The sequence below is a fragment of the Rathayibacter sp. AY1H3 genome, from assembly GCF_002932015.1.
The window spans coordinates 1-55,513 of the sequence record NZ_PSUU01000009.1 but is presented as its reverse complement, the minus strand read 5'-3'; the positions used below and the strand labels follow the sequence as shown (position 1 = coordinate 55,513).

The following is a 55,513-nucleotide window of genomic DNA, read 5'->3' as shown; positions in this document are numbered from 1 at the left end:
GGAGCCGGTGCGGTGGGGTGGGTCATCGTGCTCCGCCGTTCCTCGCAGTGCGGGCGACCGGGACGGTCACTCGCGTCCCGTCAGCGTCCAGGCGTCCTCGCCGGACCCCTCGTCGTCGTCGTGGTAGTCGGTGGCGGCGGGCCCCGTCGGCTCGGCCAGCGGATCCGCGTACGGGTCCGGGGCGACCGAGGACGGCGCGGCCGGCCCCTCGCCCGGGTCCTCGCCGCGCATGCGCGCGAGGACGCCCGGCAGCTGCTCGGCGGTGACCAGCACGTCGCGGGCCTTCGACCCCTCGGAGGGGCCGACGACCTCGCGCGACTCGAGCAGGTCCATCAGTCGGCCGGCCTTGGCGAAGCCGACGCGGAGCTTGCGCTGCAGCATCGAGGTCGAGCCGAACTGCGTGCTGACGACGAGCTCGGCCGCCGCGACCAGCAGCTCGAGGTCGTCCCCGATGTCGGAGTCGATCTCCTTGCGCTGCGCCTGCACGGTGATGTCCTGGCGGTACTCGGGCTGCGCCTGACGGGTGACGTGCTCGACGACCTTCGCGATCTCGTCCTCGCGGACCCAGGCGCCCTGCACGCGCATCGGCTTGTTGGTGCCCATGGGGAGGAAGAGGCCGTCGCCCTGCCCGATGAGCTTGTCGGCTCCCGGCTGGTCGAGGATGACCCGCGAGTCGGTCACGCTGGTCACCGCGAAGGCGAGGCGGCTGGGCACGTTCGCCTTGATGAGGCCGGTCACCACGTCGACGCTCGGCCGCTGCGTGGCCAGCACGAGGTGGATGCCCGAGGCGCGCGCGAGCTGGGTGATCCGCACGATCGAGTCCTCGACGTCGCGCGGGGCGACCATCATCAGGTCGGCGAGCTCGTCGACCACCACGAGGAGGTACGGGTACGGCTTGAGGACGCGGCTGCTGCCCGCCGGGAGCTTGATCTCGTCCGCGCGGACGGCCGCGTTGAAGTCGTCGATGTGACGGAACCCGAACGACGCCAGGTCGTCGTAGCGCATGTCCATCTCCTTCACGACCCACTGCAGCGCCTCGGCGGCCTTCTTGGGGTTCGTGATGATCGGAGTGATCAGGTGCGGCACTCCGCCGTAGATGGTGAGCTCCACGCGCTTGGGGTCGATCAGGACCATCCGCACGTCCTGCGGGCGCGCGCGCATCAGCAGGCTCGTGATCATCGAGTTGACGAAGCTGGACTTGCCGGAGCCGGTGGAGCCGGCGACCAGGAGGTGCGGCATCTTGGCGAGGTTCGCCACGACGTAGCCGCCCTCGACGTCCTTGCCGACGCCGATGGTCATCGGGTGCGTGGACGTCGTCGAGGCCGGCGAGCGGAGGACGTCGCCCAGGGAGACGATCTCGCGGTCCGTGTTGGGGATCTCGACGCCGATCGCGCTCTTGCCCGGGATCGGGGAGAGGATCCGGACCTCGTTGCTGGCGACGGCGTAGGACAGGTTCTTGCTGAGCGCGGTGACGCGCTCGACCTTGACGCCGGGGCCGAGCTCGATCTCGTAGCGGGTGACGGTCGGGCCGCGGGAGAAGCCGGTGACCGTCGCGTCCACGTTGAACTGCTGCAGCACCTCGGTGATGGCGCGGACCATCTCGTCGTTGGCCGCCGAGCGCGCCTTGGAGGGCGTGCCCGTCGAGAGGGCGGCCGCCGAGGGGAGGCGGTACGGCGCGTCGTCCTCGAACGAGGAGTCGAACCCGGCGGTCGGGTCCTCCTCGGCGAGGGGCGCGATCGGGCCGGTCTCGATGACGGGCGGGACCGGGACGGCGGGCGCCACGTCGAGGCGGTCGAGCCGGATGACCTCGGTCGCGTCGTCGTCGACCACGCCGGTCGCGCCGCGGGGAGCGCCCGTCTGCTCGAAGCGGGCGAGCGCCGCCTCGGCGGTCTCGGCCTCGGCCAGCACCTCGGTGGCGTAGGAGCGGGTCGGCGGGTGGGCCTCGTCGTCGCGCTCCTCGAGCGCGGTGTCGAAGCCCTTCGCGCGGCCGCGGGCGGGCGCGGCGCCCTCGAGCACCTCGGTGAAGGAGTCGATCGGGAGCTCGGTCTGCACGGTCGGCTCGTCCTCGCGCCCGGACTCGGTGCGCCGCCACCAGGGCAGCTCTCCGCCGTCCTGCTGCGCGTCCTCCTCCTGCTCGGCCTCCGCCTTCGCCGCGGCCTTGGCGGCGGCCCGCTCGGCCTTGAGGCGGGCGCGCTCCTCGTCGTCGAGCACGGGGGCGCCGAAGAGGTAGCCGTAGAGCTCCCGCGAGCGCGCGCCGATGCGGTTCGGCGGGGTCTTGGTGATGATGAACAGCGACAGCAGGATCACGAGCGACAGCAGCACGGTCGCGCCGGGGACGGTGGCGATCGCCGCGAGCGGGGCGCCCACCAGCCAGCCGAGGACGCCTCCCGCGGCCGCCATGGTCTCGATTCCCTGGCCGGGCTGCGGCAGGCCGAGGTGCGCGTGGCAGATGCCGGCGGAGGCGACGAGCAGCGTGATGACGCCCACGCCGATCCGCCCGTTGTCGTCGACGGACCGGGGGTGCCGGAAGAGCCAGAGGGAGAAGAGGAGAAGGACGACCGGCAGCACGTAGGCGACCCGGCCGAAGAAGCCGCCGAAGCTCCACGCGTCGAGCACCAGGGCGACCGGGTCGGTCGCGAGGAACCACTCGACCACCGCGCCCGCGACGGCCAGCAGCAGCAGCAGGAAGGGGACGCCGTCGCGGCGCTCCTCCTTCGCCAGCCGCTCTGGACCGAGGGCGCGGGCGGCGCCGCCCGCGAGGTGGGCCAGCGCCATCCAGAACCGCACGGCGGGGTTGGTGCGCGGGGCGGACTCGAAGGCCACCGTCTTCGTCTCGGCGGCCGCCTTGCCCGAGCCCCGTCCGGATCGCGGCGCGCCGGAGCGCGGAGTCGCGCTGCCGCGCCCGCGCGAGGTCGTCTTGGTACTGGTCGCCATGAGGCCACCGTACCCGCCGCCCCCGTCAGGGCCGGTGACCCGCGCCGCGACCGCCGGCGCCGATCCGCCGCCGGCCGGGAGGCTCAGGCCTCGATGACGAGCGGCACGATCATGGGCCGGCGGCGGTAGGAGGTGTTGACCCAGCGGCCGACGACGCGACGGACGGCCTGCGAGAGCGCGTGCTGATCGCTCGCCCCGTTCCGCACCGCCTCCTCGAGCGCGGCCGCGATCCGCGGCTTGACCTCGTCGAAGACGCTGTCGTCCTCCGCGAAGCCCTTCGCGTGGATCTCGGGGCCGACGACGATCCGCCCCGTGCCCGCCTCGACCACCACGATGATCGAGATGAAGCCCTCCTCGCCGAGGATCCGCCGGTCCTTGAGGTCGGCGTCGGTGATCTCGCCCACCGACGATCCGTCGACGTAGACGAACCCCAGGTCGAGCCGTCCGACGACGGTCGCCCTGCCGTCGAGCAGGTCGATCACGGTGCCGTCCTCGGCGATGATCGTGTTCTCCTCCGCGATCCCGGTCTCACGCGCGAGCTGCGCGTTCGCGACCAGGTGCCGGTACTCGCCGTGCACCGGCATCACGTTCAGCGGCTTGAGGATGTTGTAGCAGTAGAGGAGCTCGCCGGCCGCGGCGTGCCCGGACACGTGCACCTTCGCGTTGCCCTTGTGCACGACGGTCGCTCCGAGCCGCGTGAGCCCGTTGATGACCCGGTACACCGCGTTCTCGTTGCCGGGGATGAGACTGGAGGCGAGGATCACGGTGTCGCCCTCCCCCGGCTCGATCTGGTGATCGAGGTTGGCCATCCGGCTGAGGACGGCCATCGGCTCGCCCTGCGACCCGGTGGACATGTAGACGATCCTGTCCTCGGGGACGTCGCCCGACTTCTTCATGTCGACCAGGACTCCCGGAGGGACGTGCAGGTAGCCGAGATCCGCGGCGATGCGCATGTTGCGGACCATGGAGCGGCCGAGCAGCGCCACGCGGCGGCCCGTGGCGTGGGCCGCGTCGAGCACCTGCTGCACCCGGTGCACGTGGCTGGAGAAGCTCGCGACGATGACGCGGCGGGTCGCCCTGGCCATGACGCTCTCGATGACCGGGCCGATGTCGCGCTCGCTCGGCGTGAAGCCGGGGACGTCGGCGTTGGTGGAGTCGACCATGAACAGGTCGACGCCCTCCTCGCCGAGGCGGGCGAAGGCGCGCAGGTCGGTGATCCGGCCGTCGAGCGGCAGCTGGTCCATCTTGAAGTCGCCGGTGTGCAGCACCGAGCCGGCGTCGGTGACGATCGACACGGCCAGCGCGTCCGGGATCGAGTGGTTCACGGCGACGAACTCGAGCTCGAAGGGCCCGAGGTTCTCGACGTCGCCCTCCTTCACCGTGAGCGTGTACGGCGTGATCCGGTGCTCCTTGAGCTTCGCCTCGACGAGGGCGAGCGTGAGGGTGGAGCCGATCAGCGGGATGTCGCGCTTCAGCCGGAGCAGGTAGGGGACGGCGCCGATGTGGTCCTCGTGGCCGTGGGTGAGGACCACTCCGACGATGTCGTCGAGCCGGTCCCGGATGGGCGTGAAGTCCGGGAGGATCAGGTCGACGCCCGGCTGGTCCTCCTCCGGGAAGAGCACGCCGCAGTCGACGACCAGGAGCCTGCCGTCGATCTCGAAGACGGTCATGTTGCGGCCGATCTCGCCGAGGCCGCCGAGAGGGATGATCCGGAGCGTTCCCGGAGCGAGCGGGGCGGGGATGATCACGGGACCGGGCATGCGCCCTCCTTCTCCAGCGGTGCTTTCTCGGGACGTGCCGCTCGGGCTCAGCGGGTGGTGCCGGCGACCTTCGGGAGGGCGCCGCCGGCCGCGGCGTTGCGGTCGGGCCGGAAGTTGCGGAAGTCGACGCCCGGGATGTCGCGGACCAGGCCGAGCTCGTCCTCGATGAGCGCCGCCTCCGACTCCTCCGGGCCGACCAGGGGCAGCCGCACGCGCGGCGAGGAGATGCGGCCGAGGCCGTGCAGGATGTACTTCGCGGCGACGGTCCCGGGGACGTGCGTCATCACGGCGCGCACGAGCGGCTCGAGCTGCTGGTGCGCACGAGTGGCCGCGTGGAGGTCGCCCGCGTTCACGGCGTCGACGATCGTGCGGTACGGCGCGGCGGCGATGTTCGCGGTGACGCCGATGAGCCCCGTGGCGCCGATGGCGAGCTCGGGGAGCACGTTCGCGTCGTCGCCGCAGAAGTACATCAGGTCGGTCTGGTTGAGCACGCGGCTGACCTCGGAGAGATCGCCCTTCGCGTCCTTCACGGCCAGGATGTTCGGGTGCTTGGCCGCCCGCAGGATCGTCTCGTAGCGGATCGGCACGCCGGTGCGGCCGGGGATGTCGTAGAGGATGACCGGCAGGTCCGTCGCATCCGCGATCATCCGGAAGTGGGTGAGCACGCCCGCCTGCGTGGGCTTGTTGTAGTACGGGGTGACGATCATGTTGCCGTCGGCGCCGGCCTTCTCGCTCTGACGGGCGAGCTGCATGGCGTGGGCGGTCTCGTTCGAGCCGCCTCCCGTGATGATCTTCGCGCGGCCCCCGGCGACCGAGCGGCCGACCTCGACGAGGCGGATCTTCTCCGGGTCGGTCAGGGTGCTGGTCTCGCCCGTGGTCCCGGTGACCACGATGCCGTCCGCGCCCGCTGCGATGCAGTCGTCGATGTGCTTCTCGACACCGGGCCAGTCGACCTCGCCGTCGGCGGTGAACGGGGTGACCAGGGCGACCAGGACCTGGCCGAAGGGATTCTCCGGAGTTGACACGCTGCCAGGGTAGCGGGTCGCCGCCGCGCCGCCGGGAGGAGCTTCCCGGAGCCGCCCGCGCGGACGGCAGCAGGCGATCGGGCGGGACGGCCCGCTCGTCCTCGCCGGGCGGCGGGCTACGGGGCGACGCGGCCGTTCGCTGTGAAGGCGGCGGCCGTGAGGGGCATCAGCTCCTGGAACTGCGTCTCCATCTGCTCGGCCGCCATCTCGATCTCGCGCTGCGGGAAGGAGGGGAACGTCGAGTCCTCGCGCTTGGTGCGCAGGGAGAGGAAGTTCATCAGCGAGCGGGCGTTGAGCGTGACGTACATCGACGAGTAGATGTTCAGCGGGAGGACGATCCGGGCGACCTCGCGGGCGACGCCCTCGCCGAGCATCCGCCGGTACGACTCGTAGGCCTGCGTGCTGACGCGGCGCGTCTCCTCGGCGACGAGCTCGGCCTGCTCCGCGGTGCCCGGCTCGAAGGAGTAGGCGCCGGGCTTGCCGACCTGCACGAGGTTGCGCCGGGGGCCGGGCACGTAGAAGACCGGGCGGAGCTCGCGGTAGCGGCCCGATTCCTCGTTGTAGGAGGCGATGCGGTGCCGCATGAACTCGCGGAAGACGAAGATCGGCGCCTGCACGTAGAAGGTCATCGAGTTGTGCTCGAACGGCGAGCCGTGGCGGTCGCGCATCAGGTAGTTGATCAGTCCGCGGTCGCGCTTGCGCTGCAGCTCGGCGTCGGACTCCTCGCCGTCGAGCGCCTCGGCGAGCGTCTTCTCGCCCTGGGTCGAGACGCGGGCCGCGAACAGCACGTCCGAGTCGTGGGCGCTCGCGCGGACCAGCTCGACGACGACATCACTGCGGAAGACGGGACTGCTCGGGTCTGCGCTGAGGCTGCTCTGTTCGGTCACGGATCGAACCTAGACCACGCTCCGACCGCGGCCGTCGTCACATCCCGAAACAGTCGTCCGCGCAGCGCCTGCGCCGACCTACGCTTCCCGGATGGAGCCCGTGACGATCCTCGCCGCACTGCTCGGCCTCGTCGTGCTGGGCGTCGTCCTCGGGGCTGTCCATCGGGCCCGCTCCGGGCGCGTCGCGGGCGTCCCCTCGCGCCAGGGCCCCGCGATCGACCCCGGCGAGCTCGTCCCCGGCGCAGTGCTCGGGACCCGGGCCACAGTCGTGCAGTTCTCGACCGACGTCTGCACGCGGTGCCCTGCAGTGCGACGGATGGTCGGGGAGCTCGCCCAGCAGCGGCCCGGGCTGGCGCACCTCGACGTCGATCTGACGCACCGCCCCGACCTCGCGGCGCGCTTCCGCGTCCGGCAGACGCCCACGCTCCTCCTGCTCGATCGAGACGGAGTGCCGCGCAGCCGCATCGGCGGCGCTCCGACCCGCGCCGCCCTGACCATCGAGCTCGACCGACTCCAGGAGACATGATGAGCACCCGCTCCCCCTCCACCACCGGCGCCACTCCCCCGTCCGGCACCGTCGATCCCCGCGGTCCGAGGGTCGCCGCCGGAGTCACCGCCGCACTCCTCCTCACGGCCGTGGGCCTCGGGCTCGCGGCCCCGGCCCGGGCCGACCTCGACGGCCGGCTCTCCCAGCCCGGCTTCCTCCTGCTGCTCGCGCTCGCCGCCCTCTTCGCCTGGTCGGCCGCGCGCGGCGTCGGCTCCGGCCCCTGGGCGGTGCTGTTCCGCCGGGTGGTCCGGCCGCACCTGGCACCGCCGCGCGAGTGGGAGGACGCCCGCCCGCCGCGCTTCGCCCAGCTGATCGGCCTGGTGGTGACCGGCACCGGCGTCCTCCTGCACGTCGCCGGCGTCCCGGGATCGGTTCCGGTCGCCGCGGCCGTCGCCTTCCTCGCCGCCTTCCTCAACGCCGTGTTCGGCCTCTGCCTGGGCTGCGAGCTCTACCTCGTGCTCGCGCGGGCCGGCCTGGTCGGGCGCTCGGCCGGCTCCCGGGCGTGAGGCTCTAGGCTGGGTCCGCTTCGCGGGCGGCCCGCGACCGGCTCCGGGAGGCACCATGAGCGACTCATCCGCACGGCACTCCGACCACGACGGGACCACGGACTCCGGCTCGCCGCGACGCGCCGCGCGCACGCCGGGCGAGCACGTGTCGACGCCGTCCGAGCTGCCCTCGGCCCGGCCGGATGCGTCCGCTCCCCGGCTCCGCGTCCTGATCTCGGGCGCCAGCGGGATGATCGGCTCCGAGCTGACCCGCCAGCTGCGCGCCGAGGGGCACGAGATCCTGCGCCTGGTGCGCCACGCGCCGTCGAGCCCGGACGAGTTCCACTGGGCGCCCACCTCGCACATGCTCGACTTCAGCGTGCTCGACCGCGTCGACGCCGTGATCAACCTCTCCGGCGCCTCGATCAGCCGCCTGCCGTGGACCGCGTCCTACAAGCGGGAGATCCTCGACTCGCGGATCCAGTCCACGCAGACCCTCACCGACGCGATGCGGATGTCCTCGACCCCGCCGACGACGCTGATCAACGCCTCCGCGGTCGGCTACTACGGAGACCGCCCGGGCGAGGAGCTCACCGAGCAGTCCTCGCGCGGCGACGGGTTCCTCGCCGACGTCGTCGACCGCTGGGAGAAGGCCGCCCACCTCGCGCCCGAGGCCACGCGGGTGGTCACCGCTCGCACCGGGCTCGTCCTCGGCGACGGCGGCGCGCTCAAGCCGCTCCTGCCCCTGACGAAACTCGGCCTCAGCGGGCCGCTCGGCAGCGGCAACCAGGCCTGGCCCTGGATCAGCCTCTACGACGAGGCCGCGGCGATCCGCCACCTGCTCACGTCCTCGCTCTCGGGCCCGGTGAACCTCGCCGGACCGGTGCCGGCGACCGCGAACGACGTGATGCGCACCCTCGCCGAGCAGCTGCACCGCCCGTTCAAGCTGGCCGTCCCCGAGAAGATCATCGAGCTCGCGCTGCGCGACGCCGGGCACGAGCTCCTGCTCTCGAGCCAGCGCCTGGTCCCCCAGCGGCTGCTCGACGACGGCTTCGAGTTCCGCCACCGCACGGTCGGCGCGGCGCTGGAGTGGGTGCTCGCCTGATCCCGGCCGCCCGAGCGGTCCTCGCCCGGAGAGCCGCGCTCGAGTCGCGGCCGAGCGGTCAGGCCGGAGCCTCGTGCTCCAGCGCGATGGCCCGGCGGATGGCGCCTCGGGCGCGCTTGCGGTCGCCGCTGGCGTCGTAGGCGAGGCCGAGGCGGTACCAGGCGCGCCAGCTGCCGGGCTGCGCGTCGACCTCCTCCGCGTACTGCGGGAACAGCGCGTCCGCCTCCTCCCGGAGCGGACGCCCGCTGGCCCGCGAGTCGAGGACCTCCTGCGGCAGCGCGTTCTCGCCCTCCAGCCGACGGGCCAGCTTCTCGGCGCGGAGCCCGAACAGCAGCTCGCGCACGAGCCCCCAGACGCCGACGGCGCCGAGGATCAGCAGGCCGACGCCCATCACGATGCCGGGCACCGTCGCCGCGGCGAAGGCGACGACGGAGTACTGCAGGCAGACGAACAGGTAGAGGGCGAGCAGGACCGCCATCAGGACGACGCCGATGCGGGTCCTCACGGGGTGCTCGTCGCTGCGGCGGCCTGGCCGGACGGAGCCCGGTCGATGACGGGCTGCTCGTCGACCGGCCGCTCGTCGAGAGGCGCGGCGTCGAAGGCGGCGCGCAGGTCGATCAGCGCGTCGAGGCCCACCACCACGCCCGTGGTCGTCCGGACCGCGTCGAGAGCGCGCAGGACGCCCTGCTCGTAGGAGGCCTGCGAGGTGGTGTCGTGCCGGATGGTGACCGTCTCGCCGGTGCCGCCGAAGACGACCTCCTGGCGCGCCTCCACTCCGGGCAGGCGGAGGCTGTGGACCGGGACGCTCGCGACCTGCTGGCCGCGGGCCCGCTGGTCGGTGTGCGGAGCCTGCACCGGACCGAGCTCGGCCCGGGCGCGCAGCAGCAGCTCGGCCGTGCGGACCGCGGTCCCGGAGGGCGAGTCGACCTTGCGGGCGCCGTGGGTCTCGACGATCTCGGCGGCGTCGAAGAAGCGCGCGGCCACGGTGGCCAGCGCGGTCGCGAGCACCGAGCCCAGCGAGAAGTTGGGGATGATCACGACGCCGGCCTCCGGCTGCTCGGCGACGCTGCGCCGGAGGGCCGCGATCCGGTCGCCGGTCCAGCCGGAGGTGCCGACGAGCACCTTCCTCCCGTTGGCCACGGCGAAGTCGACGATCTGCTGGCTGACGGCCGGCACGGTCATGTCGACGACGACGTCGGCCGCGAGCATCTCGGCGGGATCGCTCCGCGAGCCGAGCCGCGCGACGAGCGAGAACTCGCTCGACGCCTCGATGAGCGAGCAGGTGAACGAGCCGAGTCGGCCGGACGCGCCGACCACGGCGACGGAGGTAGTCACCGACTCAGCGTAGCCCGCGGCTCAGTACGGCTGGGCCTCGGGCAGGCCGGTGCGCAGCTCCACGGGCAGGTGCGAGAGATCGTTGTGCACGACGAGCACCGGCGGCTTGCGGGAGCGGACGCGGATGATCGTCAGCCCGCAGTTGGCCTGGTTGAGGCCCAGCCACCGCCAGTCGGGAGCGTCGAACACGTGGCGGACGAACCAGCCGATCACGAAGTTGTGGGTGATGAGGAGGTCGTGGCGGTCCTCGCGCGACGGCGCCAGGAACTCGGCCACCGCGTCCTGCATCTGCGCGTGCCCCGCCTCGATCTCGGCCGCGGTGACGCTGCCGAAGAAGGGCTCGAACGCCTTGGGCATGTCCGGGGTCGGCCCCGAGGGGATGCAGTCGAACAGCAGCGAGGACGGCTGGAGCGGCAGGCTCGGCAGAAGCGTCTGGAAGCGCGCGGCCGTCTCCTCGGCCCGGCGCAGCGGGGAGTGCCACGCTCCGGTGAAGGGGACTCCGCCGAGCCGCTCGGCGATGAGCCTCGCCTGGCGCTCACCACGGGCCGAGAGCGGGCCGTCCGGCATGCCGTGCTCGGCGTCCTGCTGCTCGCCGTGGCGGACGAGGTAGATGTAGTGGGACACGGGGTCCTCCCTGGTGCGGCGCGGCGGTGCGCGGTCAGCGGGCGTTCGACGATCGGATCAGATCGCGGAGGCGCTCTCGATCCCGGCGATCCCGGCGAAGGCCGACTCGTCGACCGCGCCGACGGCCGAGATCGACGACGGCCCCCGGGCCAAGTCTGCCGCGAGTGCCTGGATGTCCTCCGCGCCGACGAGGGCGAGTCGGCGCAGGCTCTCGTCGAGGTCGACGAACTCGCCGAAGGTCAGCTCGGCGCGTCCGAGGCGCGACATCCGGGTGTCGGAGTCCTCCAGCGCGAGCGCCGCCGCTCCCGAGAGCTGGCCGCGGGCGCGCGCGAGCTCGTCGTCGGTGACGCCGTCCTCGGCGAGGCGGTGGAACTCGGTGAGCAGGAGCTCGGCGACCGTCCCCGCCTTCGCCGGGGTGCACGCGGCGTAGAGCCCGAAGAGGCCCGCGTCCGAGTAGGACGGGGCGAAGGAGTAGACGGAGTAGGCCAGGCCGCGCTTCTCGCGCACCTCCTGGAACAGCCGCGAGGACATGCCGCCGCCGAGGATCGAGTTGAGGACGCCCATCGTCATCCGCCGCTCGTCGCCCGCGGCGAGACCGGGGAAGCCGACCAGCAGGTTCGCCTGCTCGGTGGGGCGGTGCACCACCGACAGGGCGCTGCCGCGGGTGTAGGACGCACGGCCGCCGACGCGCCGCTCGACGGGCGGGGCCGCCGTGCCGAGGTCCCAGCCGTCGGCGACGAGGACCCGCTGGAGCAGCGCGACGAGCGCCTCGTGGTCGACGGCGCCGGCGACGGTGATCACCACGTCTCGCGGGCGGTAGGCGGCGCGGTAGTGCGCCCAGACCGCGTCCCGGGTGGCCTCGCCGATGGTCGCGGCGGTGCCCCCGATCGGGCGGCCCAGCGGGTGGTCACCGAACACGGCCTCGAACAGCTTCTCGCCCGCCACGTCGGCCGGATCGTCGTCCGCCATCGCCAGCTCCTCGAGGATGACCCCGCGCTCGGTCTCGAACTCGTCCGGATCGATCAGGCTCGAGGTCACCATGTCGGCGATCACCTCGACCGCCATCGGGAGGTCGCGGTCCTGGATCTTGGCGTAGTAGCAGGTGTACTCCTTGGCGGTGAGAGCGTTGTGCTCCCCGCCCACGGAGTCGAAGGACACGGCGATGTCGAGGGCGGACCGCTTCTGCGTGCCCTTGAACAGCAGGTGCTCGAGGAAGTGCGTCGAGCCGACGTTGGAGGGCACGGCGGGCTCGCCCGCGGTCGCGGGGCGGCCGGGCCGCTCGTCGCGAGAACCCGCGGCGACCCAGAAGCCGATCGTGGCGCTGCGGGCGCCGGGCACCGATTCGCTGAGGATGCGGACACCGCTCGGGAGGACGGAGCGGCGGACCGTGGATCCGCCTGCGGCCCGGACTGACGTCTCCGGCTGGTCGAGGGGCAGTGCGACTCCGTGATTCATCGTGCCCACCCTAGGCCACCGCGACGGCGGCCCGAGCCGGGCTGTCGCGCCGTGGCGGGAGAGGTGCAGGGGGCGTCGCGGACGGGCGCGGTCAGCGGCGCGCGCGCTCCAGCGCGGCCAGGTGTCCGGGGTCGAGCTCGAGCGAGACCGCGCGCACCAGCGCGTCCACGTCGGCGGGTGAGCGCGGGGCGACCGTCGCGGCGGTCAGCCGCGGCCGGCCGAGCAGCCAGGCCAGGGCGACGGCGGCGGGAGCGGCCGAGAGCTCGGCACCGATCGCGTCGAGGACGGCGAGGACCCGGCGTCCGCGGCGCCCGAGGTGGGCGGCGGCGAGTGCCCCGTCGGGCAGGCGGCCGAGCTCGCGGCGGGTGCGCTCGGCGCCGCGGAGGAACCCGTGGGCGAGGGGGACGGTCGCGAGCAGGGCGAGTCCCTGGCCGGCGGCGACGAGGCCGAGATCGCCCTCCGAGCCGGGCCGCTCCAGCAGGTTCCAGCGGACCTCCGCGCCGGCGAGGCGGGGCAGCCCGTGGGCGGCCAGGACGCGCGCCTCGAACAGCTCCTCCGGGGAGAATCCGGAGGCGACCACCGACCGCACCAGCCCGCGCGCCAGCAGCACGTCGACAGCGCTGAGGAGCTCGTCGAGGCGCCCGGCCCCGTCGGGGCGGACCGCCAGCACATCGAGGCGATCGGTGCGGAGGCGGCGCAGCGCCCCCTCGACACGGTCCACGAGCGCACGCGGCGTCGCGGGCGCGCCGACCGGAGCGGCGAAGCGGCCGATCAGGAGGAAGCGGTCCCGGTCGCGGTGTCCGGCGGGCCAGCCGCCGACGCCCTCCGCGAGGCTCGAGTCGGTGACGACGACGCCGTTGCCGCCCCACGCCGCGTAGCGCTCGAGCAGCGCGGCACCGTCGTCGCGGCCGAGCGCCGCCGCGTCGAGCACGAAGGGGAAGAGATCGTGGCCGGAGTCGCCCATCGGCCGGCGGTGCGAGGGTGCGACGGCGGTCGGCTCGACGGGGCCGGTCTCGGCGAGGACGCCGCTCGAGGAGGCTGCGCGGGAGGCCGCGGGCGGGAGCGGGACGGCACTGTGACGGGGAGCCCGCACGACGGCGCCGGTCCTGTCCCTGGGCACGCCACCACTCTCCCTGCGGCGGCTCGGGTCCCGCCAGGGGAGAGAGTATCCGAGCGCCGTAGCCGCCACTCCGCCGGGTCGCGCACGGTTCACCAGATCGTTACACGGGCGCCGCCGGCGGGGTCGACTCGCGCCGGCGAGCGGTGCGGCGGGCCCCTCCGTGTCGGCCGTCCGGGCTAGATTCGCGACCATGGACTCCGCCGCCCCGACCCCCTCCGAGACCGCCGCCCCGACCTCCGACTCCCCCGAGCGGGAGACGTCAGCGCCCTGGTGGACGAGCGCCGTCGTCTACCAGATCTACCCGCGCTCGTTCGCGGACTCGAACGGCGACGGCATCGGCGACCTGGGCGGCATCCGCTCGAAGCTCGACCACCTCGCCGACCTGGGGGTCGACGTGATCTGGCTCTCGCCGGTCTACCCGTCGCCGCAGCACGACAACGGCTACGACATCTCGGACTACGAGGACATCGACCCGCGGTTCGGGACGCTGGAGGAGTTCGACCTGCTCCTCGCGGAGGCCCACGAGCGCGGCATCCGCATCGTGATGGACCTCGTGGTCAACCACACGAGCGACGAGCACGCCTGGTTCGTCGAGTCCCGCTCCTCGCAGGAGGACCCGAAGCGCGACTGGTACTGGTGGCGCCGCGGGCGCCGCTCGGCCGAGCCCGGCCGCGAGCTCGAGGCGGCCGCCGGCGCCGGCCTCGACGTCGCCGAGCCGAACGGCTGGCGCTCCTACTTCTCCGGCCCGGCCTGGACGCTCGACCCGGCGACGGACGAGTACTTCCTCCACCTCTTCGCGGTGCAGCAGCCGGACCTCAACTGGGAGAACCCCGAGGTGCGGCACGCGGTGCACGCGATGATGAACCGCTGGCTCGACCGCGGAGTGGACGGCTTCCGGATGGACGTGATCAACCTCGTCTCGAAGGACGTCGGAGCCGTCGACGGCGAGCAGGGCGGCGCGGGCATCGTCGGAGGGGTGGGTCCGCGGCTCCACGAGTACCTCCGCGAGATGCACGAGGCCGTGTTCGCGCACCGCGAGGGCTCCTTCCTCACCGTCGGCGAGATGCCCGGGGTCACCCTCGAGGAGGCGGTGCTCGTGACCGATCCCGAGCGGCGTGAGCTCGACATGGTCTTCCAGTTCGAGCACGTCGGCATCGACCACGGAGTCGACAAGTTCCACCCGGTGCCGCTGGACCTGGTCGCCTTGAAGGCCAACCTCGCGCGCTGGCAGGACGGCCTGGCCGAGCGCGGCTGGAACAGCCTGTACCTCGGCAACCACGACCAGCCGCGTCTCGTCTCGCGCTTCGGGGACGACGGCGCGCACCGCTACGAGTCCGCGACCCTCTGGGCGACGCTCCTCCACCTCCAGCGCGGCACGCCGTACATCTACCAGGGCGACGAGATCGGGATGACGAACGTCCCGTTCGCCGGCATCGAGGACTTCCGCGACGTCGAGTCCCTGAACTACTGGGCCGAGGCCGTCGGCGAGCGCGGCGAGGACCCGGCGACCGTGCTCGCCGGGCTGCGCGCGCAGAGCCGCGACAACGCCCGCACGCCGGTGCAGTGGGACGACAGCCTCCAGGCCGGCTTCACGACCGGCGAGCCGTGGATCGCGGTCAACCCGAACGCCGCCGAGGTGAACGTCGCCGCCGATCGGGCCGCCGAGCGGTCGGTCTTCGAGTACTACCGGGCGCTGATCGCGCTGCGGCACGCCGACGAGACGGTGCAGCTGGGCCGCTTCGCGCTGCTGGAGCCCGAGCACCCCGCGCTCTTCGCCTTCACGCGCACCGGACCGGGCGAGCTGCTCGTCGTCGGGAACGTGTCCGGTGAGCCGCTCGAGGTGCCGCTGCTCGAGGAGTGGGCGGCTGCCGAGACGGTCCTCGGCAACGTCGCCGGTGCGACCGGGTCGACGCTCGGCCCGTGGGAGGCGCGCATCCTGCGCCGCTGAACCTCGCCGCGCCCCGCTCCGAGCACGGCGCGGGGCGCGGCGCCCGACGGCGGTGGACCAGCGGGCGAGGGCCTCAGGCGGAGACGCGGTCCAGTTGAGCGACGTCGCTGCGGGTCAGCGGGAGCGCGGCCGCCGCGAACAGCGACTCGAGCTCCGCGGCGTTCCGCGCCCGGACGATCGCCGCCGAGACCTCCTGGTGCGAGAGCACCCAGGCGAGCGCGACCACGCCGGGCTCCGTGCCGTGGGCCCCGGCGATCTCGTCGAGGGCCGCGAGCACGCGGGAGCCGTGGCGGCCGACGTAGTCCAGGCCCGCCTCGAACAGGGCCGACTCCGGCTCGTCCGTGCGGCTGCGCAGGGCGCCGGTGAGGTAGCCGCTCGCCAGGGGCAGCCGCGCGAGGGTGCCGAGCTCGAGCCGCACCACCTCGGGGGCGACGTCGGTCTCGTAGGTCCGGCGCTCCATCAGGCTGTACTCCGACACGACGGCCGAGAGCGACGGCAGCGCGAACGCGGTCGCCGTCTCGTGCAGCGCCGTGATCGCGGCTCCGCTGAAGTGCGCGGCGCCCAGGGCGCCGACCGAGCCGTCCGCCAGGAACGGCGCGACCGCCGCCAGGCTGTCGGCGATGGGGATCCCGGGGTCCTCGCTGTCGAACGAGAGCAGGTCGATCCGGGTGCCGAGCCGCTCGAGGCTCCCCTCGATCGCGATGCGGACGTCCTCCGGGGCGAGGCCCGGCGCGTCCGGGTGCCGGCCGACCTTCGTCGCGACCAGCATCCGCTCGCGCAGCCCGCTCTGCTCGAGCCAGCGGCCGATCATGTACTCGCTCCGACCGGTCGCGTAGTGGTCCGCGGTCGAGATCAGGGTGCCGCCGAGACGGCCGAACGCGTCGAGCACCTCGGTGGTGTCGTCGATCCCGGCGGCCCAGCCGAAGACGGAGCCGTCGAGGGCGAGAGGATGCACGGGGAGGCCGGTCCGACCCAGGGTGCGTGAGAGGAGGGGCGTCTCCGGCTCGGTGGCCAGGGGCGTCGGGTCGGTCACGGAGTCCTCCGGTCGGGGCGGTGCGGCGCGGTCCCGCCACCGTACCCCATGCCCCCGCCGACGACGGACGCCCGCCCCACCGGAGTGGGACGGGCGTCACGGTCGTGCAGGAGGGATCAGCTCTCGGCGGGAGCCTCTGCCTCGGCCTCCTCGGCCACGACGGGCGCGAGGGACAGCTTGCCGCGGTCGTCGATCTTGGTGATCTGGACGAGCAGCTTCTGACCGACTCCGAGGACGTCCTCGACGTTCTCGACGCGCTTGCCGCCGGCGAGCTTGCGGACCTCGCTGATGTGCAGCAGTCCGTCCTTGCCGGGGAGGAGCGAGACGAACGCGCCGAACGTCGCGAGCTTGACGACGGTTCCGAGGAACTGCTCGCCGACCTCGGGGTTGGTCGGGTTCGCGATGGCGTTGACCTGCGCACGCGCGGCCTCGGCCGACGGGCCGTCGACGGCTCCGATGTAGACGGTGCCGTCCTCCTCGATGGAGATGTCGGCGCCGGTCTCGTCCTGGATCGCGTTGATCGTCTTGCCCTTGGGGCCGATCAGCTCGCCGATCTTGTCGACGGGGATCTGCACCGAGATCACGCGGGGCGCGGTCGGGGCCATCTCGTCGGGCTGGTCGATGGCCGCCGTGAGCACCGCGAGGATCGTGGTGCGGGCGTCCTTGGCCTGCTTGAGCGCGGCGTCGAGCACCGACGACGGGATGCCGTCGAGCTTCGTGTCGAGCTGGATGGCCGTGACGAACTCGGCGGTTCCGGCGACCTTGAAGTCCATGTCGCCGAGCGCGTCCTCGGCGCCCAGGATGTCGGTCAGCGCCGCGTAGCGGGTCTGGCCGTCGACGACGTCGGACACGAGGCCCATCGCGATGCCCGCGACCGGGGCGCGCAGCGGCACTCCGGCGTTGAGGAGCGACAGGGTCGACGCGCAGACCGAGCCCATCGAGGTCGAGCCGTTGGAGCTCAGCGCCTCGGAGACCTGGCGGATCGCGTAGGGGAACTCCTCGCGGCTCGGCAGCACCGGCACGAGGGCGCGCTCGGCGAGGAAGCCGTGCCCGATCTCGCGACGCTTCGGCGATCCGACGCGGCCGGTCTCACCGGTCGAGTAGGGCGGGAAGTTGTAGTGGTGCAGGTACCGCTTCTTGGTGACGGGCGACAGCGAGTCGATCTGCTGCTCCATCTTGAGCATGTTCAGCGTGGTGACGCCCAGGATCTGGGTCTCGCCGCGCTGGAAGATGGCCGAGCCGTGGACGCGCGGGATGACCTGCACCTCGGCGTCGAGCGGGCGGATGTCGGCCAGGCCGCGTCCGTCGATGCGCACGCCGTCGCGGAGGATGCGGCCGCGGACGACCACCTTCGTGACGGACTTGTACGCCGCTCCGACCTGGTTGTAGGCCTCGGCCGACAGCTGACCCGACGCGATGCGCTCGGCGATCTGCTCCTTGACGCGCGCCTTGAGGGCGTCGTCGGCGTCCTGCCGCTCGACCTTGTCGGCGATCTGGTACACGCGGACGAGCTCGTCGTAGCTGAGCTCGGCGACGTTGTCGTAGGTCTCCTGCGCGTAGGGCAGGAACACCGGGTAGTCCTTGACCGGCTTCGCGGTCTCGGCGGCGAGCTTCGCCTGCGCCTCGACGAGTGCGCGGAGGAAGGGCTTGGCGGCCTCGAGGCCCTCGGCGACGACGTCCTCGCTGGGCTTGGTCGCACCCGCCTTGATGAGGTTCCAGGAGGACTCCGTGGCCTCGGCCTCGACCATCATGATGGCGACGTCCGAGGAGCCGTCCTCGTTGGTGACGACGCGGCCCGCGACGGTGAGGTCGAAGACGGCGTTCTCCAGCTGGGAGGCCTTGGGGAAGGCGACCCACTGGTCGTTGCCGGAGCCGTCGGACATGAGCGCCAGGCGGACGCCGGCGACTGGGCCGGAGAACGGCAGGCCGGAGATCTGCGTGGACGCGCTCGCGGCGTTGATCGCGAGGGCGTCGTAGAACTCGTCCGGCGCGATGCTGAGGACCGTGATGACGATCTGGACCTCGTTGCGCAGGCCCTCGACGAACGAGGGGCGCAGCGGCCGGTCGATCAGACGGCAGACCAGGATCGCCTCGGTGGAGGGGCGGCCCTCGCGGCGGAAGAACGAGCCGGGGATCTTGCCGACGGCGTAGGAGCGCTCCTCGACGTCGACGGTCAGCGGGAAGAAGTCGAAGTTGTCCTTCGGGTTCTTCGAGGCCGACGTGGCCGACAGGAGCATGGTGTCCTCGTCGAGGTAGGCGGCGACGGCGCCCTGAGCCTGCTGCGCGAGGCGGCCGGTCTCGAAGCGGACGGTGCGGGTACCGTACGAGCCGTTGTCGAGAACGGCTTCGGCGAATGTGATTTCAGGACCTTCCAAGAGGTCTGTCTCCTTAACGTCTGCAGCGGCGCCCCTTCTGGGCGCCGGCGTTCGTCGGAGCAGCGGTCCGGTCAGGAATCGAGACGATCCCACGGCAGGGCTTCGCGCCGTGCCGTCGTGTGGAGGGCGTTCGTGCTGGCCACCAGTAGAAGAGCTCCGGGCTGTCGCGACCTGTGCCGCGAGCGGGACGTGCCGCCTGCGACTCGTGCCGCGGCGGCCCGTGCTCTGTCGCACGCTGCCGCCGTCCGGGACTCCACCACCGAGGACCAGCTTCCTGCCGGCCTGCTCCGTGGCTCGAATCCTGGGTCGACCGGCGGTCGCTTTCGGATTCGGAACCGGTTCATGCTATCAGCCGCGGTGCGGTTCCTCCATGGACCGCGCCGACCCGGCGGGCCCTCCGCCCGTCAGCCCCGCGTCTCGTGCATCAGCAGCTCTACGCGCAGCCCGCCCCTCACCGTCACGATGCGGGCCGGCACGCGGGGCGACCTCCCCGCCTCCGAGAGCCGGGCGAGGGCGGCCTCGACCACGTTCTCGAGACCGCGCGGCACCTGGCCGACGAGCCCCGAGGGGCGCTGGGCCGCGAACAGGCGGACCGGCATCGGAGCGTCCACGCGCTCCTCCTCCGCGGTGCGGCGCGGGATCACGGCCGTGACCTCGTCCTCGCCGAGGGCGAGCACCCGCGCGATCTCGTCCTGGTGAGGCCGGGAGTCGGCGAGGCGGAGGAGGGTGTCGCCGCGCCGCGACTTCGGGCGCAGCTCGTAGTCGTAGTCGTCGAGCTTGCCCGAGCCGCGGTCGTCGGAGGGGAGGGGGTTCGCGTCGCCGCGTCCGAACGGGAAGAGCTTCATGCCTCCATTGTCCAGCTCGCGGCCCCTCCCCCCGCTCGCGTCAGGCGGTGCGCCGCATCCGGGCGATCGCCGCGAGCACCAGGACGAGCACGACGACGACGAAGCCGAGCAGGACCGGGACGGCCGGCAGGAGCGCGAGCGCGGCACCGATCGCCAGGACCGGCACCGCGAGGCCGAGGTAGGCGGCGAGGAACACGGCCGCGAGCACCTCGCCGCGGGTCTCGTCGGTGGCGAGCGAGCCGGCGACTCCGAGCGCCAGGCGGAAGAGCAGGCCCACGCCCGCTCCCGCGAGCACCCCGCCGATGATGAAGGCGGACACCGAGACGATCACGGCGCCGGTCGCGACCAGCAGCAGCCCGGCCGTCAGCGCCACGGCCGCGAGGCGGAGCGCCGTCCGCGAGGACAGCCGGATCGAGACCAGCTGCGCGACGGCTCCGGCGGCGAAGACCCCGAAGGAGACCGCGCCCGCCTCGAGGTGGGAGGTCTCGCCGAAGCGCCCGGCGAGGAAGGTCGGCGCCAGCGAGGTGAAGAGGCCGAATACGGCGAACCCGGCGAACGCGCCGACCGCGGCCGAGAGGAAGACGCCGCGGGAGGCGGCCGGCACGGCCAGGCGCTGCGGACGGTAGGCCGGGAGGACCTCGCGCCGCTCGACCGTCTCGGGGACGAGCGCGACACCGATCCCGAGGACGACCAGGAGGACGAGGAACACGGCGTACGGGACGACCAGAGGCTCGCGCACCGTCACGGCGAACACCCCGCCGACGAGCGGGCCGAGCGCCAGCCCGCCCATGTTCACGAGGGCGGAGACGGCGCGGGAGGTGCCGGGGCCCTCCTCCGGGCGGGCGACGGCGCGCAGCTCCGAGAGGTGGGCGGTGGCCGTCGCGGTGAGCGCGCCGACGCCGAGCCCGGTCAGCAGGCGGGCGAGGATCAGCCCGGGCACGTCCGGCCAGAGCAGGAACACGGCGGCCGCCAGGACCTCGACGAGGATCGACGCGAGCAGGATCCGGCGTCGGCCGAGCCAGTCGCTGACGTGCCCGGCGAGGAAGAGGCTCGCCACGACTCCGACCGCGTACGCGGCGAAGACCACGGTGACGACGAAGGCCGGGAACCCGTCGCGCTGCTGGTAGATCGCGTAGAGCGGTGTCGGCACGGTCGAGAACGCCATCACCGTGAGGAAGGCGACGGCGATCACCCAGAAGCCGTGACGGTGCGGGAGCTCGCGGCGATGGACGGACGGGAGGGAGCGCTCGGTGGTGGTCACAGTGTCCACAGTGCTCCGCCCCATCATCCGTGTCCAACGGAGGATCTCGGATGAATTGATCGTCCCTGTTGGATAATGGGCGCATGGACGACCGCCAGCTCGCCGCCTTCGTCGCCGTCGCCGAGGAGCTCAGCTTCACCCGGGCGGCCGCGCGCCTGTTCGTCGTGCAGTCGACCCTCTCGGCGAGCATCCGCTCGCTCGAGCAGGAGCTCGGCTCGCCGCTGTTCGCCCGCTCGACCCGGCGGGTGGCGCTCACCGCGGTCGGCGAGGCGCTCCTGCCCTCGGCCCGATCGGCGATCGACAGCCTCGACCGGATGCGCTCGCTCGCGGCCGACGACGCGGCGGGGCTCCGCGGGCGGGTGCGGGTGGGCACCTTCTCCGCCCTCGACCTCGTCGACCTGCCCGGCGCGCTCGGCGTCTTCCGCACTCGGCACCCGCTGGTGGACCTGCTCCTGCGCACCTCGACCACCGGCTCCACCGGTCTCGCCGAGGACCTGCGCCGCGGCCTGCTCGACGCCGCTCTGCTGGCACTGCCGGCGACGCAGCTGCGGGGCCTGGCGGTGACGCGGCTGGTGCGCAGCGACTACGTCCTGCTGGTGGAGAGCGCGCATCCGCTCGCCGCGGCGGGACCGCCCTCCCCGCAGGACCTCGACGGGCTCACCTTCGTGGACACGCCCGCCGGCTTCGGCAACAGGGTCGCCGTCGACCTCGCCTTCCGCGAAGCCGGGGCGTCGCGCCGGGTGGCCACCGAGGTCGCCGATCTGCCGGGGATCCCCCGCTTCGTGCAGGCGGGGCTGGGGCCGGCGATCGTGCCGCGCGCGGGCGTCGAGCCGCTGGAGGGCGTCACGGCCCTCGCGCTCGACTGGCCGGGGCTGGTCTGGGAGCTCTCGGTCTGCACGGCGCCGCGCCCCTCCGCCGCGGTGCAGGCGCTCACGGCCGTGCTGGCGGAGCGGTCGGCCTAGGCCTCAGCCCTCGCGCAGGGGGCCGCGGACGATCGAGTCCCCGGAGTGCTCCGGGTCGTCGTCGAACGGCTCCTGGGAGACGTCCACGAGCGGGTACTCGGCGAGGTCGACGTCGTCGGGCACGGCGAAGACGCCGTCGGTCCCGTCGAGCACGCCGAGCCCGACCAGCCCGGAGGCGTCGGCGGCGAGGAGCCAGACCTCCCGGTACGAGTCGTCCGCGCTCTGCGCATCGAGGTGCACGTGCAGGCGGCGGGTGCCGTCGGCGTCCTCCAGCTCGGCGGTTCCGCTCGCTCCCTGCCAGTCGGGGAGAGCGGCGAGATCAGCGCGCGCCACGACGGCGGCGGTGTCGTCGCTCCGCGAGGCCTGCCACCAGGCTCCGCCCGCGACCCCGATGACGAGCGCGCCGAGAGCGGCCAGCACGGCGCTCAGAGCGCGGGGCCGGCGGCGGCGGGCGGGACGGTGCCGTCCCGGGGGAAGGGCGAGCGGAGGCGGCACGGCAGCGGCCGACGACGGCAGGGCGCCGGGCCCGAGGTCGCCGAGGGCGAGCTCCTCGCGGATGCGGTCCCAGACGATCGCGGGCGGCGCCTCCAGCTCGACAGCACGGCTCTCACGGCCCAGGCCCGCGGCGTGGCCGAGCTCGACCAGCTGCCGGGCGCAGTCGGGGCAGTCGCGCAGGTGGGCCTGCTCGGCGTCGCTCGAGTGCTCGCCGAGGGCGAGCAGGGCGAGCTCGTCGGGATCGAGGTGGGTCATGTGCTGCTCACCTCCAGGCGGGAGCGGAGCCGGTCGAGGCTGCGGCGGATGTGGCTCTTGACGGTACCGAGCGGCAGGCCGGTGCGCTCGGCGATCTCGGTGTGGGTGAGGTCCTCGTAGAAGGCGAGGCCGATCACCCGCCGGGGGACGGGATCCAGGCGGGCCAGCTCGTCGGCGATCAGGATCCGCGCCTCGATGTCGACGGGGGCCTCCCCCTCCTCGACCGGCGTGACGGCGACGAGGGCCTCGGTGAGCCTCCGCTCGCGCGCCCGCGCCTCGTGCGCGTCCGCGATCCTCCTCCGGGAGATCCCGACCAGCCAGGCTCCGAGAGCCGCCCGTCCGGGGTCGAAGCCCGAGCGCGAGGTCCAGGCCGAGACGAACACGCGCTGCACCACGTCCTCCGCGTCGCCGCGGTCGCCGAGCGAGCGCAGCGCCAGCGTGAAGACCAGCGGCGACCAGCGCGAGTACGCCTCGGCGAGCGCCGCCTCCTCCCCTGCGGCGAAGCGGCGGCCGAGCCGGGCCACGAGAGCGCTGTCGGCCTCGGCGCCGTCGGCGGGCTCGATGGTCTCGATCAGGGGGTCCCTCCAGGGCTGCGGGGAGCGCTGCTGCCCGGGGGCGTGCGGCGCTGCGAGGCTCATCGTACGTCGCTGAGGCTCGGGCGGGCGGGTCAGCCGGCCGGGACGGCCGTGACCACCACGTTGCTGAGGTAGTGGCGGGTGTCGTAGTCGAAGTCGCCGCCGCAGGTGATCAGGACCAGCCGCGGCGGTCCGTCGGCGGCGAACACGGCCGAGAGGTCGACCGTGGTCTTCTCCGTGGTCTCCACCGTCGAGACGGTGTACGCGCGCTCCGCGCCGTCCGCGCCGGTGAGGGTCACGGTCTGGCCCGGGACCGCCTTCTTCAGCTCGACGAACGGCCCGAGGCCGTAGGCGAGGGAGTCGACGTGCGCGGCGATCACGACCGTGCCCTCCGGCTCGTCGAGGCCGGCGCCGAAGCGGTACCAGCCGGCGACCTGCGTGTCGGGCACGAGCTCCATCGTGCCGTCGTCCGCGACTCCGACCGGCTCGACGGCCATGTCGACGGGGAGCCCGTCGACGACGAGCCGCTCGGGAGCGAGCGCGGTGGGGGCGGGGGTCGCGCCGAGCCGAGCATCCGCCACCGGGACGGACGGCACCGCTTCCGGCAGGGTCGCCGCGGGCGAGGAGGGGACCGTGGCCGGCACCGGCTGCTGGGGCGCCGAGGAGACGGCGGCGGGAGCGGGCTCCACCCGGGACTCCTGCGCCGCGCATCCGGCGAGACCGGCACCGGCCACGATCAGCCCGACCACGGCGAGGACGCGCAGAGGGAAGGGGCTCCGGCTCATGGCGTCCTCCTGGGTCGTGGTCGGGGGTGCCGGGACGGCCGCGCTCCAGCACGGCCGACCCGGCGGTCGGATCCTCGGGTCAGCGACGCGAGGCGGCGGTGCGGCGGCCGATCAGCACAGCGCCGGCAGCGGCGAGGGCGGCGAGCAGTGCTCCGCCCCACCAGCCCGCGGCGGCGTCGGGGCGGTTGTCCGCCGCGAGGCCGGCCTCACCGGCGGGGACGCCCGACGGCGAGGAGTGCAGTCCATCGATGGTCTGCGTCGCGAGAGCGAGGTTGCCCTTCTCCAGGCTGCCCCAGGCGTAGACGATCGTGTTCACGCCCTCCTGGACCTGCACGTCGGCCGGGCCGATGACCGGCGCGGTGGTCCCGGTCGCGGCGACCACGGTCGAGATAGTGGCCGGGGCGAGGTTCAGCACGCCCTCGTTCGGGTTCGTCACGTTCGTCAGGACGGGCGACCCTCCGGCGAGGATGTCCACGGCCGGAGCGGCGGCGATGTGGCGGACCGTGAGCCGGCCCTCGCCCGCGGCGGTCTTCGAGATGTCATTGGTGAAGAGGGTCGCGGTGGGGGTGTTGTCCGGCTTGAGGTGCGCCGCGACGGTGTAGCTCTTCCCCGCCTCGAGGCTGATGTCGATCGGGCCGATCACGGGGGCGCTGGCGTCCGCGGCGGTGGAGGCCGTGATGGCGACCTTGTAGGTGCCGGTGGGGAGGTCGAGCGGGCCGGCGAGCGAGCCGGGGGTGAAGTCGTCGAGCGTCAGCTTGCCGTCGACGTAGACGTCGACCGGGGTGTCGGGGACGGCGTGCAGGACCGAGAGGTCGGCCGAGTCGGCGTCGGCGGCGGCGGCGGGCGTGGCGGCGATGCCGACGACGGCCAGGGTTCCGATGCAGGCACCGGCGAGCAGGCTGCGGGAGAAGCGGGAGGTGGTCACGGTGTTCCTCTTTCACGATGGGACCCGCGTGGGGTCGGGGGGTGGTCGAGAAGGGCCTTCACCACTACTTCCGGCCGAGGCGCCTCCTCGGATGCACCCGGTCTGAGATTCTTCGAAAGAATTTCTGCCGGACACTTCGCGAGCCCCTCGCAGCGCTGGCCCGAGCGCCCGCGCCGGGCTAGCCTCCGACCAGGAGGTGCGGAGGATGGGCAGGCGCGGCGTGGTCCTCCTCCTCGCCGCCGCGGCGCTCACCACGGCGGCGGTCGCGGGCGTGCAGGGCTCCCTCGCCCCCCGGGCGCCGGTCGCCGACCAGTCCGCCGCCGCCTCCGACGCCCCCGCCCAGTGCGACGACGCGCGGGAGCTGCTGGCCGCCTCGTCCGCCTTCGAAGGCGGAGCGGGCGTGCCGGCCGGCCACCTCGTGGCCTGCCTCGACGAGGACCACCGGCGCCTCACGATCCACAACCGCACCCCCGTCGTCTGGAGTCTCGGCGACTCCTCGGTGCGGGGCGTGACGAGCGGGACGGACGGAGTGACGGGTCTGCTGAGCCTGCACGCGTCGCAGTCCTCCTCCGGGCTGCTCCTCGCACCCGGATCGGCGGCCTCGGTCTCGGCCGGCGACGGGAGGATCCGACCGCGGCCCGACGAGCCCTCGACCCGGCTGCAGCTCGCGCTCACCGCGGTGGTCGCGGCTCAGGATCAGGCGATCGGCCCCTCCGCCGGTCCCGACAGCATCATCCGCGGCGCCGCGCTCACCTGCGCGGTCGTGGTCGCGGAGTCGGACACCGGCTGGCGGGTGACCTCGCCGCGGGCTCTCGCCGCGGCGGCCGAGGACCCGGTGTGCGCGCGCGACTGGGGCCGCGCCCAGCGCAGCGCGGCGGCCTGGCGGATCGCCCTGCCCGGGCTCGTCGACGCCGTGGAGGCTCCCGGCCGCCCCGAGGAGGACACGGCGCTCCAGCGGGCCGCGGCCGACTGGTTCTCGGCCTCGAGCGGCTACTCGTGGGGCGGGGTCGACCGCCCCGCTCCCCTGCCCTGACCGGCGCCGCGCGCCTCGTCCGCCCGGGAACGCGAACGGGCCGCCCTCCGCGAGGAGGACGGCCCGTTCGGCAAGAAGTTCGCGGTGTCATCGAGACCGCGCCCTGCTCCGGGAGGAGCTAGCGGCGCAGACCGAGACGCTCGATCAGCGAGCGGTAGCGGTTGATGTCCACATCCGACAGGTAGCCGAGGAGTCGACGACGCTGACCCACGAGCAGCAGCAGACCACGACGCGAGTGGTGGTCGTGCTTGTGCTCCTTGAGGTGCTCGGTGAGGTCCTTGATCCGCTTGGTCAGGACGGCCACCTGCACCTCGGGGGATCCGGTGTCACCGGGGTGGGTCGCGTACTCTTCGATGATCGCCTTCTTGACATCTGCTTCGAGTGCCATATATGGGATCCCCTCTCTCTCGTTGCGCGGTGCCCGGCGCCTGATGCGTGGGCTCTCTTGATCCGCGGCCGTCGAACGGCAACCGGACGACTCTACCAGAGGGAGGGCGGTATCAGGAGCCGGTGGCCCGGTTCCAGAGTACGACGAGCCACGGCGAGACCAGCAGCTGCCAGTAGACGAGCACGAGGACGTTGAGGACCACGCCGATCCAGCCGGCGATCGGCGGACGCTTCTCGCGACGCCGGGCGCGGAGGGTGGAGACGGCGAGCAGGATCCCGGCGAGCAGGACCGCGTGCACGAGCGCGGTGTAGAGCACGCCGACCAGCAGGTCGCTGACGGCCTGGTCGCCCGGGTAGGCGCCGAGCGAGATCAGGGCGTACCAGACGAAGAACGACAGCGGGACCGCGAGGACGGCCAGGAGGACCGAGACGATCCCGGCTCCGTAGCGGCGGAGGAACCCGCGAGCTCCCGAGGCCGTGGCACCGGTCCGAGCGGCTCCGGCGCGGACGCCGCCCGTGGAGCTGCGCCGACCGCCCGTGGCGGCCGCCGCGCGACGCGCGCCCGCCTCGGCGGCGGTGCGGATCGAGCGTCGCGAGGGGGCGGCTCCGGCTGCTCGCGGGGCAGGAGGACCCTGACGCCCGGGCGCGCCGTCGGATGACGTGCTCATGCCTCTCACCCTAGGGGATGACCCCTGAGCCCCCGGATCGGCGCGACGCGGCCCGCCGGGGCGGCGGAGTCAGCAGAATGGAGCGAGTGAGCCAGACCCCCCGCGCCCCCCGGCGCAGCCACGTCCTCGACGTCTCCCCCCTCCGCGAGTCCCCGGCTTTCGCCCGGCTCTGGGCCGGCAACGTGATCTCGGGCATCGGCGGCCAGATGACGATCGTCGCGGTCGGCCTGCACATCTACGAGCTCACCGGATCGACCCTCGCGGTCGCGCTGGTCGGCGTGGTGGCGCTGGTCCCGACCGTGATCGCCGGCCTCTACGGCGGGATGCTCGCCGACGCGTTCGACCGCCGCCTGGTGCTCCTGCTCGCCGCGGTCGTGGCCTGGGGCTCGACCGCGGGGATCGCGGCCCTCGCCTGGCTCGGCGCCGAGACCCCGCTCTCCCTCTACGCGCTCACCGCCGTGAACGCGGTGGCGACGACGGTGATCGTGACCACCCGGATGACGCTGGCTCCGCGGCTGCTCCGCACCGAGCTGGTCCCCGCCGCCGCCGCGCTGGGCGGCATCGCGAGCGGAGTCGAGGTGACCGTGGGGCCCGCCCTCGCCGGCGTGCTGGTCGCCTCCTCCGGCTTCGCGATCACGTACACGATCGACGTCGTGCTGTTCCTCGCCGCGTTCCTCGGCATCGCGGGGCTGCCGGCGCTCGTGCCCGAGGGCGAGCGGCAGCGGCCGGGGCTGGAGTCCCTCCGCTACGGCCTGGGCTTCCTGAAGGGCGCCCCGAACATCCGGATGTCCTTCCTGGTCGACATCGTGGCCATGACCTTCGGACAGCCGCGCGTGGTCTTCCCGGCGGCCGCCGCGGTGCTGCTCGGCGGAGGCGCGGTGACGGTGGGCGCGCTCACCGCCGCTTTCGCGATCGGGGCGCTGATCAGCGGCGTCTTCTCCGGCCGGCTGACCGGGGTCCGCCGGCAGGGCCTCGCGATCGGCCGCTCGATCCAGGTGTACGGAGCGTTCGTGGTCGCGTTCGGCGCGGTCCTGCTCGGTGCCGCACTCGTGCAGCACGACGCGTCGGCGCCGAACGCGGTGCTCATCGCGCTGGCGGCGGTCGCCCTGGCCGGCGCGGGCGCCTCCGACAACGTCAGCTCGATCTTCCGGCAGACGATGCTGCAGACCGCGGTCCCCGACAACATGCGGGGTCGGCTCCAGGGCGTGTTCATCGTCGTGGTGACGGGCGGCCCGCGGGTCGGCGACCTCTACACGGGACTGCTCGCCTCGCTCGCGCTGCTCTGGCTGCCGCCGCTCGCGGGCGGGCTCGCGATCATCGCGATCCTCGCCGCGGTGCTGCGACTCCGACCGGGGTTCCGTGGGTACGACGCCCTGCACCCGACGGCCTGAGCGGAGGGGCGTCTCCCTCGAGCCGGATGGGACAGCGCGCCCGCCCGCTCGGCTCAGGCCGGCGGACGGGCGCGCCGGGGATCAGTCGCCGGAGGCCGCGTCGGCGCCGCCGCCGTCGGTCAGCCGGTCGTCCGAGACCAGTCCGCTGTCGTCGTCGCGGCCCTCGACCCGCACCGGGCGGTAGACGTGGAAGCCGTCGTCGTCGGGCTCCAGCTCCCAGACCACCTCGACCTCCTCGCCGTCGATGTCGGCCAGGCGGGTGAAGGAGCGCTGCGGGGAGCCGTCGATCATCTCGAGGCGGATGCTCTCCTGCTCCGCTCCGCTGTCGAGGATGGCGGTGTACGTCGATTCGGTGTCCATGCCTCGACGCTAGACACGCGCGGTGAGGCGTCGCCACCCCTTGCGGCGGCGCGCGGTCCGCGTAGCGTCGGCACCATGACCGACACCGACATCACTCCCGCCGACTCCGACGACCGCGAGCAGATCACCGAGATGGTGAAGAGCGCCGGGATCGGGCTCCTCACCACCGTCAACGCCACCGGGCAGCTCGTCAGCCGTCCGCTCAAGGCCCAGGACATCGACTTTGACGGCGAACTGTGGTTCTTCACGCAGGACCCGTCGCCCAAGGTCGACGACATCCGCGCGAACCCGAGCGTCAACGTCGCGTTCGAGTCGAAGAAGGGCTACCTGTCGGTGGCCGGCTCGGCGACTGTCGTGCACGACCCGGCGAAGGTGGACGAGCTGTGGTCCCCGGCCGTCGCCGGCTGGTTCCCCGACGGCAAGGACGACCCGACCGTCGCGCTGATCCGCGTCGAGGCCGAGACCGTCGAGCTGTGGGCGACCGACGAGCCCCGTCCGGTCGTGCTGTTCAAGGTCCTCAAGGCCGCCGTCACCGGCGGACAGCCCGACATCGGCGAGAACCGCACCGTCTCCTTCGAGTGATCCCTCCCCCCGAGGCGCCGCCGGGGCGCGGCGCCTCGGGGGGACAGGCGTCAGGCGCCGCCGAAGCGCTCGGTGCGGACGCGCTCGGGCGCGTGGCCCTGCTCGACCAGGGCGGTGGCGACGGCCTCGACGAACGAGGACGGGCCGCACACGTAGACGGTCGGCTCGAGCGGGGCCGGCAGAGCCGCCTCGGCGAGCAGCTCCGGAGTGACGCGGCCGGCCGGACGCGCCGCTCCCGCCGGCGCCACCCGGGTGAAGACGTGGTCCACCGCGACTCCGCCCGTCGCGGCCGGCCGCTCGGCGAGCGCCGCCAGCTCCTCGCGGTAGTAGGCGAAGACGGGCGAGCGGACCGAGTAGAGCAGCTGCATCCGCGCCGCGTTCCCGGACCGGGCGTGCTCGCGCGCCATCGCCATCAGCGGCACCACGCCGCTCCCGCCCGCGATCAGCTGCACCGGCTCCGCCTGCTCCGGACGCCAGACGAACCAGCCGCCGATCGGACCGCGGATCTCGAGCCGGTCGCCCGCTTCGAGGCCGTCGACCAGGTACGGGGAGACCTCCCCGTCGTCCAGCCGCTCGACCGCGAGCTCGACCCGCTCCCCGTCGGCCGGGGCGCCGATCGAGTAGGAGCGGCTCGCCTGGTAGCCGTCGGGCGCGGTGAGGCGCACGTCGAGGTGCTGCCCCGCCAGGTGGCCCGGCCACCCGGGCACGCGGAGCACCAGGAGGCGCGACGTGGGCGTGAGCGGCGCGACCGACTCGGCCACCGCCTCCGTCCACATCACCAGTAGCGCTCCTCTTTCCAGGGGTCCCCGTGCATGTGGTAGCCGTTCTGCTCCCAGAAGCCGGGCTCGTCGCCGGGCATCAGGCGGAGCGTCCGCACCCACTTCGCGCTCTTCCAGAAGTAGAGGTGCGGCACCAGGAGCCGGGCGGGGCCGCCGTGCTCGGCCGCGAGGGGCTTCCCCTCGAACTCGGTGACGACCCAGGCCCTCCCGCCTCGGATCTCGGCGAGCGGGAGGTTCGTCGTGTAGCCGCCGAAGCTCTGCGCCATGACGAAGCCGGCGTCCGTCTCCAGGCCCTCCAGCAGAGTGTCGACCGAGACGCCGCGCCAGCTGGTGCCGAGCTTCGACCACCGGGTCACGCAGTGGATGTCGGTGTGCACGTCCTCGTGCGGGAGCGCGTCGAACTCCTCCCGGTTCCAGCGGCGCACGCCCGCGGGTCCGCCGTCGATGGAGAAGGCCCACTCGTGGATGTTCGGGGTGGGCCCGATCGAGAGGACGGGGAAGCCGTTCTCGAGGTGCTGGCCCGGCGGGAGGTCCGGGTCCGCCTCCCTCTTGCCGAAGAAGCCCCGCGTGATGATGCCCATGTCCGCCCTCGTCGTCCTCGGGGCCTGGCCCCGGATCGCTGGAAACCGCTCGTCGCGCTCACGCTACCGCTCGGCGCTACCGCATGCGGGCCCGCCGGGCGAGCCCGGGACCGTGTCGGACGTCGGTGCCAGGATCGGGGCATGAGACGAACCGTCGTGCCGCCGTACCTCCTCGTCCGCATCGCCCGCCTCGACGATCCGGCCTTCGCCCGGGCCGCGCGGGCCGCGAGCCGCTCGCTCGAGCAGGACGTGCCGTTCCGGCGCGTCCGGCCCGGAGAGCCCGCGCCCGACCGCGGGGCGCCGACCGCCGCCGCGACGTCCTCGCCGCGCACCCGCGTGCAGTCCCTCCAGCGCACCATCGCGGACGCGCGGACCGAGGAGACGCTGCCCGGCACGGTCGTCCGCCGCGAGGGCGAGGCGGCCACGGGGGATGCGGCCGTCGACGAGGCGTACGACGGCCTCGGCGCGATGTCGGCCTTCCTGCAGGGTGCGTACGGCCGCGACTCGATCGACGACGCCTGGCTGCCGCTCGACGCGACCGTGCACTTCGGCGACGACTACGACAACGCCTTCTGGGACGGCTCGCGGATGGTCTTCGGCGACGGGGACGGCCAGGTGTTCCGCCGCTTCACCGTCTCGCAGAGCGTGATCGGCCACGAGCTCGCCCACGGCATCACCGAGTACACGGCGAACCTCGTCTACCGCGGCCAGTCCGGAGCGCTCAACGAGTCGGTCTCGGACGTGTTCGGAGCCCTGCTGGAGCAGTACGGCGCCGGCCAGAGCGCCGACGAGGCGAGCTGGCTGATCGGCGAGGGGCTCTTCACCGACGAGGTGCAGGGCACGGCCCTGCGGTCGATGATCGCCCCCGGCACCGCCTACGACGACGACGTCCTCGGCTCCGACCCGCAGCCGGGCTCGATGGCCGACTACGTCGAGACCGACGACGACAACGGCGGAGTGCACATCAACTCGGGGATCCCCAACCGCGCGTTCGCCGTGGCGGCGACGACCCTCGGCGGGAAGGCGTGGGAGCGCGCTGGGCAGGTCTGGTACGACGTGCTGACCGGGGGCGTCCTCACCGCGACGGCCGACTTCGAGGCGTTCGCGGCGCTCACCGTGCGGGCCGCCGCCGAGCGCTACGGATCCGGCTCCGAGGTCGAGGCCGCCGTGCGCACCGGCTGGACGACGGTCGGCGTGACGCTGTCCGCCTGAGCCGGTCCGCTCGAGGACGGAGGCGGGTAGCATCGCGCGCATGGACGTCATCGTGTCGCGCAGCGGCGGAGTCGCCGGCCTCCGCCGGGTGTGGCGGGTCGACGTCGAGCAGCAGCCCGACGAGCGCGCCTGGCGCGACCTGCTCGGCTCGCTCCCCTGGGACGCCGCCGACGGCGAGTCCCCCGGCCGGGCCGACCGCTTCGTCTACGAGATCCGCGTGCAGACGCACCACGTCCGCCTCGGCGAGACCGAGCTCGACGGAGCCTGGCGCGAGCTGGTCGACCGCGTGAAGAAGGCGCAGCCCCGCTAGGAGCTGCGCCTTCGTCGTGTGCTCGGAGCTACTTGGTGCCGAGCAGGTCGATCACGAAGATCAGGGTCTTGCCGGAGAGCGGGTGCCCTCCGCCGGCCGGGCCGTACGCCAGCGCGGGCGGGCAGATCAGCTTGCGGCGGCCGCCGACCTTCATCCCCGGGATGCCCTGCTGCCAGGCGCGGATGAGGTTGTTGAGGGGGAAGTTGATCGACTGGTCGCGGCTCCAGGAGGAGTCGAACTCCTCGCCGGTGTCGTACTCGACGCCGAGGTAGTGAACCTCGACGGTCGAGCCGGGCTGCGCCTCGGCGCCGTCGCCGACGACGATGTCCTCGACGACGAGGGTGTCGGGGGCCGGGCCCTCAGGGGCGTCGACCTCGGGCTTGGTCAGGTTCTCGCTGCTCATGCCTCGATCCTACGGCGCTCGGGAGCGGAGTCTGGGAGCGGGCTGCGAGCACTCACTCCACGAGCGTGAGGCGCTGCGTCGGCCGGGTCATCGCGACGTAGAGCGATGCGGCGCCGCGCTCGCCGGTCTGCGCGATGAGGCGAGGGCGGGCGATGATCACGGAGTCGAACTCGAGCCCCTTGGCGTCGTTCGTCGACAGCACGGCGATCGCGCGGTCGAGCCCGGTCGCTCCACGGCCCACCTCCCGGCCGAACCGCTCCTCGAGGCGCTCGGCGATCGCGGCGAGGTCGTCGTCGGGCGCGATGACCGCGAGCGTCCCCTCCGCCTCGATCGCCCGGTCCTCGACGACGGCCGCCAGCACGCGCTCCGAGAGGCTCGCGTCGCCGCGATCGCGGATCGTCCGCACCGGCCACTCGGTGGAGCGCACGGCCTCCCCCGGCGTGATCTCCAGCCCGTTCTCGCGCGCCGTCCGCTCGGCGAAGGCGACGATCTGCGCGGGCGTGCGGTAGTTGACCGTCAGCTCCTCCAGGCGCCACGGCGCCGCCTCCACTCCCCGGCCCTGGCGGCCGAAGGTGTCGCGGAGCGCGGCGTCCCAGCTCGAGGCGGCGGAGGCGCCGGACGCCTGCGCGACGTCGCCCACGATCGTGAACGAGCGCATCGGGCAGCGGCGCAGCAGCACCCGCCACTGCATCGGCGAGAGCTCCTGCGCCTCGTCGACCACGACGTGCCCGTAGGTCCAGGTGCGGTCGGCCGCGGCCCGCTCGGCGGTGGTCCCGAGCACCGAGCGCTCGGCGAAGCCGGCCGCGAGGTCCTTGGCGTTGACGAGGCCGTCGACGCCCATGTTGCGGATGGCGGCCTCCGCGTTCTCGACGTCGCGCTTGCGCTGCTCCTTCTCGGCCTTCTTCGAGGCGTCGGCGTGGTCGTCGTAGGCGCCGAGCAGCTCCGCGGCCTCGTCGAGCAGCGGTACGTCGGAGACCGTGAACGGAGCGTCGCGGTCTCGGCGGAGGAGGGAGCGCTGCGCGGCGGTCCAGCGCGGCGTGAGGGTCGCGAACCAGTTCGGACGGGCGTAGAGGTCCTGCAGCAGCTTCTCGGGGGTCAGCGGGATCCACGCGGTGTTGAGAGCGACGCGGACGTCGTGGGCGGTCCGCACGTCCTCGCGCAGCACCGCCTCGTCGGCCTCGTCGACCGTGCTGCCGTGGCTCCGCAGCTGATCGGCGAGCTGGCGGGTGAGCTGCGAGAGCAGCGTCTTGACGAAGGAGACGCGCGCCTCGTTGTGCGGCTTGCGGGTGTCGCGCGCGCGGGTGATCGCGCGCTCCACGTCCTGCGGCTCCAGACGGAGCTTCTCGCCGTTGACGTCGAGCACCTGGGTCTCGGCCGGGACGGTCTGGCGGGAGCGGACCGCGCGCTTGAGCAGCTCCGCCATCCGCGCCGAGCCCTTCACGCGGGCGACCGCGGGCACGTCCTCCTCGACGAGGTCGAGGCCCGGGTAGAGCTGGCCGAGCGTCGAGAGGACGACACCCGTCTCGCCGAGCGAGGGCAGCACCGCCTCGATGTAGCGGAGGAAGGAGCGTGAGGGGCCGACCACGAGCACGCCGGAGGAGGCGATGCGGTCGCGGTAGGAGTAGAGGAGGTAGGCGGCCCGGTGCAGGGCGACCGCGGTCTTGCCGGTGCCCGGCCCGCCCTGCACGACGAGCACGCCGCGCAGCTCGGACCGGATGATGCGGTCCTGCTCGCTCTGGATGGTCGCGACGATGTCGTGCATCCGGCCGGTGCGCTGCGCACCGAGGGCCGCCATGAGCGCGCCCTCGCCCTGCAGCACGGTGCCCTCGCGCAGCAGCTCCTCGTCGAAGACCTCGTCCTCGAAGCGCAGGACCTCGCGGCCCCGAGTGGTGAGGTGGCGCCGGGCGCGCGTCCCCATCGGCCGGGCGGCGGTGGCCTGGTAGAACGCGGCCGACTGCGGGGCGCGCCAGTCGAGCAGCAGCGTGTCCTGCTCCTCGTCGCGCAGGCCGATCCGGCCGATGTAGCGGTGCTCGGCGTCGGCGTCCGCGAGCGTCAGCCGGCCGAAGGCGAGCCGGTCGTCGGCGCCGGTGAGCGAGCGGATGCGGTCCTCGTAGAGCCGCGCGTAGGCGTCGCGCTCGGAGCGGCTCTGGTGGTTGCCGCCGACGCTCTCGATGCGGACCGTGTCCAGAGCCTCGCGGGCCTGGGCGATCAGCTCGTCGAGGCGGGCGTAGAGCGCCGCCACGTAGTCGCGCTCCCGAGAGAGCTCGGTGGCCTGCACAGTGCTGCCGTCCGTCATCGTCCGCCTTCCGAGGGTCCGCCGCCGCGGGCCGGGAGGCGCGGGATGCGCTCCGGGGGCCGCGGGAAAACAGGCGGTCCAGTCTACCGAGCGATCCGAAGCGGGCCGTGCCGACAGCGGGATCCGGATGCCTCTTGCGCTCGGCGCCGCGGAGGAGCATCCTCTCTCTCACGAAGAGCTCGACGCCCCGTCCGAGCAGCCGGCCCTGCCGCTGCCGCAGGGCGTCGGGCTCTTTCTCGCGGGTGTCCGTCCTCCGTCCGGTCATCGACCGGGAAGAGAACCGGACGGCCCCGCGTTGCACGCCCCATGGCCACTCCGAGCAGCAGCGTCACCGCCCCCTCCCGCGCCTCGATCGACCTCACGGAGTCGGCACGCGCCGGCTGGGAGTCGTGGCTCGCCCGACGCGTCGAGCGCGTCACCGGACCCCGGGGCGATCTCGCCCTCGTCGAGACGCGCTGGCTCGAGCCCGGCGAGAGCGTCGACGACGAGCAGGCGCTGGCCGGCTACGGCCCCTCGGCGACCCTGACGCGGATGCGCCGCGAGAACCTCGACACCGGCGAGCCCGAGTACGGCTACCGCGTCTGGGACGCGGCCTCCGACGGCATCCGGTCCTTCGACGCCATCGAGACCTTCCCGTTCGACGCCGCCTGGGTGCTCGAGGCGTGGTTCGAGCCGGTCGCCGAGGACCGCACGGTCCCGTTCGAGCACCTGCGCGACAACGGCGCCACCCGCGAGCTCGTCGTGCCCGGCGACATCACCTTCTCGCTCGTGGACGACGGGCGCGCCCGCGAGTACACGGTCGCGGCGTTCGACGACGGCGGCACGCTCCTCGTCCCGTTCGGCGATCCGACCAACCGCAGCGACGACCCGGAGCTCGCGAGCTACCCCGTCGGCCGCTTCCTCGTCGTGCAGCGGATCGGCGGCGCGGCCGACGCGGGCACCCCCGCTCCGGTGCTCCTGGACTTCAACCGGGCGTACATCCCGCCGTGCGGCTTCTCGCCCCACTACAACTGCCCGCTGCCGCCCGCGCAGAACCGGCTCGGCGTGCCCGTGACGGCCGGCGAGCGCCGCGTGCGCAGCGCCTCCGCCTAGCGCGCCGGGGCTGAGCGGGGGCGGCCCCGGCTCAGCGGGTGAGCACCGCCCGGCGGGCGACGAGCTCGTCGAGCAGGACCTGCTCGTCGACCGCTCCGGTGCGTCCGCCGCGGCCGAGCAGGAGGTGCTGCCGGTGGTGCGCGAGCCGCGTCACCGAGCGGAGGAAGTCCCGCATCGCCCGCGGCCGGTCCCCTCCCGCGGTCCGGGCCCAGCGAGCGGCGGTGCGGCGCCCCTCCGCGGTGCCGATCATCCGCACCTCGGCCGGCGAGAGCCAGCCGGCGACGGCGTAGTCGTCGAGCCGCTGGAGCGTCACGCGCCGCTCCTGCCGGCGCAGCAGCACCACCACGACCACGGCGACCGCGAACAGCGGCACCTGGACCACGCCGTAGAAGCCGAACCAGTCGGACACCAGGAACGACGAGCCGTTCCAGAGCGCGTGCAGGAACGCGGCGAGCGCCAGCCCGAGCAGGGCGATGGGCAGCCGCGCGACGGCGGGCCGGTTCGAGGCGAAGCCGAGGGCCGCGCCCGTGCAGGCGGTGAAGAGCACGTGCGCGAAGGGCGAGAGCACCCCGCGGAGGAAGAAGGTCACGGCGAGCGAGCCGAGACCGCCCTCCACCAGCGCGCTGCCGAAGTAGAGGATGTTCTCGACGAAGGCGAACCCGGAGGCGACGACGGCCGCGTAGACGATGCCGTCGACGGGCCCGTCGAAGGTCCGGCGCCAGATCAGCAGGACGAGGAGGACGCCGATCCCCTTGGCCGTCTCCTCGACCAGCGGCGCCTGGATCACGGCGCCGACGAAGTCGGATCCGCTCGGCTGCTGCCCGGACGCGTAGACGGCGATCTGCACGCCGAGGTCGACCAGGAGCGCGATCGCGACGGACCCGGCCGCGCCCCAGAGGAACGCGAACCACAGGCCCAGCGCTGGCTCCGGCTCCCACCGGTCGACCCAGCGGACGCCCAGCAGGACCACGGTCAGCGGGACGAGGGCGATGACCGCGCAGATCCCCGCGGCGCTGACGCCGAGTCCGAGAACCACGTAGGCGAGCACGAGCAGCAGCAGGATCCCGAGGAGCGCCACGCCGATCGAGCCGAGCACGGTCGGCACGACGGAGGGGCGGGCGGTGGCGGGCGGTGCGGGCGGCGGATAGGCGCTCATGGGGCCGACAGTAGGGCACGGGCGGGGTGCGCTGTCGGCGGTTGACACGCGCCGGGCGCGTGGAGGAGGGCCGGGGTGCGGACGCCCGTGTCCGATTCCCGCTCCTGCTCGACGTCGCCGCGTGCGAGGCTCGAGGCGTGCCCGACTCCGATCCGCTCTTCGAGGAGCGCTACCGCGCCGTCGCCTCCCGCGACTCCCGGTTCGACGGGCGGTTCCTGACCGGCGTGCACTCCACCGGCATCTACTGCCGTCCGAGCTGCCCCGCCATCACGCCGCGGCGCGCGAACGTGCGCTTCTACCCGACGGCCGCCGCCGCGCACGAGGCGGGGCTCCGCGCCTGCAAGCGCTGCCTGCCGGACGCCGTCCCCGGCTCCCCCGAGTGGAACCTGCGCGACGACACGGCGGCGCGCGCCATGCGTTTGATCGCCGACGGAGTGGTCGACCGCGAGGGGGTCGAGGGGCTGGCCGCACGGCTCGGCTACGGCGCGCGCCACCTCGGCCGCATCCTGCGCGAGGAGCTGGGCGCGCCTCCGCTGGCGCTCGCTCGCGCCCAGCGCGCCCAGACCGCCCGGCTCCTGCTCACGAGCACCGACCTGCCCGTGTCCGACGTCGCCTTCGCCGCCGGCTTCACGAGCATCCGGCAGTTCAACGCGACCCTGGCGGAGGTGTACGAGCGGACCCCGACGGCCCTGCGCGCCTCGGCCCGCGGCACGCGCTCCGAGGCGAGCGTCCACGACGGCGCGACCACGCTGGAGCTCCGGCTGGCAGTGCGGGCTCCGTTCGATCCCGGGGTGCTCGACGTGCTCGGCGGCACCGCGCTCCCGGGCATCGAGGAGGCGTCCCCCGGCGGCTACGCGCGCTCGCTCGTCCTGCCCGGGGGCGCGGCGCTGATCCGGCTGGCGGCGGACGGGGAGAGCGTCCGCTGCAGCGCGACGCTCGTCTCCGTCGCCGACATCGGGCCGCTGGTCGCCCGGGTGAGGCGGCTGCTCGACCTGGACGCGGACGCCCGCGCCGTGGACGAGGCCCTCGCGGCCGATCCCGCACTTGCTCCGAGCGTCGCCGCCCGCCCCGGTGTCCGCGTGCCCGGCTCCGTCGACCCGGCCGAGACGCTGGTGCGCGCGCTGCTCGGCCGGCGGGAGGCCGCACGGCTGGTCACAGCGCTCGGCGCGACGCTCCCGGAGTCCGTGGCGAGCGGATCGATCGCACGCGCCTTCCCCTCCCCCGCGGTGATCGCCGAGCACGCCGCCGACGTGCTCCGCGGATCCGCCGACGTGCTGGTGCGGACCTGCACGCTGCTCGCCGAGGGAGCCCTGCGGCTCGACGCCGACCGGGAGGAGCTCGCCGAGCAGCTGCTGGCGGTCCCCGGGATCGACGCGGCCACGGCGGCCGAGGTGGCACAGCGGGCGACCGGAGATCCCGACGTCCTGCTCACCGGGGATCCCGTGCTCCGGCGGGGCGCGGCGGCGCTCGGCCTGCCCTCCGGCGAGCGCGCGCTGACCGAGACCGGACGCCGCTGGGCGCCCTGGCGCAGCTACGCCGGGGCGCGCCTCGCGGCCGCGGTCACGCCTCCGGCGCGGGGTCGATGATCGGGAGCGCCGCGGTCATCGCCTCGATGCCCGAGAGCCGCGCCGGCGAGATCAGCCGCATGACCTCCTCGCGGGACATCAGCCCCGCCTCGACCACCAGGTCGGCGATGTTGCGGCCGGTCGCGAGGGCGGCCTTCGCGAGGGCGGCGGACGCGGTGTAGCCGATGCTCGGCGTGAGCGCCGTCACGACCCCGACCGAGGAGGCGACCATGGCCTCGAGCCGGTCGACGTTCGCGGTGATGCCGTCGATGCAGTTCTCGCGGAGCGTCCTGCAGGCCTGCGTCATCCAGGTGATGCTCTGCAGCAGCGAGTGCGCGATCACCGGCTCGAAGGCGTTGAGCTGGAGCTGACCCGCCTCGGCCGCCATCGTGACCGTGACATCGGCCCCGGCCACCGAGTAGGCGACCTGGTTGACCACCTCGGGGATGACCGGGTTCACCTTGCCGGGCATGATGCTGGATCCCGCCTGGCGCGGAGGCAGGTTGATCTCGCCGAAGCCGGCCTGGGGGCCCGAGGAGAGGAGTCTCAGGTCGTTGCAGATCTTGGACAGCTTGATCGCGGAGCGCTTGAGCGCGCTCGAGAACGACATGAAGACGCCGGTGTCGCTCGTCGCCTCGACGAGGTCCTGCGCCATCTCGAGGTCGAGATCGGTGATCTCGTTGAGGTGGCGGACAGCAGCCGCGCCGTAGCGCGGATCGGCGGTGATGCCTGTGCCGATCGCGGTGGCTCCGATGTTGACCTCGGCGAGCAGCCAGATGGTCTCGGAGAGACGGGCGTGGTCCTCGCCGAGGGTCGTCGCGAAGCCGTGGAACTCCTGGCCGAGCGTCATCGGCACCGCGTCCTGCAGCTGCGTGCGGCCGACCTTCAGGACGCTGCCGAACTCGACCGCCTTGCGGGAGAACGACTCGCGCAGCAGCGCCAGCTCGTCGAGCAGGCGGCGCAGCGACCAGGTCATCGCGATCTTGATCGCGGTCGGGTAGACGTCGTTGGTGGACTGGCTGCGGTTGACGTCGTCGAGGGGGTGCAGGTGCGCGTAGTCGCCCCGCTCGAAGCCGCCGATCTCGAGTGCGACGTTGGCGACGACCTCGTTCGCGTTCATGTTCGTCGAGGTGCCGGCGCCGCCCTGGATCACCCCGACCACGAACTGGTCGTGGAACTCGCCGTCGATGATGCGGCGGCACGCGGCCTCGATCAGCTCGGCCTTGGCGGGGGCGAGGGTGCCGAGCTCGGTGTTGGCCCGGGCGGCCGCGAGCTTGACCGTCGCGAGGGACCGGACGAGATCGGGGTAGATCGAGATGGGGCGCTTCGAGATCGGGAAGTTGTCGAGGGCCCGCGCCGTGTGGATGCCCCAGTAGGCCTCGGCGGGGATCTCCATCGAGCCGAGGGAGTCGCTCTCGGTGCGCGTGGCGGGGGTCTCGGTGTCGTCCAGGGCTCTGCCTTCCGGGTCGCGGTCGGGGAGGGTGCTCGGTGCGAGGGTCACGTCCAGCTCCGTTGCTGTCGTCGTGCGGCCCCGGAGGGTGCAGGGGGCTCGCGAACTGCGCGGCCAGCCTATCGCCGGGGCACGGGGCGGCGGCGGACGCGGGCGCGGAGCGTCCTCTCGGCGGGCGCGGAACGACCGCGCCTCCCGCCGCCGGAGCGGACAGGAGGCGCGGGACGCGGGAAGCGGCGGATCAGCGGTAGTCGCTGCCCGACGCGAGGGCCGCGAGCGGCACGAGCACGACCACGACGAGCACGGCGATCGCGAAGAGCAGGACGAGGCCGAGCATGACGGAGTTGAGCACGATGCCCCAGATCGAGAGCGTGCGGCCGGTCGGCTCCCTCCGCAGGCCCAGGATGCCGAAGACGAGGCCCGCGGCCGGAGCGATCACGGTCAGTCCGAAGAAGACGGAGGTGACGCCGAGGATCAGGCTGGTGAGCGAGAACGGGGTCGAGGGCGCCGGGGCGAGCGCCGCGGGCGGGACGGCGGGGGTGCCGTAGGGGGCGCGGGCCTGCTGCGAGGAGGCGGACTCCTCGGCGGCGGGGCGCTCCCCGGCGGACGGCCGCTCCTCGGTGAGGACGGCGGTCGCGCCCAGGTCCACGGTCGGCTGCTCGTCGGCGGGGGTGGAGAGGCGGGCGGTGCGGTCGTCGGTGGTCACGGTGTGCTCCTTCTCGGGTGCCGGTCGCCCGGCGGGATGCGGTCCCGCCGGGCGGGCCGGCGGTGCTGCCGGTGTGCTCCGGCGATGCCTCCACGCTACGGACGAGCCCGGACCCGCCCCATCCGGGGAACCCCCGGAACTCGGGGGCGATCCCCCGCCTCGAGGCGGGGGCGGGTGCGAGACTGGTCCCGGCGCGAGGAGGCGGCGACGATGGACGACGACGAGCTGCGGCACCGCACCCGGGACCGCAAGGGCGCCCGGGCCGTCTGGTTCGCCGGGCTCTCGGCGCTCGCCGGCTTCGTGGTGATCTCCCCCGTGATCTCCCTCACGGCGACCGTGATGGTGTGGGGGTCGCGGCGGCGGATCGGCACCCTCAGCGACCGGAACGGCCTGGTCGCCGTCAACTGGCAGCTCACCTACCTCGCGCTCCAGCTGATGCTGGTCCCGCTGCACCTCGCGCTGGTATCGGTGCGCGACTCGCTCGGCGCCGACTGGCCGCTCGCGACGATCTCGGCGATCCTCGCGCTGGCCGTGCTCAACCTCGTGCTGTGCGTCGTCCTCGGAGTCCGGTCCGGCCAGGGCCGTACCGTGCGCCTCTGGATCGCCGTGCCCTTCGCCCGCTCCACCCGTCCGCCGCGCTGACCGTCCGGGGACACCGGGCACGGCGGCTCTCCGCTCCTGGGACTCCGCCCGGCGTGTCCGCGGCGCGGTGCCCCCCTCCACGTCGCGGCGGCGGGCAGGGTGGTGGAGTGATCGCCTTCCCTCCGCCCGTGTACGTCGTGGCCGACGACGGAGTGCGGCTGGCCACCTATTCCGTCGGCGAGGAGAGCGCCCCGACCGTCCTCGCCGTGCACGGCTTCGCCTCCCACGCCGTGCTCAACTGGGAGACGTCGGGCTGGCTGCGGACGCTGCACCGGGCCGGGTACCGCGTCGTCGCGCTCGACCAGCGCGGGCACGGCGCGAGCGAGAAGCCGCACCACTCCGACTCCTACAGCGTGGACGCCATGGTGGCCGACCTGGTGCGGGTGCTCGACTCCTACGACCTCGACGCGCCCCACGTGCTCGGGTACTCCCTCGGCGCCCGGATGAGCTGGGTGCTGGGGCTCGAGCACCCGGAGCGGCTCGCATCGCTGAGCCTCGGCGGGCTGACGGTGGGCGAGCCCCTCCGCTCCTTCGACGCGGAGGCGGCCCGGGCCCGCGTCGCCTCCGGCGGCGAGATCGACGACGGCTTCACCCGCGCCTTCATCGGCATGGCGGAGGGCGTGCAGGGCAACGACCTCGCAGCGCTGGTGGCGGTGGCCGACGGCGTCCGCGGCGGGGCGCACCCGGAGCACGGGCGGCACCCCGGCCTGCCGACGCTGCTCGTGACCGGCGGCGCGGATCCGATCGCTCCCGGCGGTGAGCTGCTGGCGGCGGAGGCGGGGGCGCGGTTCGTGAGCGTCCCCGGCCGCGACCACACCAGCACCGTGCCCGCGCGGGGCTTCAAGGACGCGGTGCTGGCGTTCCTGGCGGAGCAGCGCTGAGCCGGCCCCGCGCCGGACGGGAGCACCGCGAGCGCCGAGGCCCGCGGCGTAGCATCCCCCTCATGCAGGCGATCCGCATCGAGAACCCCGGCCCCGACTCCCGACTCGTGCTGGAGGAGGTGCCGACGCCCTCCCCCGGACCCGGCGAGGTCCTCGTCCGCGTCGCGGCCGCCGGCGTCAACCGCGCCGACCTCGGCCAGCGCGCAGGGGTCTACCCGCCGCCGCCCGGCGCCTCCGAGATCCTCGGGATGGAGGTGTCCGGCACGGTCGTCGCGCTCGGCGAGGACGCGACCGGGTTCTCGGAGGGCGACGAGGTCTGCGCGCTGCTCTCCGGCGGCGGCTACGCGGAGTACGTCGCGGTCGACGCGGGCCTGGTGCTGCCGGTGCCGGACGGCGTCGGCCTCGTCTCGGCCGCCGCCCTCCCGGAGACGACGTCCACCGTCTGGTCGAACCTCGTGATGGTGGCCGGGCTCGGATCCGGCGACACCGTCCTCCTCCACGGCGGCGGGAGCGGGATCGGGACCACGGGCATCCAGATCGCCGCCGCCCTCGGCGCCCGCGTCGCCGTCACGGCCGGCAGCGCCCGCAAGCTCGAGGCGTGCCGCGCGCTCGGCGCCGACGTCCTGATCGACTACCGCGAGGAGGACTTCGTCGAGCGGATCCGCGAGGCGACCGGCGGGCGCGGCGTCGACGTGATCCTCGACCCCGTCGGCGGCGACTACCTGGCCCGCGACCTGGAGGCGCTGGCCGTGGGCGGGCGCGTGGTGTTCATCGGCAACCAGTCCGGCGCGCTGGGCTCGCTCGACCTCGGGGTGCTGATGCGCAAGCGCGGGGCGGTGCACGCCACGACCCTCCGCGCCCGGCCCCTGGAGGAGCGGCGCGCGATCGTCGCGCGGGTGCGCGCGGAGGTCTGGCCGCTGGTCGCCGCCGGAACGGTGCGACCGGTGGTGGACGAGGTGGTCCCGCTCGCCGAGGCCGAGCGGGCGCACGACGTGATGCGCTCCTCCGGCCACATCGGCAAGCTGCTGCTCACCCCGTGACGCCCCACACCGGAGGAGGCCCCCGCCGCCCGCGGTGAGCGGGAGCGGGGGCCTCCTCCGGTGATGCCCTCCGGCGGGGCGTCAGACCGCGGAGCGCAGGAGTCCGAGCGAGCGGTTGATGCCGTCGACGTCGACCGCGGCCGGATCGAACGAGGCTCCGGCGGCGAGGCCGAGAGCCTCGAGCGCCTCCGCGTGGTCGGCCGAGGACGGGTCGGTCGCCGCCCGCACCGTGTCGGCCCAGGCCGCGGGGCCTCCCGGCACGTCGAGCGGAGCCGCGCCGCGCGCGCCCGTGCAGCGCGGCAGAGCCGTCGACAGCGGCGCGATCGCCTCCAGGCGGATGACGTGGCGCCACTCGTCCTCGAGGTCGTAGACGTAGAAGAGTTCGTCCTGCTCCTGCTCGAGGACCTCGGCGAGCGCGACGCCCGCCTCGTCCACGAGGTCGGCGCCGAACTCCTCCGCGTCGGACGGTGAGCCGATCGGAGCCTGCTCCTCGTCGGGCACGCCCACGCTGAAGTAGTGCGGCTGCGCGTCGGTCCAGCCCAGCGAGAGCTGGAGCGCGAGGTGCAGATCGCGCAGCGACGACTCGGAGGAGAGCTCGAGGCGCCGCCAGACGACGGGCTTGGTCCCGAGCAGGGCGACGTGGAGCGCGTAGGCCGTCGCCGTGTCCTGGGTCGCCTCGTCGAGGATCTCGAGGCGGGTGGCCTCGCGCTCGCCGAGGAGGACGACCGTCGCGCGGACGACGGAGGCGAGGACGGGCGCGAGGCCCTCCGGCACCGCGTAGCCGAACTCGGGCGAGTGCAGCAGCAGCCCGAGCTCGGCGGTGTCGTCGAGCATCCGCTCGGCCGTGCCGACCATGCGCTCGCGCTCGTCGAGGGCCTCGTCGAGCGAGACTCCGGAGTCGGCGGCCAGCTCGTCGACCAGCTCACCGACGACCAGGCCCGGGTGGATCTCGGCCTGGCAGGCGACCGCGATGCGGACCAGCACGGCGTCGGTGGTGGTGACCGCGCGCTCCTCCGGGGAGAAGGCGCCGTCCTCGGTGTCGGCGGCCGCCAGCGCGGTCTGGGCGCTGAGGATCCACTGCTCGAGGAAGCGGGCGACGTAGGCGATGCGCTCGGCGGCGGCCTCGTGCGCGTCGGAGCTGCGCCAGAGCACGGCGGCCTCGCCGAGACCTGCGGCGGATCCCTCCTGCTCGAGCACGGCCGAGCCGACCAGCGCGTCCCACCAGGCCGAGACCGGGATGCGGACGGAGTCGTCGCTCGGGGTGGATCCCGCGGAGGAGATGCCCGCCTCGACCGCGATCTCGCGGGCGGCGCGCTCGGTGAGGGTCGCGCCGTCTTCGGCGGCGAGGTGCTCGACCACGACGTCGGCGGCGTGCACGAGAGCGGTGGCGCGCACGGCGGAGAGCTGCTCCTCGGCCGGGACCTCGTCGAGCTCGGCGAGGTCGTCGAGCACGGCCTCCACGAAGGAGCCGGCGAGGTCGAGGACCTCGTCGAGGACGGCCTGGCACTCGTCCAGCTCCTCGTCGGTGCCGGTCCAGAGGTCCTCGTCGGTGAGGAAGTCGAGGAAGTGCTCGACGACCTCGGCGACGGTGAAGAGGGTGTCGTCGAGGTCGGCCTCGCTCTCCTCCCCCGACAGGTCTGCCTCGATCTGGTCGAAGACGGCCTCGAGCAGCTCGGCGTCGGGCTGGGCGAAGGAGCCGCGCGGGCGCAGGTCGCGGGTCATCGCGAAGAGGTCGGTCAGCACCTCGACGGCCTCGTCGGCCTCGAGGTGCTCGTGCTGCATGCCCACCTCGGCGAGGTGCGAGCGGTACCAGCTGCGGAACCGCACCATCAGCGCGGTCTCGGCCGTGCGGCCGCCGCCCTGACCGCCGGACCCGCTCTGACCGCCTCCGGATCGTCCCTGGTTGCGCTTCTTGCCCATGATTCCTCCGCGACCGCTCCACTCACGACGAAGCGCTCCAGCCTACCCAGTGCGGGCGCGCGGCGGCACGCGCGGTCGCCCCCTGTTCACCCTGTGCGCACCGGGTCCGCTCCCTCTGATGCGGCCGATCGCCCGAGTCCCGGGATCCGCGCGCTGTGGGAGTCCTCGCCGCCCGGGCCCCTGCCACACGGGTCGCGATGATGAGAAATCTCGCAGCGATCGGGCGGCGAGGCTTGCGCTCGGACCCTCCGCTTCGGTGGAGTGTCCGGATGACCGACACGACGGACACCGCCGAGACCGCTCCCGGGAAGGCGTCGCTCAAGCGGGTGATCACCGGGCCGCTGCTGTTCGCCTTCATCGTGGGCGACACACTCGGCGCCGGCATCTACACCCTGGTCGGCACGATGGCCGAGGACGTGGGCGGCGTGATCTGGCTGCCGCTGCTGATCGCGCTGGTCGTCGCCCTGCTCACGGCGGGCACGTACGCCGAGCTGATCACCAAGTACCCGCACGCCGGAGGGGCGGCGCGGTACGTGGACCGCGCGTTCGGGAAGCCGTACCTCTCGTTCCTGATCGGCTTCCTGATGATGGCCTCCGGCATCACGACGGCCGCCTCCCTGGCGAACGCGTTCGCGGGCGACTACCTCGGGGCTCTGCTGGACGTGCCGCCGATCCCGACCGCGATCGTCTTCATCGCGATCCTCACCCTGGTGAACCTGCGCGGTGTGAAGGAGTCGCTGACCGCGAACCTGGTCGCCTCGGTGATCGAGGTGAGCGGACTGGTCATCGTCATCGTCTGCGCCGCGGTCTTCTTCGGCTCCGGCGACGGCGACGCCTCCCGCGTGCTCGAGTTCAACCCCGATGTCGCTCCGCTGCAGGGGGCGTTCGCCGCCTCGATCGTCGCCTTCTTCTCGTTCCTCGGCTTCGAGGCCGCGGCGAACATGGCCGAGGAGGTGCGGAACCCTTCGAAGGTCTACCCGCGGGCCCTCTTCGGTGCGCTGATCACCGCCGCCGTGGTCTACCTCCTGATCGCGCTCGGCGCCGTGATCGTGCTGCCGAACGACGAGCTCGCGGCCTCCAGCGGCCCCCTGCTGGACGTGGTCGCGGCGAGCGGAGTGGCGGTGCCGCCGTGGCTGTTCGGCCTGATCGCGCTCGTCGCCATCGCGAACGGCGCTCTGCTGTTCATGGTGATGGCGTCGCGGGTCGGCTTCGGGCTCGCCACCTCCGGGCTGCTGCCGAGCGCCTTCGGCAAGGTGCTCCCGGGCCGCCGCACGCCGTGGGTGTCGATCGTGGTCGTCGGCGGAGTGACGATGCTGCTCAGCCTCATCGGCGACGTCGGCACCCTCGCCGAGACGACGGTGCTGCTGCTCCTGCTGGTGTTCATCGCGGCGAACGTCTCGGTGCTGGTGCTGAAGAAGGACCGCGTCGACCACGCCCACTACTCCGTGCCGCGCGTCGTGCCGGTGCTCGCGACCATCGCGAGCGTGGTGCTGCTGACGCAGCAGACGGGCGTCGTCTGGCTGGCGACAGCGGGCTACGTGGTCGTGGGGACGCTGCTGTTCCTCGCCACCCGCCTGGGGAAGCGGAAGCACGCGGAGCGGACCCCGGACTGATCCGGGCCGGCGGCGATCCGTCGCGAGCGGCCCGTCCGCGGATCCCGTGCGGGCCGTTCGCGACGGATCGATCGCGGGAGGCGGGCGAGGAGTGGGATCGTGAGGGGATGACCGTCACGCTCGAGCCGATGCCCGCCGCCGCTCTCGCCATCTGGATGCGGGTGCAGCGCTCGGCGTACATCGAGGACCGGATGCGCGCGGGCGACGACGAGGCGGCCGCGACGCGCAACGCCGACGCCTCGTACGAGAAGTACTTCCCGAGAAGCTCCCCCGCCGCCGGGCACGACCTGCTCCTCGTCTCCGAGGACGGCCGCGCGGTCGGGTCGCTCTGGCTCGGCCCGCACCCGAGCGGACTCGAGGGCGTCGGGTACGTCTGGGACGTGCAGATCGACGCCGCCGAGCGCGGCCGCGGCCTCGGCCGGGCGGCGCTGCTGCTCGCGGAGTCGCACGTCCGCTCCCAGGGCGGGTCCGCCCTCGCGCTGAACGTGTTCGGCTTCAACACCGCCGCGCGGGCTCTGTACGAGTCGCTCGGCTACGAGACGACGTCCCTGCAGATGCGCAAGCCGCTGGTCTGAGCGGGGCCGCTCGACGCCGGGCAGGGGCACGACCCGGTCGCGCAGAACGCCGCACGCCGTGCTCGAGGGCGGACGCCGACGGGCGCCCACCGACGAGCACGGCGGCGGCAGTGGTGGAACCGCCGGGGATCGGCGGGACCCTGCGGTCAGCTCGTGGAGGCGACGGCGGTCGGGTCGCCGGTGCCGGACGGACGCGGGGCGTCACCCGATCCCGTCGCCACCGACGCGCCGGTCGGAACGACGGTGCCGCCGGTCGCCATCCCCCGGCCGAAGGCCTGGCCCTGGAGGATCGCGCCGAGGTCGACGCCGGTCGCCGACCTGACGCTGTCGAACGTCGCGGCGAGACCCGCCGCCTGCTCGCGCGCGATGTGGGTGCCGGCGGTGTCGCCGCCGATCAGCGTCACCGAGCCGACGTTCTGGTAGCCCTTCGCGAACTCGGCCATGAGCGAGGGCAGCTGCCCGATGAGCTCGCGACCCAGGATCGCCTCCTGATTCTCGCGGAGCGCCTCCGCCTCGGCCGCGATGGCCGCCGCGCTCGCCTCGCCCTTCGCGCGGATGGCCTCCGCCTCGGCGGTCGCGTTCGCGCGCAGCGCCTCGGCCTCTGCGCCCGCCTTGGCCCGCAGTGCGTGGGCCTCGGCCTCGGCGCGGGCGCTCACGGCGGCGGCCTCGGCGGCGGCGGACGCCTGGCGCGCCTCCGCCTGGCGCTGGACGGCGTACGCCTCGGCGTCCGAGACCTGCTGCGCGACCTGGCGGTCCGTCTCGGCCTTCTTCTCGCGTCCGTAGGCGTCGGCGTCGGCCTCGGTCTGACGGCGGTACTTCTCGGCGTCCGCGACGCGCTTGACGTCGGCGTCGAGCTCGGCCTGCCGGTTCTCGGCGCGCTGCACGAGGACGGCCTGCTCGCGCTCGGCGCGGGCCAGGTTCTCGGCCTGCTCGGCCTCGGCGTTGGCGCGGCCGACCTCGGACTTCGCGGCGGCGGTGTTCTTGTCGTAGGCGGTCTGCTCGATCAGGTTCGCCTCGTCCGTGGCCAGCTGGCGAGCCTTGACCTCGCGGGCCGCGTTGATCCGCGCGACGTCGGCCTCGCGGCGGACGCGCTCGATCTCCTGCGCTCCGAGCGCCTCGATGTAGCCGTTGCGGTCGGTGACGCCCTGGATGGCGAAGGAGTCGAGGACGAGGCCCTGGGCGAGCAGGTCGCCCTTGATGCCCTCGGCGATCTCGTCTCCCAGCTTCTGCCGGTCCTGCATGACCTCCTCGACGCTGAGCTTCGCGACGACGCCGCGGAGGGCGCCCTCGAGCTGCTCGGTGGTGAAGACGTCGATGGACTGGTCCTGCGACGCGAAGCGCTCGGCGGCGGCGCGGACCTGGTCGGCCGTGGACCCGATCTTGACCAGGGCGACGCCCGCGAGATGGATGGTCACGCCGTTCTTGGTCTGCGCGACCGGCTCCATCTTGATCTGGCGGGAGCGCAGCGAGATGCGGTCGGACCGTTGGGTCAGCTTGTTCACGAACGCGCCGCCGCCGGTGATGACGGTCATGTTCGAGGTGAGGCCGTCCTCGCCCTTCTGCTTCTTCCCGACGATCACGATCGCCTCGTCGGCCTGCGGCACCTGGTACCAGGCGCGGAAGAGGAAGAAGCCGATGAGGGCGATCAGCAGGAGTGCGCCGACGGCGACTCCGGCGAGGACGATCCAGAGGAGATCCGGTTCCATGGGCGGGCGACCTTTCGTCCGACCCGCGCGACGCGGGTACCTGAGAGACGTACAGTTTCCATCGTGTCACAGCGCCTCGGACGGCCGCGTCGGCCGGAGGGGGGATACTGCGGACGCCGCCGAGAGCGGATCACGAGGGGGCGGGCCCGGAGGAGGACGCCACGAACGAGGGCGTCGCGCGGAGTGCCGCAGAGGAGATCAGTGCTGGGGTACCTGGACTCGAACCAAGAACAACTGAACCAGAATCAGCCGTGTTGCCAATTACACCATACCCCAATGGTCATCCGGAGGTGATCCCGGGACCAGGCGGCGACCGGATCGAGACCCGAGCGACGAGAGACGACAGTACCCTACGCGGGCATCCCGCTCAAATCGAGCCGCGGACGACGCTGCCCTCGGACTCCGGGGCGGCCTCGCCGAGGCGGGCGCGGACGAGGTCGCGGTTGATCGCGGAGGCGACCTGGGCGCCCGATCCGGCGGCGACGATCAGCTGCTGCGGGCCGGGAGGGGTGACCTCGCCGGCTGCGTAGAGGCCGGGGACGGACGTGCGGCCACCGGCGTCGACGCGGAGGAAGCCGTCGGCGTCGCGGTCGGGGCCGGCCGCGTCCAGGTAGTCCAGCGCGGGCGTCCAGACGGGGCGGACGAACGCCCCGGTGCGCGGGACGACGTCGCCGTCGACGAGGCGGACGCCGGTCATCTCGGCGCGCTCCCCGGCGAGGTCGGCGACCGGGCGCCGGTCGACCCGGATGCCGATGGAGGCGAGCAGCGACTCGTCGGCGTCGCTCACCGTCCCGACGCCGTTGGTGAAGACGATCAGGTCGGTCGACCACTGCGAGAGGAGCATGGCCCGCTCCGCGAGGTCGTCGGTCTCGCCGATCAGGGCGAGCGCCTCCCCCGCCTTCTCGTAGCCGTCGCACTCCATGCAGCTGTGCACGGCGGTGCCGTAGTAGGCGCGCAAGCTCGGGAGCGCGGGCGGCGTCTCGAGCAGTCCCGCGGCGACCACGACGGCGGTGGCGACGACGGAGCGGTCGGCGCTGCCGCGCACGCCCCGGGCGCCGACGACGAACTCGCCGCCGGAGCGCTCGACCGAGGTCACCAGGGCGTTGTGCACCTCGGCGGCCTCGTAGCGCTCGAACTCCTCGCGGCCGAGGCGGCGCAGCTCGAGCGGCGAGATGCCGTCGCGGGTGAGGAACCCGTGCGAGTGCAGGGTCGCGGCGTTCCGCGGGCGGTTGCTGTCGAGCAGCAGCACGCTGCGGCGCGCCCGGACGAGGTTGAGCGCGGTCGAGAGCCCGGCGGGGCCCCCGCCGATCACGACGACGTCGTAGCGTCCGCCGACCGTCTCCGCCACGGTCAGGCCTGCCGGGAGGCGCCGAGGTGAGCGCCCAGGCGGTCGAGGCGGGCGATCGACTCCTGCTTGCCGAGGATCTCCATCGACTCGAACAGCGGCGGCGAGACGCGGCGCCCGGAGACCGCGGTGCGCAGCGGCCCGTAGGCGATGCGGGGCTTGAGGCCGAGGCCCTCGATCAGCGCGGAGGCGAGCGCCTCCTGGATCGAGGCCGTCAGCCACTCGGACGCGGGGACGAGCTCGAGAGCGCCGATCGAGGCGGCGAGCACCTCGCCGGCGTTCGCGGGCAGGCCCTTCAGCGCGTCCTCGTCGTACTCGAGCGCGTCGGAGGAGGTGAAGAGGAACCCGAGCATCCCGGGGGCCTCCCCCAGCAGGCCGATCCGCTCCTGCACGAGGGGCGCGGCGGCGTCGAGCACCGCGCGCTGCTCGGCGGTCGGCTCGCCCGCGAGCACTCCGGCCGCCACGAGGTACGGGATCGTCCGCTCGGTGAAGTCGTCGACGGCCAGGAGGCGGATGTGGTCGCCGTTGATCGACTCGGCCTTCTTGAGGTCGAAGCGGGCCGGGTTGGGGTTCACGTCGGCGACGTCGAAGGCGGCGACCATCTCGTCGATCGAGAAGACGTCGCGGTCGTGCGTGAGCGACCAGCCGAGCAGGGCGAGGTAGTTGACCAGGCCCTCCGGGATGAAGCCGCGGTCGCGGTGGTGGAAGAGGTTCGAGGACGGATCGCGCTTGGAGAGCTTCTTGCTGCCGTCGCCCATCACGTAGGGGAGGTGCCCGAAGCGCGGGACGAAGGTCGTCACTCCGATGTCGATCAGCGCGTGGTACAGCGCGATCTGCCGGGCGGTCGAGGGGAGGATGTCCTCGCCGCGCAGCACGTGGGTGATCTGCATGATCGCGTCGTCGACCGGGTTCACCAGCGTGTAGAGCGGCTGGCCGTTGGGGCGCACCACGACGAAGTCGCTGAAGGAGCCCGCGGGGAACGTGATCGGGCCGCGGACCAGGTCGTCGAAGGACAGGTCGGCGTCCGGCACGCGCAGGCGCAGCGCCGGGGCGCGGCCCTCGGCGCGGAAGGCGGCGCGCTCCTCCTCGGTGAGATCGCGGTCGTGGTTGTCGTACCCGTGCTGCTTCGCGCGGCCGGCCGCCTCGTTGCGCGCGTCGATCTCCTCGGCCGTGGAGTAGCTCTCGTAGAGGTGCCCCGAGGCCGTCAGACGCGCGATCACGTCGAGGTAGACATCGGTGCGCTCGGACTGCCGGTACGGGCCGTGCGGGCCGCCGACTCCGACGCCCTCGTCCCAGTCGAGCTTCAGCCAGCGCAGCGCGTCGAGGATCTGCTCCACGCTCTCCTCGCTGTCGCGGGCGGCGTCCGTGTCCTCGATGCGGAAGACGAACGTGCCGCCGGTGTGGCGCGCGTACGCCCAGTTGAACAGGGCGGTGCGGATGAGGCCGACGTGCGGGGTCCCGGTCGGCGAGGGGCAGAAGCGGACGCGGACGTCGCTCCCGGTCGCGGTCGTGAACGGGTGCGCGTCCGGCGCGCTTTCCAGGGGCGGGGTGAGCTCAGACATACGAGGCCGATCCTACCGGCGGGAGCCGGTGCGGCGCCCGGGATCGCGGGGGCCGTGGCGCCTCCGCCCCGGGCACGGTGCGCGCCTCGCGGCGACTGCTTCTACCGGACAGCACTGCTCCGAGTCAACGGACTCCCCGAGCGAGCAGGAGCAGTGGTGCGCTGACCCCGGGCCTCTCGTCGAGAGGGCCCGAGCGCCGCACCGCAGGCCGCGCCGGGCCTCCGCGCGAGCGTGCCCGGAAGGAGCACTGATGAGCACGATCGATCTCGACCCCCGCACCGACCGCCCGAGCGCCCTCACCGAGGCGGCACGGGAGGAGAAGGACGCCCGCACGCTCTCGCTCTTCCAGGCCGCGGTGAGCGCGGAGGCCGCCGAGGGCGCGCGCATCCGCGAGCGCATCGTGCTCGACCACCTGGGCCTGGCCGAGGCCATGGCCCGCCGGGTCTCCAGGAGCGGAGGCGACTGGGCGGATCTGCGCCAGGTCGCCTACGTGGGCCTCGTGAAGGCCGCCCGCCGCTTCACTCCCGAGCGCGGCGACAGCTTCGCCGCGTTCGCCGTCCCCACGATCACCGGCGAGCTCAAGCGCCACCTCCGCGACCTCGGCTGGATGATCCGGCCGCCGCGCGGCGTGCAGGAGCTGCACCGCCGCTCCGCCGTCGTCGCCGACGAGCTCGCGCAGGAGCTCGGCCGTCACCCCACCGACCAGGAGATCGCCCGCCGCCTCGGAGTGGACGCGACGGAGGTGGCCGACGCGCGCCTCGCGGGGCATCCGCTCTCCCTCGACGAGACCGTGGGCGAGGGCGGCGTCGGCCTGGGCGACACCCTCGGCGGCGAGGACGACCGGCTGCTGGAGATCGACCGGCGGCACGGGCTCGCCGAGGCCCTGGCCGAGCTCGAGGAGGGCCAGCGCGAGCTCCTGCGGATGCGCTTCGTCGAGGAGCGGACCCAGCAGCAGATCGCCGACGCGCTGGGGACGACGCAGATGCAGGTCTCGCGCCTGCAGCGGCGGATCCTCGCGCAGCTCGCCGACCGGCTCGGCGCCCCCTCGCGCAGCCATCAGCCGCGCGCTCCCCGGGCCCGCGTGGCCACGGTCACTCCGGTCCGACCGGCGACGCGGCTGAAGTCCGCCTGAGGTGGGCCTCGGCACGCGACGGGAGCGACGAGAGGGCGGCGAGGACGTCGTCGACCTGGACCGCGAGCAGCGCCGGGTCCGGCTCGGCGGAGAAGACATCGCCGCGGCGGAGGGAGGCGTCGGTCAGCACGACGTGCGGACCCGAGGCCGGAGGGCCCCAGGCCTCGGGCGGTGCCGGACCGAAGATCACGACCGAGGGGACGCCGTACGCGGAGGCGAGGTGCGCGGCTCCGGTGTCGACGGTCACCACGACCTCGGCGGCCGCGACGACCGCGGCGAACCCGCTGAGCGCGAGCTCCCCCGCCAGCACCTCGCCCGTGCCGGCGAGCTCGGCGACGCGGCGGGCGCGGTCGGCCTCGTTCGCGCCCCCGGTGTAGACGACGCGGTGCCCCTCGGCGGTGAGGGCGCGGGCCACCGCGGCGAAGCGCTCCTCCGGCCACTCGCGCGAGCCGTAGAAGGCCCCGATGTGCACGACGGCGGCTCCGGGGGCCGAGGCGGGCTCCTCCGGGACGGCGATCGCGACGTCCTCGGGGTCGGCGTCGAGACCGATCGAGTTCACCAGCCGGGCCCAGCGGGCGCGCTCGAGCTCGCCGTCGATCCAGAGCGGCCGCGGGTCCTCCGGGCCCGCGCCCGGGTCCAGCGCCGGGACGCGGAACTCCAGCGTGCGCTCGGGCGCGATCTCGCGCAGCCGCAGCCGCGACTCCGGGCCGTTGCCGTGGAGGTTCACGCCGAGCTCGACCCGGCCGGCGGCCATCGGCAGCGGGTCGTCGAGTCCGCGGAGGGTGGGCACGAGCGCGTCCAGGCCCTCGACGAGGTCGACGATCGGCTCGAGCCAGGGCGTGGTCGCCATGATCAGCCGGTGGTCCGGGAAGCCGCGGCGCAGGGCCTTGAGCGCCGGGACGGCGACGAGCAGGTCGCCGAGCTTGAGGGCGCGCAGCGCGAGGATCTCCGGAGTCCCGTCCGGGGCGGTGAGAGCGCGCACGGCGCCTCCTTTCTGTCGGAGTCCCCGTACCCCGCTGCGCGCACCTCAGACGCGCCGCCCGCAGATGCGAGCGACGCGCCCGGAGGGACCGACTTCTCCGGAAGGGGGTTTACATCCCCGGTCGAGGGGTACGAGGAGAAGGTGAACGACTCCTCCTCCCGGAGCGCCGACGAGCGCGCGAGGGCCCCGCGCCTGCGGGGGATCCTCTTCGACCGCGACGCGACGCTCGTGGTCGACGTGCCCTACAACGGCGACCCGGCGCAGGTCTCCCCGATGCCCACCGCCCTCGCCGCGGTCGAGCGGGCGCGCGAGGCGGGGCTGGCCGTGGGCGTGGTCACCAACCAGTCCGGGATCGCCCGCGGGATCATCGACCGCGGCCAGGCCGACGCGGTGAACCGGCGCGTGGACGAGCTCTTCGGCGGCTTCGACGTGTGGATGCTCTGCCCCCACGGCCCGGAGGACGACTGCTCCTGCCGGAAGCCCCGGCCCGGCATGGTTCTCGGCGCCGCCGAGCAGCTGGGACTGCCGGCCCGATCCCTCGCCGTGATCGGCGACATCGGGGCCGACGTCGGCGCCGCCGCCGCGGCCGGCGCCCGTGGAGTGCTGGTGCCGACTCCGGTCACCCGCGCCGAGGAGGTGGACGCCGCTCCGCTGCAGGCGGCGACGCTCCTCGAGGCGGTCGAGCTGCTGCTCGCGATGCAGCCCGACGAGGACGCCGAGTGAGGCGCCGCGTGCTCGTCGCCCGCCTGGACAGCGCGGGAGACGTCCTGCTGTGCGGACCCGCCGTCCGCGCGATCGCGGCCGACGCCGAGGTGCTGCTGCTGAGCGGTCCGCAGGGAGCGCCCGCGGCCGCGCTGCTGCCGGGTCCCTCCTCCGTCCGCACCTGGTGGTGCCCGTGGATCGGCGACGCCTCCCGCCCCGTCGACGCCGAGCTCGTCGACGAGCTGCGCGCGATCGTCGAGGAGTTCGCGCCGGACGAGGCCGTGATCCTCACCTCCTTCCACCAGTCGCCGCTTCCGCTGGCCCTGCTGCTCCGCCTCGCCGGTGTCGCCCGCATCACGGGCGCCTCGGTCGACTTCGCGGGCGCCCTGCTCGATGTGCGCCTCGTCCCGGGCGAGACCCTCGAGGAGGACCAGCCGGAGCCGGAGCGCGCGCTCGCGATCGCGGCGGCGGCCGGCTTCGCGCTGCCCGCCGGCGACGACGGACGGCTCCGCGTGCGCCGCGAGGGCGTGCTGCCCGCCGCTCTCGAGGGGATCGGCCCCTACGCGGTCGTGCACCCCGGGGCAGCCGTCCCCGCCCGCGCCTGGCCCGCGGCGAACGCGGCCCGCGCCGTCGAGCTGCTGGCGGACGCGGGCCTCGCCGTCGTCGTCACCGGCGGCCCGGGCGAGCGCTCCCTCACGGCCGAGGT

The 55,513-nt window shown here is 73.7% G+C and carries 53 protein-coding genes and 1 tRNA gene (1 of these 54 cut by a window edge); 20 read left to right on the top strand and 34 right to left on the bottom strand.

The features are described from left to right. The 5 genes from pgsA to thyX form a co-directional block, all read right to left on the bottom strand. A protein-coding gene (gene pgsA / locus C5C33_RS05535) for a CDP-diacylglycerol--glycerol-3-phosphate 3-phosphatidyltransferase (RefSeq protein ID WP_104226303.1) crosses the window boundary here: on the bottom strand, positions 1 to 26 show its 5' end (the start). It extends 577 nt beyond the left edge of the window; only the first 26 of its 603 coding nucleotides appear in the window; its start codon is at positions 24 to 26; its stop codon lies off the left edge, out of view. A 40-nt stretch (positions 27 to 66) separates the two neighbouring features. Then, the gene (locus C5C33_RS05530) at positions 67 to 2,934 is read right to left on the bottom strand and encodes a DNA translocase FtsK (protein WP_104260625.1); all 2,868 of its coding nucleotides are present in this window, start codon (positions 2,932 to 2,934) and stop codon (positions 67 to 69) included. Positions 2,935 to 3,017: 83 nt separating this feature from the next. Beyond that, complete coding sequence (locus C5C33_RS05525; RefSeq protein ID WP_104224470.1) at positions 3,018 to 4,694, bottom strand: ribonuclease J; 1,677 nt, start codon at positions 4,692 to 4,694, stop codon at positions 3,018 to 3,020. Between the two features lie 47 nt (positions 4,695 to 4,741). Beyond that, entirely contained in the window at positions 4,742 to 5,719 is a 978-nt protein-coding gene (gene dapA / locus C5C33_RS05520; protein WP_104224469.1) for a 4-hydroxy-tetrahydrodipicolinate synthase, read from the bottom strand. Between the two features lie 116 nt (positions 5,720 to 5,835). Next, on the bottom strand, positions 5,836 to 6,606 hold the full coding sequence (gene thyX / locus C5C33_RS05515) for an FAD-dependent thymidylate synthase (RefSeq protein ID WP_104260624.1): 771 nt from the start codon (positions 6,604 to 6,606) through the stop codon (positions 5,836 to 5,838). 91 nt (positions 6,607 to 6,697) lie between these two features. On the opposite strand from thyX, the gene C5C33_RS05510 reads away from it, so the two are divergent. Genes C5C33_RS05510 through C5C33_RS05500 form a run of 3 tightly spaced genes read left to right on the top strand, consistent with a single transcriptional unit; the run spans position 6,698 to position 8,743 of the window. Next, entirely contained in the window at positions 6,698 to 7,132 is a 435-nt protein-coding gene (locus C5C33_RS05510; protein ID WP_104224467.1) for a thioredoxin family protein, read from the top strand. Beyond that, complete coding sequence (locus tag C5C33_RS05505) at positions 7,132 to 7,659, top strand: DUF4395 domain-containing protein (protein ID WP_104224466.1); 528 nt, start codon at positions 7,132 to 7,134, stop codon at positions 7,657 to 7,659. Before C5C33_RS05510 ends, C5C33_RS05505 begins: the two co-directional genes overlap by 1 nt. 55 nt (positions 7,660 to 7,714) lie before the next feature. Beyond that, a complete protein-coding gene (locus tag C5C33_RS05500; RefSeq protein WP_104238626.1) occupies positions 7,715 to 8,743 on the top strand; it encodes a TIGR01777 family oxidoreductase in 1,029 nt (342 codons plus the stop codon). 58 nt (positions 8,744 to 8,801) lie between these two features. On the opposite strand, the gene C5C33_RS05495 is transcribed toward C5C33_RS05500, so the two are convergent. From C5C33_RS05495 to C5C33_RS05475, 5 genes are all read right to left on the bottom strand, one after another. Then, on the bottom strand, positions 8,802 to 9,248 hold the full coding sequence (locus tag C5C33_RS05495; RefSeq protein ID WP_104250175.1) for a hypothetical protein: 447 nt from the start codon (positions 9,246 to 9,248) through the stop codon (positions 8,802 to 8,804). Further along, entirely contained in the window at positions 9,245 to 10,078 is an 834-nt protein-coding gene (gene dapB, locus C5C33_RS05490; RefSeq protein ID WP_104250174.1) for a 4-hydroxy-tetrahydrodipicolinate reductase, read from the bottom strand. The genes C5C33_RS05495 and dapB overlap by 4 nt, the downstream gene beginning before the upstream one ends. A 21-nt stretch (positions 10,079 to 10,099) precedes the next feature. Then, positions 10,100 to 10,702, bottom strand: a complete 603-nt coding sequence (locus tag C5C33_RS05485; RefSeq protein WP_104224462.1) for a histidine phosphatase family protein — start codon at positions 10,700 to 10,702, stop codon at positions 10,100 to 10,102. A 57-nt stretch (positions 10,703 to 10,759) separates the two neighbouring features. Next, a complete protein-coding gene (locus C5C33_RS05480) occupies positions 10,760 to 12,157 on the bottom strand; it encodes a pitrilysin family protein (RefSeq protein WP_104260638.1) in 1,398 nt (465 codons plus the stop codon). 91 nt (positions 12,158 to 12,248) lie between these two features. Further along, positions 12,249 to 13,277, bottom strand: a complete 1,029-nt coding sequence (locus C5C33_RS05475) for an aldo/keto reductase (RefSeq protein WP_146076624.1) — start codon at positions 13,275 to 13,277, stop codon at positions 12,249 to 12,251. Positions 13,278 to 13,467: 190 nt separating this feature from the next. Here C5C33_RS05475 and C5C33_RS05470 point away from each other — a divergent pair, with 190 nt between their 5' ends. Next, complete coding sequence (locus C5C33_RS05470) at positions 13,468 to 15,225, top strand: alpha-glucosidase (RefSeq protein ID WP_104255563.1); 1,758 nt, start codon at positions 13,468 to 13,470, stop codon at positions 15,223 to 15,225. A 73-nt stretch (positions 15,226 to 15,298) separates the two neighbouring features. On the opposite strand, the gene C5C33_RS05465 is transcribed toward C5C33_RS05470, so the two are convergent. The 4 genes from C5C33_RS05465 to C5C33_RS05450 form a co-directional block, all read right to left on the bottom strand. Then, positions 15,299 to 16,258, bottom strand: a complete 960-nt coding sequence (locus C5C33_RS05465) for an aldo/keto reductase (protein WP_104260622.1) — start codon at positions 16,256 to 16,258, stop codon at positions 15,299 to 15,301. A gap of 116 nt (positions 16,259 to 16,374) precedes the next feature. Continuing rightward, entirely contained in the window at positions 16,375 to 18,633 is a 2,259-nt protein-coding gene (locus tag C5C33_RS05460; RefSeq protein ID WP_104260621.1) for a polyribonucleotide nucleotidyltransferase, read from the bottom strand. A gap of 404 nt (positions 18,634 to 19,037) precedes the next feature. Further along, entirely contained in the window at positions 19,038 to 19,478 is a 441-nt protein-coding gene (locus C5C33_RS05455) for a hypothetical protein (protein WP_104226292.1), read from the bottom strand. A gap of 40 nt (positions 19,479 to 19,518) precedes the next feature. Continuing rightward, positions 19,519 to 20,739, bottom strand: a complete 1,221-nt coding sequence (locus tag C5C33_RS05450; RefSeq protein ID WP_258069186.1) for an MFS transporter — start codon at positions 20,737 to 20,739, stop codon at positions 19,519 to 19,521. Positions 20,740 to 20,822: 83 nt separating this feature from the next. On the opposite strand from C5C33_RS05450, the gene C5C33_RS05445 reads away from it, so the two are divergent. Further along, positions 20,823 to 21,701: a LysR family transcriptional regulator gene (locus tag C5C33_RS05445; protein WP_104233255.1), complete on the top strand. Its 879-nt coding sequence runs from the start codon at positions 20,823 to 20,825 to the stop codon at positions 21,699 to 21,701. 3 nt (positions 21,702 to 21,704) lie between these two features. On the opposite strand, the gene C5C33_RS05440 is transcribed toward C5C33_RS05445, so the two are convergent. The 4 genes from C5C33_RS05440 to C5C33_RS05425 form a co-directional block, all read right to left on the bottom strand. Next, a complete protein-coding gene (locus C5C33_RS05440; RefSeq protein WP_104260619.1) occupies positions 21,705 to 22,451 on the bottom strand; it encodes an anti-sigma factor in 747 nt (248 codons plus the stop codon). Continuing rightward, complete coding sequence (locus C5C33_RS05435) at positions 22,448 to 23,089, bottom strand: RNA polymerase sigma factor (protein ID WP_104260618.1); 642 nt, start codon at positions 23,087 to 23,089, stop codon at positions 22,448 to 22,450. Before C5C33_RS05435 ends, C5C33_RS05440 begins: the two co-directional genes overlap by 4 nt. Positions 23,090 to 23,118: 29 nt before the next feature. Continuing rightward, positions 23,119 to 23,811 carry a class F sortase gene (locus C5C33_RS05430; protein WP_104260617.1) on the bottom strand — a complete coding sequence of 231 codons (693 nt, stop codon included), beginning with the start codon at positions 23,809 to 23,811 and terminating at the stop codon, positions 23,119 to 23,121. Between the two features lie 79 nt (positions 23,812 to 23,890). Then, a complete protein-coding gene (locus tag C5C33_RS05425; RefSeq protein WP_104224813.1) occupies positions 23,891 to 24,736 on the bottom strand; it encodes a DUF4397 domain-containing protein in 846 nt (281 codons plus the stop codon). 205 nt (positions 24,737 to 24,941) lie between these two features. Here C5C33_RS05425 and C5C33_RS05420 point away from each other — a divergent pair, with 205 nt between their 5' ends. After that, a complete protein-coding gene (locus C5C33_RS05420) occupies positions 24,942 to 25,769 on the top strand; it encodes a hypothetical protein (RefSeq protein ID WP_104260616.1) in 828 nt (275 codons plus the stop codon). Between the two features lie 118 nt (positions 25,770 to 25,887). On the opposite strand, the gene rpsO is transcribed toward C5C33_RS05420, so the two are convergent. Together rpsO and C5C33_RS05410 are read right to left on the bottom strand one after the other, a co-directional pair. After that, positions 25,888 to 26,157, bottom strand: coding sequence for a 30S ribosomal protein S15 (gene rpsO, locus C5C33_RS05415; RefSeq protein ID WP_068252328.1), 270 nt, complete (start codon positions 26,155 to 26,157; stop codon positions 25,888 to 25,890). Positions 26,158 to 26,269: 112 nt separating this feature from the next. After that, positions 26,270 to 26,824 (bottom strand): hypothetical protein, encoded by a 555-nt coding sequence (locus C5C33_RS05410; protein ID WP_104224815.1) that lies wholly within the window; start codon positions 26,822 to 26,824, stop codon positions 26,270 to 26,272. Positions 26,825 to 26,910: 86 nt separating this feature from the next. On the opposite strand from C5C33_RS05410, the gene C5C33_RS05405 reads away from it, so the two are divergent. Continuing rightward, positions 26,911 to 28,215, top strand: coding sequence for an MFS transporter (locus tag C5C33_RS05405; RefSeq protein WP_258067608.1), 1,305 nt, complete (start codon positions 26,911 to 26,913; stop codon positions 28,213 to 28,215). Positions 28,216 to 28,296: 81 nt separating this feature from the next. On the opposite strand, the gene C5C33_RS05400 is transcribed toward C5C33_RS05405, so the two are convergent. Further along, positions 28,297 to 28,575 carry a hypothetical protein gene (locus tag C5C33_RS05400; RefSeq protein ID WP_104224817.1) on the bottom strand — a complete coding sequence of 93 codons (279 nt, stop codon included), beginning with the start codon at positions 28,573 to 28,575 and terminating at the stop codon, positions 28,297 to 28,299. Between the two features lie 75 nt (positions 28,576 to 28,650). On the opposite strand from C5C33_RS05400, the gene C5C33_RS05395 reads away from it, so the two are divergent. Continuing rightward, a complete protein-coding gene (locus tag C5C33_RS05395; RefSeq protein ID WP_104224818.1) occupies positions 28,651 to 29,157 on the top strand; it encodes a pyridoxamine 5'-phosphate oxidase family protein in 507 nt (168 codons plus the stop codon). A 50-nt stretch (positions 29,158 to 29,207) separates the two neighbouring features. Here the strand turns inward: C5C33_RS05395 and C5C33_RS05390 are convergent, their stop codons facing one another. Continuing rightward, positions 29,208 to 29,933 (bottom strand): ferredoxin reductase, encoded by a 726-nt coding sequence (locus C5C33_RS05390; protein ID WP_104260614.1) that lies wholly within the window; start codon positions 29,931 to 29,933, stop codon positions 29,208 to 29,210. After that, positions 29,933 to 30,517 carry a molybdopterin-dependent oxidoreductase gene (locus C5C33_RS05385; protein WP_104224820.1) on the bottom strand — a complete coding sequence of 195 codons (585 nt, stop codon included), beginning with the start codon at positions 30,515 to 30,517 and terminating at the stop codon, positions 29,933 to 29,935. Before C5C33_RS05385 ends, C5C33_RS05390 begins: the two co-directional genes overlap by 1 nt. 141 nt (positions 30,518 to 30,658) lie before the next feature. Here C5C33_RS05385 and C5C33_RS05380 point away from each other — a divergent pair, with 141 nt between their 5' ends. Together C5C33_RS05380 and C5C33_RS05375 are read left to right on the top strand one after the other, a co-directional pair. Continuing rightward, positions 30,659 to 31,729, top strand: coding sequence for a M4 family metallopeptidase (locus C5C33_RS05380; RefSeq protein WP_104260613.1), 1,071 nt, complete (start codon positions 30,659 to 30,661; stop codon positions 31,727 to 31,729). Positions 31,730 to 31,769: 40 nt separating this feature from the next. Then, positions 31,770 to 32,039: a protealysin inhibitor emfourin gene (locus C5C33_RS05375; protein ID WP_104233246.1), complete on the top strand. Its 270-nt coding sequence runs from the start codon at positions 31,770 to 31,772 to the stop codon at positions 32,037 to 32,039. Positions 32,040 to 32,067: 28 nt separating this feature from the next. On the opposite strand, the gene C5C33_RS05370 is transcribed toward C5C33_RS05375, so the two are convergent. Both C5C33_RS05370 and C5C33_RS05365 read right to left on the bottom strand, forming a co-directional pair. Continuing rightward, positions 32,068 to 32,442 (bottom strand): FKBP-type peptidyl-prolyl cis-trans isomerase, encoded by a 375-nt coding sequence (locus C5C33_RS05370; RefSeq protein ID WP_104226280.1) that lies wholly within the window; start codon positions 32,440 to 32,442, stop codon positions 32,068 to 32,070. 52 nt (positions 32,443 to 32,494) lie between these two features. After that, positions 32,495 to 34,738 carry a UvrD-helicase domain-containing protein gene (locus C5C33_RS05365; protein ID WP_104233245.1) on the bottom strand — a complete coding sequence of 748 codons (2,244 nt, stop codon included), beginning with the start codon at positions 34,736 to 34,738 and terminating at the stop codon, positions 32,495 to 32,497. Between the two features lie 306 nt (positions 34,739 to 35,044). Here C5C33_RS05365 and C5C33_RS05360 point away from each other — a divergent pair, with 306 nt between their 5' ends. Further along, positions 35,045 to 35,830, top strand: coding sequence for a DUF1684 domain-containing protein (locus tag C5C33_RS05360; protein ID WP_104247431.1), 786 nt, complete (start codon positions 35,045 to 35,047; stop codon positions 35,828 to 35,830). Positions 35,831 to 35,861: 31 nt separating this feature from the next. Here C5C33_RS05360 and C5C33_RS05355 read toward each other — a convergent pair whose 3' ends face one another. After that, positions 35,862 to 36,986 (bottom strand): PrsW family intramembrane metalloprotease, encoded by a 1,125-nt coding sequence (locus C5C33_RS05355; protein ID WP_104260612.1) that lies wholly within the window; start codon positions 36,984 to 36,986, stop codon positions 35,862 to 35,864. A gap of 137 nt (positions 36,987 to 37,123) precedes the next feature. Between C5C33_RS05355 and C5C33_RS05350 the strand changes: the two genes are divergently transcribed. Further along, positions 37,124 to 38,572, top strand: a complete 1,449-nt coding sequence (locus C5C33_RS05350) for a DNA-3-methyladenine glycosylase 2 family protein (protein ID WP_181136195.1) — start codon at positions 37,124 to 37,126, stop codon at positions 38,570 to 38,572. On the opposite strand, the gene C5C33_RS05345 is transcribed toward C5C33_RS05350, so the two are convergent. Together C5C33_RS05345 and C5C33_RS05340 are read right to left on the bottom strand one after the other, a co-directional pair. Next, the gene (locus tag C5C33_RS05345) at positions 38,547 to 40,001 is read right to left on the bottom strand and encodes an aspartate ammonia-lyase (protein WP_258064082.1); all 1,455 of its coding nucleotides are present in this window, start codon (positions 39,999 to 40,001) and stop codon (positions 38,547 to 38,549) included. The two genes, C5C33_RS05350 and C5C33_RS05345, sit on opposite strands and share 26 nt — an antisense overlap. A gap of 241 nt (positions 40,002 to 40,242) precedes the next feature. Next, complete coding sequence (locus C5C33_RS05340) at positions 40,243 to 40,707, bottom strand: DUF4190 domain-containing protein (protein WP_104226275.1); 465 nt, start codon at positions 40,705 to 40,707, stop codon at positions 40,243 to 40,245. Positions 40,708 to 40,881: 174 nt separating this feature from the next. Here C5C33_RS05340 and C5C33_RS05335 point away from each other — a divergent pair, with 174 nt between their 5' ends. From C5C33_RS05335 to C5C33_RS05325, 3 genes are all read left to right on the top strand, one after another. Next, positions 40,882 to 41,349 (top strand): DUF4870 domain-containing protein, encoded by a 468-nt coding sequence (locus C5C33_RS05335; RefSeq protein ID WP_181027172.1) that lies wholly within the window; start codon positions 40,882 to 40,884, stop codon positions 41,347 to 41,349. Between the two features lie 107 nt (positions 41,350 to 41,456). Then, the gene (locus tag C5C33_RS05330) at positions 41,457 to 42,230 is read left to right on the top strand and encodes an alpha/beta fold hydrolase (RefSeq protein WP_181027173.1); all 774 of its coding nucleotides are present in this window, start codon (positions 41,457 to 41,459) and stop codon (positions 42,228 to 42,230) included. A 62-nt stretch (positions 42,231 to 42,292) separates the two neighbouring features. Next, positions 42,293 to 43,270, top strand: a complete 978-nt coding sequence (locus C5C33_RS05325; RefSeq protein ID WP_104260610.1) for an NAD(P)H-quinone oxidoreductase — start codon at positions 42,293 to 42,295, stop codon at positions 43,268 to 43,270. 81 nt (positions 43,271 to 43,351) lie between these two features. Here C5C33_RS05325 and C5C33_RS05320 read toward each other — a convergent pair whose 3' ends face one another. Further along, positions 43,352 to 45,190, bottom strand: coding sequence for a plasmid pRiA4b ORF-3 family protein (locus tag C5C33_RS05320; RefSeq protein ID WP_104260609.1), 1,839 nt, complete (start codon positions 45,188 to 45,190; stop codon positions 43,352 to 43,354). Between the two features lie 269 nt (positions 45,191 to 45,459). Between C5C33_RS05320 and C5C33_RS05315 the strand changes: the two genes are divergently transcribed. Together C5C33_RS05315 and C5C33_RS05310 are read left to right on the top strand one after the other, a co-directional pair. Further along, positions 45,460 to 46,803, top strand: a complete 1,344-nt coding sequence (locus C5C33_RS05315) for an APC family permease (protein WP_104226270.1) — start codon at positions 45,460 to 45,462, stop codon at positions 46,801 to 46,803. Between the two features lie 107 nt (positions 46,804 to 46,910). Further along, on the top strand, positions 46,911 to 47,378 hold the full coding sequence (locus C5C33_RS05310; protein WP_104260608.1) for an N-acetyltransferase: 468 nt from the start codon (positions 46,911 to 46,913) through the stop codon (positions 47,376 to 47,378). A 146-nt stretch (positions 47,379 to 47,524) separates the two neighbouring features. On the opposite strand, the gene C5C33_RS05305 is transcribed toward C5C33_RS05310, so the two are convergent. The 4 genes from C5C33_RS05305 to gltX form a co-directional block, all read right to left on the bottom strand. Then, entirely contained in the window at positions 47,525 to 49,084 is a 1,560-nt protein-coding gene (locus tag C5C33_RS05305; RefSeq protein ID WP_104226268.1) for an SPFH domain-containing protein, read from the bottom strand. A gap of 204 nt (positions 49,085 to 49,288) precedes the next feature. Beyond that, positions 49,289 to 49,360 (bottom strand) — tRNA-Gln (locus C5C33_RS05300). A 91-nt stretch (positions 49,361 to 49,451) separates the two neighbouring features. Further along, positions 49,452 to 50,432 carry an NAD(P)/FAD-dependent oxidoreductase gene (locus C5C33_RS05295; RefSeq protein WP_104276156.1) on the bottom strand — a complete coding sequence of 327 codons (981 nt, stop codon included), beginning with the start codon at positions 50,430 to 50,432 and terminating at the stop codon, positions 49,452 to 49,454. Between the two features lie 2 nt (positions 50,433 to 50,434). Further along, positions 50,435 to 51,991 (bottom strand): glutamate--tRNA ligase, encoded by a 1,557-nt coding sequence (gltX, locus tag C5C33_RS05290; protein ID WP_104223519.1) that lies wholly within the window; start codon positions 51,989 to 51,991, stop codon positions 50,435 to 50,437. Between the two features lie 250 nt (positions 51,992 to 52,241). Between gltX and C5C33_RS05285 the strand changes: the two genes are divergently transcribed. Further along, complete coding sequence (locus C5C33_RS05285; RefSeq protein WP_104223520.1) at positions 52,242 to 53,123, top strand: sigma-70 family RNA polymerase sigma factor; 882 nt, start codon at positions 52,242 to 52,244, stop codon at positions 53,121 to 53,123. Here C5C33_RS05285 and C5C33_RS05280 read toward each other — a convergent pair. Then, the gene (locus tag C5C33_RS05280; protein WP_104247438.1) at positions 53,083 to 54,105 is read right to left on the bottom strand and encodes a glycosyltransferase family 9 protein; all 1,023 of its coding nucleotides are present in this window, start codon (positions 54,103 to 54,105) and stop codon (positions 53,083 to 53,085) included. The genes C5C33_RS05285 and C5C33_RS05280 overlap by 41 nt on opposite strands. Before the next feature lie 141 nt (positions 54,106 to 54,246). Here C5C33_RS05280 and C5C33_RS18405 point away from each other — a divergent pair, with 141 nt between their 5' ends. Together C5C33_RS18405 and C5C33_RS18400 are read left to right on the top strand one after the other, a co-directional pair. Further along, on the top strand, positions 54,247 to 54,828 hold the full coding sequence (locus C5C33_RS18405) for an HAD family hydrolase (protein ID WP_104309436.1): 582 nt from the start codon (positions 54,247 to 54,249) through the stop codon (positions 54,826 to 54,828). Further along, positions 54,825 to 55,513: glycosyltransferase family 9 protein (locus tag C5C33_RS18400; protein ID WP_374953819.1), on the top strand; the 689-nt coding region annotated here is incomplete at its 3' end. The genes C5C33_RS18405 and C5C33_RS18400, both read left to right, overlap by 4 nt.

Excerpts from the sequence above, each read along its gene's own strand:
- C5C33_RS05400 (WP_104224817.1), bottom strand. The coding sequence starts at position 28,575 with ATGGACACCGAATCGACGTACACCGCCATCCTCGACAGCGGAGCGGAG.
- C5C33_RS05355 (WP_104260612.1), bottom strand. The coding sequence starts at position 36,986 with ATGAGCGCCTATCCGCCGCCCGCACCGCCCGCCACCGCCCGCCCCTCC.
- rpsO (WP_068252328.1), bottom strand. The coding sequence starts at position 26,157 with ATGGCACTCGAAGCAGATGTCAAGAAGGCGATCATCGAAGAGTACGCG.
- C5C33_RS05500 (WP_104238626.1), top strand. The coding sequence starts at position 7,715 with ATGAGCGACTCATCCGCACGGCACTCCGACCACGACGGGACCACGGAC.
- C5C33_RS05480 (WP_104260638.1), bottom strand. The coding sequence starts at position 12,157 with ATGAATCACGGAGTCGCACTGCCCCTCGACCAGCCGGAGACGTCAGTC.
- C5C33_RS05285 (WP_104223520.1), top strand. The coding sequence starts at position 52,242 with ATGAGCACGATCGATCTCGACCCCCGCACCGACCGCCCGAGCGCCCTC.
- C5C33_RS05525 (WP_104224470.1), bottom strand. The coding sequence starts at position 4,694 with ATGCCCGGTCCCGTGATCATCCCCGCCCCGCTCGCTCCGGGAACGCTC.
- C5C33_RS05410 (WP_104224815.1), bottom strand. The coding sequence starts at position 26,824 with ATGAGCACGTCATCCGACGGCGCGCCCGGGCGTCAGGGTCCTCCTGCC.
- C5C33_RS05420 (WP_104260616.1), top strand. The coding sequence starts at position 24,942 with ATGGGCAGGCGCGGCGTGGTCCTCCTCCTCGCCGCCGCGGCGCTCACC.
- C5C33_RS05310 (WP_104260608.1), top strand. The coding sequence starts at position 46,911 with ATGACCGTCACGCTCGAGCCGATGCCCGCCGCCGCTCTCGCCATCTGG.
- C5C33_RS05435 (WP_104260618.1), bottom strand. The coding sequence starts at position 23,089 with ATGAGCCTCGCAGCGCCGCACGCCCCCGGGCAGCAGCGCTCCCCGCAG.
- C5C33_RS05510 (WP_104224467.1), top strand. The coding sequence starts at position 6,698 with ATGGAGCCCGTGACGATCCTCGCCGCACTGCTCGGCCTCGTCGTGCTG.
- C5C33_RS05530 (WP_104260625.1), bottom strand. The coding sequence starts at position 2,934 with ATGGCGACCAGTACCAAGACGACCTCGCGCGGGCGCGGCAGCGCGACT.
- C5C33_RS05455 (WP_104226292.1), bottom strand. The coding sequence starts at position 19,478 with ATGAAGCTCTTCCCGTTCGGACGCGGCGACGCGAACCCCCTCCCCTCC.
- C5C33_RS05505 (WP_104224466.1), top strand. The coding sequence starts at position 7,132 with ATGAGCACCCGCTCCCCCTCCACCACCGGCGCCACTCCCCCGTCCGGC.
- C5C33_RS05380 (WP_104260613.1), top strand. The coding sequence starts at position 30,659 with ATGAGACGAACCGTCGTGCCGCCGTACCTCCTCGTCCGCATCGCCCGC.
- C5C33_RS05360 (WP_104247431.1), top strand. The coding sequence starts at position 35,045 with ATGGCCACTCCGAGCAGCAGCGTCACCGCCCCCTCCCGCGCCTCGATC.
- C5C33_RS05370 (WP_104226280.1), bottom strand. The coding sequence starts at position 32,442 with ATGAGCAGCGAGAACCTGACCAAGCCCGAGGTCGACGCCCCTGAGGGC.
- C5C33_RS05365 (WP_104233245.1), bottom strand. The coding sequence starts at position 34,738 with ATGACGGACGGCAGCACTGTGCAGGCCACCGAGCTCTCTCGGGAGCGC.
- C5C33_RS05315 (WP_104226270.1), top strand. The coding sequence starts at position 45,460 with ATGACCGACACGACGGACACCGCCGAGACCGCTCCCGGGAAGGCGTCG.
- C5C33_RS05395 (WP_104224818.1), top strand. The coding sequence starts at position 28,651 with ATGACCGACACCGACATCACTCCCGCCGACTCCGACGACCGCGAGCAG.
- C5C33_RS05440 (WP_104260619.1), bottom strand. The coding sequence starts at position 22,451 with ATGACCCACCTCGATCCCGACGAGCTCGCCCTGCTCGCCCTCGGCGAG.
- C5C33_RS05390 (WP_104260614.1), bottom strand. The coding sequence starts at position 29,933 with ATGTGGACGGAGGCGGTGGCCGAGTCGGTCGCGCCGCTCACGCCCACG.
- C5C33_RS05430 (WP_104260617.1), bottom strand. The coding sequence starts at position 23,811 with ATGAGCCGGAGCCCCTTCCCTCTGCGCGTCCTCGCCGTGGTCGGGCTG.
- C5C33_RS05385 (WP_104224820.1), bottom strand. The coding sequence starts at position 30,517 with ATGGGCATCATCACGCGGGGCTTCTTCGGCAAGAGGGAGGCGGACCCG.
- C5C33_RS05375 (WP_104233246.1), top strand. The coding sequence starts at position 31,770 with ATGGACGTCATCGTGTCGCGCAGCGGCGGAGTCGCCGGCCTCCGCCGG.
- C5C33_RS05470 (WP_104255563.1), top strand. The coding sequence starts at position 13,468 with ATGGACTCCGCCGCCCCGACCCCCTCCGAGACCGCCGCCCCGACCTCC.
- C5C33_RS05305 (WP_104226268.1), bottom strand. The coding sequence starts at position 49,084 with ATGGAACCGGATCTCCTCTGGATCGTCCTCGCCGGAGTCGCCGTCGGC.
- C5C33_RS05320 (WP_104260609.1), bottom strand. The coding sequence starts at position 45,190 with ATGGGCAAGAAGCGCAACCAGGGACGATCCGGAGGCGGTCAGAGCGGG.
- gltX (WP_104223519.1), bottom strand. The coding sequence starts at position 51,991 with ATGTCTGAGCTCACCCCGCCCCTGGAAAGCGCGCCGGACGCGCACCCG.
- C5C33_RS05325 (WP_104260610.1), top strand. The coding sequence starts at position 42,293 with ATGCAGGCGATCCGCATCGAGAACCCCGGCCCCGACTCCCGACTCGTG.
- C5C33_RS05445 (WP_104233255.1), top strand. The coding sequence starts at position 20,823 with ATGGACGACCGCCAGCTCGCCGCCTTCGTCGCCGTCGCCGAGGAGCTC.